The sequence below is a fragment of the Coprococcus ammoniilyticus genome (assembly GCF_025567345.1).
Taxonomy (GTDB): domain Bacteria; phylum Bacillota; class Clostridia; order Lachnospirales; family Lachnospiraceae; genus Coprococcus; species Coprococcus ammoniilyticus.
Window position 1 is genome coordinate 115,343 of the sequence record NZ_JAOQJS010000007.1, and the last position, 57,671, is coordinate 173,013.

General features: G+C 42.9%; 59 protein-coding genes (2 of these 59 running past the window's edge). 4 read left to right on the plus strand and 55 right to left on the minus strand.

The genetic code is table 11. From position 1 onward, the window contains the following. The 9 genes from OCV60_RS12105 to OCV60_RS12145 all read right to left on the minus strand — a co-directional run. Positions 1-987, minus strand: the 5' portion of a protein-coding gene (locus tag OCV60_RS12105; RefSeq protein WP_055146330.1) for a type IA DNA topoisomerase. 1,116 nt of this gene lie to the left of the window's left edge; 987 of the gene's 2,103 nt are visible here — the first part of the coding sequence; its start codon is at positions 985-987; the stop codon falls past the left edge of the window. Between the two features lie 68 nt (positions 988-1,055). Continuing rightward, positions 1,056-2,438, minus strand: a complete 1,383-nt coding sequence (locus OCV60_RS12110) for a CD1107 family mobile element protein (RefSeq protein ID WP_262530253.1) — start codon at positions 2,436-2,438, stop codon at positions 1,056-1,058. Between the two features lie 30 nt (positions 2,439-2,468). Then, complete coding sequence (locus OCV60_RS12115; RefSeq protein WP_055146325.1) at positions 2,469-2,768, minus strand: hypothetical protein; 300 nt, start codon at positions 2,766-2,768, stop codon at positions 2,469-2,471. A 13-nt stretch (positions 2,769-2,781) separates the two neighbouring features. Beyond that, positions 2,782-4,830: a CHAP domain-containing protein gene (locus OCV60_RS12120; RefSeq protein ID WP_055146322.1), complete on the minus strand. Its 2,049-nt coding sequence runs from the start codon at positions 4,828-4,830 to the stop codon at positions 2,782-2,784. A gap of 18 nt (positions 4,831-4,848) precedes the next feature. Further along, positions 4,849-7,326: a VirB4-like conjugal transfer ATPase, CD1110 family gene (locus tag OCV60_RS12125; RefSeq protein ID WP_262530254.1), complete on the minus strand. Its 2,478-nt coding sequence runs from the start codon at positions 7,324-7,326 to the stop codon at positions 4,849-4,851. Further along, positions 7,307-7,714 (minus strand): PrgI family protein, encoded by a 408-nt coding sequence (locus tag OCV60_RS12130; protein ID WP_055146316.1) that lies wholly within the window; start codon positions 7,712-7,714, stop codon positions 7,307-7,309. Before OCV60_RS12130 ends, OCV60_RS12125 begins: the two co-directional genes overlap by 20 nt. A gap of 50 nt (positions 7,715-7,764) precedes the next feature. Beyond that, a complete protein-coding gene (locus tag OCV60_RS12135) occupies positions 7,765-8,742 on the minus strand; it encodes a VirB6/TrbL-like conjugal transfer protein, CD1112 family (RefSeq protein WP_055146313.1) in 978 nt (325 codons plus the stop codon). A gap of 90 nt (positions 8,743-8,832) precedes the next feature. Then, positions 8,833-8,991 (minus strand): Maff2 family mobile element protein, encoded by a 159-nt coding sequence (locus OCV60_RS12140; protein ID WP_330375663.1) that lies wholly within the window; start codon positions 8,989-8,991, stop codon positions 8,833-8,835. Positions 8,992-9,026: 35 nt separating this feature from the next. Continuing rightward, on the minus strand, positions 9,027-10,640 hold the full coding sequence (locus OCV60_RS12145) for a recombinase family protein (RefSeq protein ID WP_055146307.1): 1,614 nt from the start codon (positions 10,638-10,640) through the stop codon (positions 9,027-9,029). A 218-nt stretch (positions 10,641-10,858) separates the two neighbouring features. On the opposite strand from OCV60_RS12145, the gene OCV60_RS12150 reads away from it, so the two are divergent. Next, a complete protein-coding gene (locus OCV60_RS12150) occupies positions 10,859-11,479 on the plus strand; it encodes a GNAT family N-acetyltransferase (protein ID WP_313719543.1) in 621 nt (206 codons plus the stop codon). 63 nt (positions 11,480-11,542) lie between these two features. On the opposite strand, the gene OCV60_RS12155 is transcribed toward OCV60_RS12150, so the two are convergent. The 6 genes from OCV60_RS12155 to OCV60_RS12180 form a co-directional block, all read right to left on the minus strand. Further along, positions 11,543-11,737 (minus strand): transposon-encoded TnpW family protein, encoded by a 195-nt coding sequence (locus OCV60_RS12155; protein ID WP_055146301.1) that lies wholly within the window; start codon positions 11,735-11,737, stop codon positions 11,543-11,545. A 12-nt stretch (positions 11,738-11,749) separates the two neighbouring features. After that, entirely contained in the window at positions 11,750-12,589 is an 840-nt protein-coding gene (locus tag OCV60_RS12160) for an ATP-binding protein (RefSeq protein ID WP_055146298.1), read from the minus strand. Continuing rightward, the gene (locus OCV60_RS12165) at positions 12,586-13,338 is read right to left on the minus strand and encodes a phage replisome organizer N-terminal domain-containing protein (RefSeq protein ID WP_055146296.1); all 753 of its coding nucleotides are present in this window, start codon (positions 13,336-13,338) and stop codon (positions 12,586-12,588) included. Before OCV60_RS12165 ends, OCV60_RS12160 begins: the two co-directional genes overlap by 4 nt. Further along, on the minus strand, positions 13,328-13,519 hold the full coding sequence (locus OCV60_RS12170; RefSeq protein WP_055079680.1) for a hypothetical protein: 192 nt from the start codon (positions 13,517-13,519) through the stop codon (positions 13,328-13,330). Before OCV60_RS12170 ends, OCV60_RS12165 begins: the two co-directional genes overlap by 11 nt. A 186-nt stretch (positions 13,520-13,705) precedes the next feature. After that, positions 13,706-15,328: a relaxase/mobilization nuclease domain-containing protein gene (locus OCV60_RS12175; RefSeq protein ID WP_055146293.1), complete on the minus strand. Its 1,623-nt coding sequence runs from the start codon at positions 15,326-15,328 to the stop codon at positions 13,706-13,708. Continuing rightward, positions 15,300-15,698, minus strand: a complete 399-nt coding sequence (locus OCV60_RS12180; RefSeq protein ID WP_330375665.1) for a plasmid mobilization protein — start codon at positions 15,696-15,698, stop codon at positions 15,300-15,302. The genes OCV60_RS12175 and OCV60_RS12180 overlap by 29 nt, the downstream gene beginning before the upstream one ends. Positions 15,699-16,033: 335 nt before the next feature. Here OCV60_RS12180 and OCV60_RS12185 point away from each other — a divergent pair, with 335 nt between their 5' ends. Beyond that, positions 16,034-16,366, plus strand: a complete 333-nt coding sequence (locus OCV60_RS12185) for a hypothetical protein (RefSeq protein WP_147324207.1) — start codon at positions 16,034-16,036, stop codon at positions 16,364-16,366. Positions 16,367-16,402: 36 nt separating this feature from the next. Here the strand turns inward: OCV60_RS12185 and OCV60_RS12190 are convergent, their stop codons facing one another. From OCV60_RS12190 to eno, 23 genes are all read right to left on the minus strand, one after another. Next, positions 16,403-16,666, minus strand: a complete 264-nt coding sequence (locus tag OCV60_RS12190; protein ID WP_005937459.1) for a cysteine-rich KTR domain-containing protein — start codon at positions 16,664-16,666, stop codon at positions 16,403-16,405. Between the two features lie 11 nt (positions 16,667-16,677). Further along, positions 16,678-17,115, minus strand: a complete 438-nt coding sequence (locus OCV60_RS12195; RefSeq protein ID WP_005937456.1) for a DUF6591 domain-containing protein — start codon at positions 17,113-17,115, stop codon at positions 16,678-16,680. 2 nt (positions 17,116-17,117) lie between these two features. Then, positions 17,118-17,576, minus strand: a complete 459-nt coding sequence (locus tag OCV60_RS12200) for a DUF1700 domain-containing protein (RefSeq protein ID WP_005937453.1) — start codon at positions 17,574-17,576, stop codon at positions 17,118-17,120. After that, the gene (locus OCV60_RS12205; protein WP_005937450.1) at positions 17,573-17,932 is read right to left on the minus strand and encodes a PadR family transcriptional regulator; all 360 of its coding nucleotides are present in this window, start codon (positions 17,930-17,932) and stop codon (positions 17,573-17,575) included. Before OCV60_RS12205 ends, OCV60_RS12200 begins: the two co-directional genes overlap by 4 nt. Positions 17,933-18,125: 193 nt before the next feature. Continuing rightward, on the minus strand, positions 18,126-18,383 hold the full coding sequence (locus OCV60_RS13125) for a Maff2 family mobile element protein (RefSeq protein WP_055146290.1): 258 nt from the start codon (positions 18,381-18,383) through the stop codon (positions 18,126-18,128). A gap of 31 nt (positions 18,384-18,414) precedes the next feature. Further along, positions 18,415-20,370 (minus strand): VirD4-like conjugal transfer protein, CD1115 family, encoded by a 1,956-nt coding sequence (locus tag OCV60_RS12215; RefSeq protein ID WP_055146406.1) that lies wholly within the window; start codon positions 20,368-20,370, stop codon positions 18,415-18,417. 86 nt (positions 20,371-20,456) lie between these two features. Continuing rightward, positions 20,457-21,236, minus strand: a complete 780-nt coding sequence (locus OCV60_RS12220) for a hypothetical protein (protein WP_055146287.1) — start codon at positions 21,234-21,236, stop codon at positions 20,457-20,459. A gap of 221 nt (positions 21,237-21,457) precedes the next feature. Then, a complete protein-coding gene (locus OCV60_RS12225; protein WP_055146284.1) occupies positions 21,458-21,727 on the minus strand; it encodes a hypothetical protein in 270 nt (89 codons plus the stop codon). Continuing rightward, positions 21,728-21,937 (minus strand): hypothetical protein, encoded by a 210-nt coding sequence (locus OCV60_RS12230; RefSeq protein WP_055146282.1) that lies wholly within the window; start codon positions 21,935-21,937, stop codon positions 21,728-21,730. It lies immediately after the preceding gene. Between the two features lie 11 nt (positions 21,938-21,948). Continuing rightward, on the minus strand, positions 21,949-22,977 hold the full coding sequence (locus OCV60_RS12235) for a DUF6017 domain-containing protein (RefSeq protein WP_055146279.1): 1,029 nt from the start codon (positions 22,975-22,977) through the stop codon (positions 21,949-21,951). Positions 22,978-22,981: 4 nt separating this feature from the next. After that, on the minus strand, positions 22,982-23,872 hold the full coding sequence (locus OCV60_RS12240) for a ParB/RepB/Spo0J family partition protein (protein ID WP_055146276.1): 891 nt from the start codon (positions 23,870-23,872) through the stop codon (positions 22,982-22,984). Further along, on the minus strand, positions 23,865-24,647 hold the full coding sequence (locus tag OCV60_RS12245; protein ID WP_055146274.1) for a ParA family protein: 783 nt from the start codon (positions 24,645-24,647) through the stop codon (positions 23,865-23,867). The genes OCV60_RS12240 and OCV60_RS12245 overlap by 8 nt, the downstream gene beginning before the upstream one ends. A 22-nt stretch (positions 24,648-24,669) precedes the next feature. Next, positions 24,670-25,032 (minus strand): hypothetical protein, encoded by a 363-nt coding sequence (locus OCV60_RS12250; protein WP_156333001.1) that lies wholly within the window; start codon positions 25,030-25,032, stop codon positions 24,670-24,672. A 73-nt stretch (positions 25,033-25,105) separates the two neighbouring features. After that, positions 25,106-25,273, minus strand: a complete 168-nt coding sequence (locus tag OCV60_RS12255; protein ID WP_172676644.1) for a hypothetical protein — start codon at positions 25,271-25,273, stop codon at positions 25,106-25,108. A gap of 237 nt (positions 25,274-25,510) precedes the next feature. Next, positions 25,511-26,890: a 23S rRNA (uracil(1939)-C(5))-methyltransferase RlmD gene (gene rlmD, locus OCV60_RS12260; protein WP_262530256.1), complete on the minus strand. Its 1,380-nt coding sequence runs from the start codon at positions 26,888-26,890 to the stop codon at positions 25,511-25,513. A gap of 30 nt (positions 26,891-26,920) precedes the next feature. Then, entirely contained in the window at positions 26,921-27,454 is a 534-nt protein-coding gene (locus OCV60_RS12265; RefSeq protein ID WP_262530257.1) for a metallophosphoesterase family protein, read from the minus strand. Further along, entirely contained in the window at positions 27,435-28,034 is a 600-nt protein-coding gene (locus OCV60_RS12270) for an XTP/dITP diphosphatase (protein ID WP_262530258.1), read from the minus strand. The genes OCV60_RS12265 and OCV60_RS12270 overlap by 20 nt, the downstream gene beginning before the upstream one ends. 20 nt (positions 28,035-28,054) lie before the next feature. Next, a complete protein-coding gene (locus OCV60_RS12275; RefSeq protein WP_262530259.1) occupies positions 28,055-29,755 on the minus strand; it encodes a lectin like domain-containing protein in 1,701 nt (566 codons plus the stop codon). A gap of 7 nt (positions 29,756-29,762) precedes the next feature. After that, positions 29,763-30,908, minus strand: coding sequence for a THUMP domain-containing class I SAM-dependent RNA methyltransferase (locus OCV60_RS12280; RefSeq protein ID WP_118615342.1), 1,146 nt, complete (start codon positions 30,906-30,908; stop codon positions 29,763-29,765). An 86-nt stretch (positions 30,909-30,994) separates the two neighbouring features. Beyond that, positions 30,995-32,593: a hypothetical protein gene (locus tag OCV60_RS12285; protein WP_173784068.1), complete on the minus strand. Its 1,599-nt coding sequence runs from the start codon at positions 32,591-32,593 to the stop codon at positions 30,995-30,997. 240 nt (positions 32,594-32,833) lie between these two features. Further along, positions 32,834-33,142, minus strand: coding sequence for a rhodanese-like domain-containing protein (locus tag OCV60_RS12290; RefSeq protein WP_021943660.1), 309 nt, complete (start codon positions 33,140-33,142; stop codon positions 32,834-32,836). Positions 33,143-33,252: 110 nt separating this feature from the next. Then, complete coding sequence (locus OCV60_RS12295; protein ID WP_262530260.1) at positions 33,253-34,431, minus strand: PrsW family glutamic-type intramembrane protease; 1,179 nt, start codon at positions 34,429-34,431, stop codon at positions 33,253-33,255. A gap of 205 nt (positions 34,432-34,636) precedes the next feature. Then, positions 34,637-35,932 (minus strand): phosphopyruvate hydratase, encoded by a 1,296-nt coding sequence (eno, locus tag OCV60_RS12300; protein ID WP_262530261.1) that lies wholly within the window; start codon positions 35,930-35,932, stop codon positions 34,637-34,639. Between the two features lie 263 nt (positions 35,933-36,195). On the opposite strand from eno, the gene OCV60_RS12305 reads away from it, so the two are divergent. Continuing rightward, positions 36,196-36,747, plus strand: a complete 552-nt coding sequence (locus OCV60_RS12305; RefSeq protein WP_117822269.1) for a DUF3793 family protein — start codon at positions 36,196-36,198, stop codon at positions 36,745-36,747. 148 nt (positions 36,748-36,895) lie between these two features. Next, positions 36,896-37,318, plus strand: coding sequence for a flavodoxin (locus OCV60_RS12310; RefSeq protein ID WP_262530262.1), 423 nt, complete (start codon positions 36,896-36,898; stop codon positions 37,316-37,318). 159 nt (positions 37,319-37,477) lie between these two features. On the opposite strand, the gene OCV60_RS12315 is transcribed toward OCV60_RS12310, so the two are convergent. The 17 genes from OCV60_RS12315 to rpoB all read right to left on the minus strand — a co-directional run. Further along, the gene (locus tag OCV60_RS12315) at positions 37,478-38,437 is read right to left on the minus strand and encodes a DUF5050 domain-containing protein (protein ID WP_021943656.1); all 960 of its coding nucleotides are present in this window, start codon (positions 38,435-38,437) and stop codon (positions 37,478-37,480) included. A gap of 247 nt (positions 38,438-38,684) precedes the next feature. After that, positions 38,685-40,460: an oleate hydratase gene (locus tag OCV60_RS12320; RefSeq protein ID WP_117822271.1), complete on the minus strand. Its 1,776-nt coding sequence runs from the start codon at positions 40,458-40,460 to the stop codon at positions 38,685-38,687. 222 nt (positions 40,461-40,682) lie between these two features. Next, positions 40,683-41,264, minus strand: coding sequence for a TetR-like C-terminal domain-containing protein (locus OCV60_RS12325; RefSeq protein ID WP_161117189.1), 582 nt, complete (start codon positions 41,262-41,264; stop codon positions 40,683-40,685). Positions 41,265-41,516: 252 nt separating this feature from the next. After that, positions 41,517-42,017: a DNA-deoxyinosine glycosylase gene (locus tag OCV60_RS12330; RefSeq protein WP_021943653.1), complete on the minus strand. Its 501-nt coding sequence runs from the start codon at positions 42,015-42,017 to the stop codon at positions 41,517-41,519. A gap of 315 nt (positions 42,018-42,332) precedes the next feature. Then, positions 42,333-42,977 carry a methylated-DNA--[protein]-cysteine S-methyltransferase gene (locus OCV60_RS12335; protein WP_262530263.1) on the minus strand — a complete coding sequence of 215 codons (645 nt, stop codon included), beginning with the start codon at positions 42,975-42,977 and terminating at the stop codon, positions 42,333-42,335. Then, complete coding sequence (locus OCV60_RS12340) at positions 42,978-43,550, minus strand: cytidylate kinase-like family protein (protein ID WP_117785731.1); 573 nt, start codon at positions 43,548-43,550, stop codon at positions 42,978-42,980. It abuts the gene before it with no gap. A 38-nt stretch (positions 43,551-43,588) separates the two neighbouring features. Beyond that, positions 43,589-44,272: a FadR/GntR family transcriptional regulator gene (locus OCV60_RS12345; RefSeq protein WP_021943649.1), complete on the minus strand. Its 684-nt coding sequence runs from the start codon at positions 44,270-44,272 to the stop codon at positions 43,589-43,591. 103 nt (positions 44,273-44,375) lie between these two features. After that, entirely contained in the window at positions 44,376-45,068 is a 693-nt protein-coding gene (locus OCV60_RS12350; protein WP_262530264.1) for an LrgB family protein, read from the minus strand. After that, positions 45,061-45,432 (minus strand): CidA/LrgA family protein, encoded by a 372-nt coding sequence (locus OCV60_RS12355; RefSeq protein WP_008402058.1) that lies wholly within the window; start codon positions 45,430-45,432, stop codon positions 45,061-45,063. The genes OCV60_RS12350 and OCV60_RS12355 overlap by 8 nt, the downstream gene beginning before the upstream one ends. 300 nt (positions 45,433-45,732) lie before the next feature. Continuing rightward, positions 45,733-46,563: a TrmH family RNA methyltransferase gene (locus OCV60_RS12360; protein WP_262530265.1), complete on the minus strand. Its 831-nt coding sequence runs from the start codon at positions 46,561-46,563 to the stop codon at positions 45,733-45,735. A gap of 52 nt (positions 46,564-46,615) precedes the next feature. Continuing rightward, a complete protein-coding gene (locus tag OCV60_RS12365; protein ID WP_262530266.1) occupies positions 46,616-47,518 on the minus strand; it encodes an NAD-dependent epimerase/dehydratase family protein in 903 nt (300 codons plus the stop codon). Between the two features lie 190 nt (positions 47,519-47,708). Further along, positions 47,709-48,896 carry an elongation factor Tu gene (gene tuf, locus OCV60_RS12370; protein WP_008402040.1) on the minus strand — a complete coding sequence of 396 codons (1,188 nt, stop codon included), beginning with the start codon at positions 48,894-48,896 and terminating at the stop codon, positions 47,709-47,711. Between the two features lie 209 nt (positions 48,897-49,105). After that, positions 49,106-51,223 carry an elongation factor G gene (gene fusA, locus OCV60_RS12375; RefSeq protein ID WP_084770701.1) on the minus strand — a complete coding sequence of 706 codons (2,118 nt, stop codon included), beginning with the start codon at positions 51,221-51,223 and terminating at the stop codon, positions 49,106-49,108. 39 nt (positions 51,224-51,262) lie between these two features. Next, positions 51,263-51,733, minus strand: a complete 471-nt coding sequence (gene rpsG, locus OCV60_RS12380; protein WP_044945754.1) for a 30S ribosomal protein S7 — start codon at positions 51,731-51,733, stop codon at positions 51,263-51,265. Between the two features lie 188 nt (positions 51,734-51,921). After that, positions 51,922-52,344, minus strand: a complete 423-nt coding sequence (gene rpsL / locus OCV60_RS12385) for a 30S ribosomal protein S12 (protein WP_044945751.1) — start codon at positions 52,342-52,344, stop codon at positions 51,922-51,924. 111 nt (positions 52,345-52,455) lie between these two features. Continuing rightward, positions 52,456-56,214 carry a DNA-directed RNA polymerase subunit beta' gene (gene rpoC, locus OCV60_RS12390; RefSeq protein WP_117785715.1) on the minus strand — a complete coding sequence of 1,253 codons (3,759 nt, stop codon included), beginning with the start codon at positions 56,212-56,214 and terminating at the stop codon, positions 52,456-52,458. Between the two features lie 17 nt (positions 56,215-56,231). After that, positions 56,232-57,671, minus strand: partial view of a DNA-directed RNA polymerase subunit beta gene (gene rpoB / locus OCV60_RS12395; RefSeq protein ID WP_118483189.1) — the end only. It continues 2,400 nt past the right edge of the window; 1,440 of the gene's 3,840 nt are visible here — the last part of the coding sequence; its start codon lies off the right edge, out of view — the gene reads right to left on this strand; the stop codon is at positions 56,232-56,234.

A 57,671-nucleotide genomic window follows, 5' to 3' on the forward strand; every position in this document is an offset into this window, starting at 1 on the left:
TAGTGTCGAATTGAAAATAGCCTCTATTACATTCTTTGCAGTCTCCTCCATATCATCCGAAAGATATTGGCTATCCGTTCTCGGATATGTAACCAACTTTCTCTCATACAGATTCTGAGTATATTCAAGAGTCTGCTTAGCAGTAAATCCAAACAATCTATTCGCATCTCTCTGCAGCGTAGTAAGATCATATAGTCTCGGTGGAGATATCTTTTTCTCTTCCTTTACCACACTTGTAACAGTTGCCTGTTCATTTTTACATTCTTTCGCAACACTATCCGCCTGGCTTTTATCACCAATATGTTCAGATACCGCATCTATCCCATTTCCAAGAATATGTGCTATATAATAAGTCTCTTTCTTGAAATCATTAATCTTCATTTCTCGATCCACCAACATAGCAAGTGTAGGTGTCTGAACCCTTCCAACCTTCAAGAGCTTATTGTACAGTACGGTGAAAAGTCTTGTACCATTAATACCTACGAGCCAGTCTGCCTTCTGTCTTGCGAGAGCTGATTCATATAAGTGATCAAATTCTCTTCCTGGCTTAAGATTATTAAACCCGTCTCTAATTGAAGACTCTTCCATCGAAGAAATCCATAAACGTTCAAAAGGTTTCTGACAACCAACCTTGTTATAAACTAACCTAAAAATAAGCTCTCCTTCTCGCCCCGCATCCGTTGCACAAACCAAAGATTCAACATCGTCTCTCATCATCAGCTCACTTAACACCTTATACTGTTTTATTGTGTCGTTTTTCACTTCATACGAAAATGAATCTGGAATAATTGGCAACGAATCATATGTCCATTTTTCATACTGTTCACCATAACTAGCGGGTTCCGACAACTCAATCAAATGTCCAACACACCAAGAAACTATATAGCCATTTCCACTTCTATAACCATCGCCTGTCGTATCATTAGCGCCAATCACTTCAGCTATACTATTTGCAACACTTGGTTTCTCTGCTATTACCAATTTCATAGTTTTACCTCCTAAAAAAGTGGCAGTCTATCAACTGCCACCTATTGTATCTTATTGCATATTATTTATTACTCGTCCTGATCCGGATCATCATCTGTTTCCTCTAAGTCATCTTCATCGCTAAGCCCATACATCTCGTCGTCATTTGCTTCTGGCTTTCCCTTTTTCCCAGACAGCGCCTTATATCCGACAATCACTATAGCCATTACTCCAAATATAATCACATACAACCAAATGCCCAAACCTTTGCTTTCTTTCTTTTTGTCTGCATCAGCATTAGCATCCTCAGTACTCTCTTCGGTTGTCGATTCATCCATATCTGGTGTTACTGTATCTTTATCTATATTATTTCCCTGGGCTACAGAATTCTGTGGCAATGTCTGCTCACCACTATTAACAAAATTCAGCAGGTTATCATTAGATACCGAAGTAAGGAAATAAACTGTACCATTTCCGTGAGTAACATCTACACCATCATCGTCTGTATACGAAGCTGACATATCAATTACCAGAAAATACTGCTGTCCATCCCTTGTTACTATTGTATAAAACTGCTTTTTATTAACAGTCTTAGATATATCTTTTCCAGCTTCATCTGTTACTGATGTAACTGCTCCTGTTGATGGATTTGTAACAGTTGCACTACCATTATCCGGCAGGGAATCTGCAGGATCCTCCGTGTTTTCCTCACTGCTTCCTTCTTCCGTGGTTTTATCCTTATAGTAGGGATTATTTACTGTATATACCGTGCTTGAATTTCCGGCATTATCAATAGCATAAATATAAAAGTATTGATATGTAGAATCAAATTTCTGCAGTCTGACGGACACAACACCATTTTCATCTGGATCAAAACTATATTCATTGATATATATTTTTTTTACTCCACTTTCTGTATCGTATGTGAGAACTGTCAACAGACCCTCACTCACTGCTGCATTTAATGTTGGTGGCACTGTATCAAAGCATTTAATAAATCGATTCTTCTCGTATTCTTGCCCATTCATATCAGTCACTTTAACATATACTGTACAGTTCTCCGTAATCTCTATGGCTTTATCATCGGTAATATCTACCCAGCTACCTGTTGATCCAATCTTTGCCTCAATAGTATTAATTTTGAACTTACTATCTCCATAGATTTTTTCAACCTTAACATTAACCATTGCTGAATCGTTATACCAACCAGCCTTTGCAAGAGCAATTGATATTTTAACCTTATACTTGTTATCATTTGATACCACCACTTCAGATGTAGTCTCTGAAGAGTTTGGATCCTTTGTAGATGGAGTTGTCTGTGTAGACTCAGTTGTTGCTCCTGTAGTCGCTTCTGTCGTCGTCTCTGTTGTAACTTCGGATCCAGAATCATCCTGTGCATAAACGGTGTAACCTTTAAAACCTCCTAAAAGTATTCCCACCAATGCGAAAGAAAAAATTAATTTTTTTAACATCTCATTCATCCTCTTATTCATCTCCTGTTTCTAAAAAGTTGTAGCAGGAGAATTATCATCCCCTGCTACTTCAACATGCTGCGCATAGACAGTTATAAGAGTGTCTATAGCACTCTCTGGATTTCCCTCTAATCCTACCTCCTTGAGTTTTGTTTTAAAAAGGAAATATTCCGTTCTATCTATCTTATCATTTAATTCCTGCAGCTTTGCATTCTCCTTGTTAAGCCTACTTCGTACCTTTTCATATTCAACAGTAAGCTTATTCACCTTATCCTGTTGTCTATCTCTTTCTATCTTCTGCTTTGCAATTTTATCTTCGTATCTTTCCACGTTCTTGCTCCTTTTACTTATACTTAGGTCTGATAAACGATGTGATTGGGAATCCACCTGTTGTATATCTAGTCTTTAACGCTACACATCCACCATTACTTTGTGATCCACTCACGCCGTCACTTGAAGTATTACCTCCAATAGTTGTAAATGTGCCATCTCCATTATTAGACACAACAACCTCTATATGTTCATTGTTTCCAAATAGAACAATATCTCCATACTTAGCCTCAGTGCTTGTAATGAATAAACCATTATTCTGTGCCCATGTATAAACTGCTCCACATCCAGCTACTTTGCCCCCATCGTAAAAAGCATCTCCATTGCCACTCTTATTAAAGCACCACCAGACAAACACGCAACACCATGGATAAGAGTCTCCACTTACTTCCTGTCCATAATAGTCTGTGTTATAAATAACGTTATTAGATCCTATTGGATTTTCTGTAATACCTATCTGATTTTGCGCTGTCTGCATAACTCCTGCAGCTCCATTTGCGACAACTATTGCTCCTCCTCCAACTGATGAACCACTTTTATACTTTTCAAGCCATTCTTCACCATATTCTTTATGACCATAGCTTGTCCAACCACTTTTCTTTGCCTGTTCATTTGAATACTCAGTTGAAAGTTCCAGTGTCCATTTTGTGGCATTTTTGCCCTTCATAAATCCAAGCCAGCCACCACCATAATTGTATGCCTGGGCAACAATTTGTAGATTATCATAATCATCAGCTCCATCCACACCCCATGTTTTCATATGGGAATAAAACACACGTATACCAATGTCTATTGATTTTTGCTCAGTTGTCCAGTCAGATGGCATGGTACTGTCATCCCACAATCCACTTTCCTTACATTGCATGAGATCTCCACCACAACTTGATGAAATACCTCCTGATTCCTGTTGAATAGTCGCAAGAATAGCATTTACATAATCATTAAGATCTATATTGCTTGATGCATCGTTATTAGCTTTACATCGTTCTGTAACCCATTCTTTCCAATCCATAACCGCACTCGGAAAACCTGTGCCTATTATAGGTTGTGATGCAGAGTTATTTGAATCGCCACCAAATGACATAAGCAATATCGGACCAGCAGCTCCAATCAGTGATATAACCAATGCGACTGCAGCAGTTGATACAATTGCTATCCTACCTAGAGGTGATGAAGCAAGCGCCTTAACAGACTCCCACAAGAATCCTGCCCCTTGCTTAATTTTGTCATACACATTTAAGCCTGTCGTATATGTAACAGTTGCCGTGCTTTTTGCTTTTTTTGCATTTTGATACTCTTTAATGGCATTTTTCATATACTTCTTTTTGACAGCTTTTTTCTGCAGATAACGATCATACATATTGCTATTTTTCCAAAGATCACTTTCTTTTGCCCTGTCAAGAGCAGTTTGGTAATTTATCTTTATAGCATTTTTGGCAATCTTATCTTCCTGTTTTATAAGCCTGGTTATATCTTTTTCCCGTCTTTGCTGACGCCAATACTTTGCCGTACTTGATACCGAATAGACTGTTGATGCCGCATCCGAAACCTTATTTGCTGCATCTGTCCAGGCATTTTGAATTCCCAGACCTTTTTCATCATTTGCCATATCATCTGTCATATGAAGTGTTCTTTTACCAAATGATGCTGCTTGTGAAATAGCTGAATATTTTGCTCCTTCATGCAGTTTACTCTCAGTACCCACTTCCACTCTAAGATCAGTCTTTAAACCTCCCTTTACAGAAGTTTTGATATTGTACTGTTGCCGGAGTTTTTTTTGTAACTTCTTTCTATGATCATGCAACTTTGTATCAGAAACACCCTCACTATGAAGTAATATTCTATTTGCTGCATCTTGATTAGTTTCTGGGACTTTTCTTCTCCTGTTTACCAGTTTATCTCTGACTTCCCTACTCGCTTCAAGCGTTGTGTGCGTGGTTTTATTTGAAAGTTTCTGTGCACTCTCCGTATTTTCACTAGATAGTTTATTACCACCATCTTCTACGTTTTTCAGAGTGTCACCTGCCATATCTGCCATCTTGCCCTTCAGATCATATCCCATCCGGCGACCTCCTTAATTCTAACCTGCCTGCTCTGAAGCAGCTTCTGTCTCTGTCTTAGTCTCTGCCGGCTTTGTCGTAAGAAGTGTATACATAAGAGTGTCCTTAGGGAACCTATCAACAAAAGGCTGAACAATATCTCCAAAAAAAATGAGTCCTTCCCCTTGTCCAACATTCATCACGTATTTGATCTGATGCTGTGATATGTCAAGCTTCTGTGCAAGAATATCTCTATCGTCTGCACCCTGGTTGAGCATATACACAAAATCCGAGTTATCAAATATATTTTCGATTTCCTTTGAAGCAAGGAAATCCTTGACATTCTGTGTAATTCCTGTCGGTATTCCTCCCCACTTTCTAAATCGCTTCCAGATCTCCATCGAATAAGCTGCTGTCAGCTCATCCTTTAAAAGCAGATGAAACTCATCTATATAGAACCTTGTGAACTTATGCATTTCTCTGTTTACAGTTACTCTATTCCAAACTGCATCCTGAACTACAAGCATTCCAAGTTTTTTCAGTGTTTTTCCAAGTGATTTAATATCAAAGCAGATAATACGATTATCCAAATCAACATTTGTGTGATGATTGAACAAATTGTTACTTCCTTCCACATAAAGATACATACACTGTGCTATATGCTGCGAAACCAGATCCTCTTTGTGTGATAAAAGCTCATTGTAAAGATCCTGAAGTATAGGCATATTTTCCGGCACTGGATTTTCAAAATATTTTGTATAAATCCTCGACACCGCAAAGTCAATTGCCGATTTTTCCTCAGGCTTCAATCCAGTCTTACCACCCACTACCAGCTCCATAAATGACAATATAAAATCCGCTTTGAGGGATACTGGATCATCATCATCTGAATAATTAAGGTTAATATCCAGAGGATTAATATAATGCTTTGATGACTGTCCAATTTTTATAACCTGTCCTCCCAGATAATTCACAAGTGGATAATACTCAGCCTCTGGGTCACAGATTAAAATATCATCCGTGGTCACAAGAAACGTGTTAAGTATTTCTCGCTTTGTTGCAAATGATTTACCCGATCCTGGTGTACCAAGTATCAATCCATTCGGATTTTTAAGCAGCTTTCTATCAGCCATGATCATCCCATTGGACAGGGAATTAAGTCCCATATAAAGGCTCTCTTTGGAATCCATAAAAAACTCCTGTGTTGTAAATGGAACAAACACAGCGGTTGAAGATGTAGTTAAATACCTCTTTTGCTTTATAAAATTCTTACCAAGGGGGAGTGATGATATAAGTCCCTGTTCCTGCTGGTGGTCCAGCTTACGCAGGGCGCAATTTGCTGACTGAATGTTATTTGAAAGTGTAAATCTGAAGTCTTTCATCTTCTGAAGATTTTCATTAAATGAGGTGATGAGGAAAGTCACCTTAAAAAGTCTCTCATTTCTCGACTGCATTTCTTTAAGCAGTCCATGAGCCTCCTCTGAATACGTTTCTATATCTGGCGGAATGATGTCCATGTCATATCCGCTTCGTATAGCTTTCTTCTGTTCCTCAATCTTCATCTTATTGATATCGGACAGCTTACCTTTAATATATTTCATAGCTTCTGTCTGATTAAGTGTATCAATATGCATTGTGACGCTTAATGCATCTTCCATATTAAGAATGTCTGCAAGCATTTCATCGGAAATCTCTGGTGCAGATATTACAAGAAAATTTGTCGTTGCAAACATATCTCCGATTTTATAGTAATCCTTCGCTCTAAAGTCAAACGATGTTGGTGTAATAAAATTCTTTGGTGTAAGTCCACTTTCAACCACATCCTTAAACGACTTCATCGCAAATTTTTCCAAAGAATCCTGATTAAGGTAGTCATGCATGATACGAAGTCTCTCCAAACCATTCACTGGCACACACTTACATCCAAGCAGCTTAAACTTATTGATTACATCCGATTCGATCTTTGCCAATCTTGATACCGCCTGTTTCCTGTCACGAGCTTCAATACCGAAAACCAAGTATTTTGATTTCACAATTCCATTATTTCCTTTTTCAAGCTGATTCCTTAGATATGTCGCATATTCACGTCTTACTACATTGAATTCATCGTCCTGATCTGGAATAGATATAACTTTCTTATACTCCTCCATGTCCACTCTCTGATTAATAAAACAAAATTGAAAGTGTATTGTCTCATCAAAGTAATTCAAAAACTGGCAATACTCAGCAAATATATGTTGCTTTTCATCATTCTGTGCAAGCTGATAATTTATGTCATAAAACTGCACCATCTTAGAATAAAAATTATCACCTATACGGCACAATCCATCTGGATATATCTGATCAAATGGTATCGTATCAATCGTATTTTCCGGCACACGACGCTTATCAAATTTCTCGACAATAATACGTGCAAGATTCGTAAGAGGATCCTTTTTCTTTGCGCCATGATACGCCGTCTGATATGTAGGAATTCTTCCATTTTCCCTTCTAGGCTCGTTACTTTTTTTGTCTGCCATGTGGACTTTTCACCCCTTTCCTTTTTGCACGTTTTTGTGCCATCATTTTTATTTCCTTTTTTCGCCGTTCATCGTAATACTCATAAATATTTTCAGCCTCTTCCACTCTTATCTGGGGATAAGCAAAGGTATGTCTGATAAAGTTAAGCATATAGACTTCAAGTGGCAATCCATCTTTTTCTACAATTCCAAACAAAAAGAATGGCGCCATAATTGCTATAAGAACATAGAAAGCTGCCGTCGTCCCTATAGCGGCCCTAGCTATAAAATATCCAGGGAATCCTACAACAATGCCAAGTCCGAAACATATGCACTGTCTTTTTGTAAAATGACCAATAAATTTGGTCTTGATATTTGTAAGATCCTTGGGAACATCTACGTAAGCCATGTTTTTCCTCCTTTATTTTTCCTTCTGGACATTATGTCCAAAAGTTTCTACTACGAAATAGCAAATATCTGCTTTGTTATTCCCTCACATTTAAACATTGTATATACAAGCAATATTGAAATTCCAACTGTACTCCAACAAGCTTTCGTCAATAGTTTGATAGCTGTAATCCCATTCTCAGGATCAAGCGTAATCGTATTTGGATCAAAAACATTTGCAACAAGAACTCCATAAATAGCAACACATATCATCATCAGCACCGCCTGCATTGCAAGAGCAAATACATTTTTCATATATCCGATACCAATATTAGACATATGGTGATTAGTGACTGTTGCCATGGGCAAAGGTGCCACAGCACAGTGCAGATATATTGAAATCATCCTGGAATATAAGATTATTGTGATAAGGATTCCCATAAATTTAATGATGACATCAATAAACCATGTAGATACCGTTAGACTAATAAGACCGGAAACATCTCCACTCTCCGCATCCTCGTCCTGATCTCCATAGTTATCTGATAAATATTTAAGCAGCACTGATCCTTGGGTATTATCTGTTACTTGCTGATTTAGCACCGTCGTAGTTTTACTAACCATTGATGCACCAATACCAAAAAAGCAATTACATATAGTTAAGGCGTTACTGATAAACCAAGCAGCAACTATTGTCTTTATCAACCACTTCATCAGCACCGATACAAAATCTATATCAGCAAGATTATTAGGCTGTACTAGCATAGATATAAGCTCCCATAACACGACAAAAGTGAAAACCGTTCCTGCTACAGGAAGCGCTACCTGTTCTGCAATCTTTACAATAAGTTCCCATATCGTACCTCCCTGCCAAGCATCTGGTGCGGTAGAAAGTTCAGTAGATATAGTTGCAACTTTTTCATTTAAATCAGACAACATATTACTAAGATTTGAATATGCGAGTTCATAAAAAATGTCTCTAAATCCATTCATAAGTTTCTGAACCGTACTGTCAAATAGTCCAAGAAACACCGGTAATAATTGAAACATTTTTATCTCCTTTAAATATCACAGCCACCTACTTTCGCAGATGGCTGTTTTTTTATTCGTGATGTATTTTGTAAATAGAGGTGCTTATACTTAGCTAAGTGATGATGGAATCAGATCCTTGAGCTTTGGTACAAGTAATGCACCAACAAGGATAACTCCAGCTCCTGCCATGAACTGTTTCATTCCCTGTGACTTTGATTGTGTGAGATAAAGAAGCAATAGAAGTGTAAAATTTTTTGCCGTTCCCATCCAGCACTTTCGCATTGTGCCGGACAGGTCGGGCATTATTCGGGCAAGTCCACCTTGCCGACAAAAGAGTAGTAGATTTCAATTTCCTGCCTGCGGTTTTTGTTCTCGTCATAGCTGCACTCATGCACTATGATTTTCTCGATAAACTCCCGAAGCAGGGTAGGGGTAAGTTCCTCGAAGCTGGTGTACTTGCGGACAATGTTCATAAACTTCTCGGCGTTTACCGTGGCTTCCTGCGCCTTTGCAAGTTCCCCTTGCAGTTCGGCGGCTCTCTCTTTAAGCTGCCGCTGCTCGGCTTCATAGTCTGCCGACAACTCCGCAAACCGTTCATCAGAAATGCGCCCGGTCACGCTGTCCTCATAAAGCCGCTTGAAGATAGCGGACAACTCGGCTATGCGCTTCTCGGCTGCGTCAAGTTCCTTGCGCTTGGCTGCGTTCCGGCGTTTGCCGCCGTCCTCGTTCTGTTCGATCAGCAGCTTCATAAACTGCTTTTCGTGCCTTGCCGCATAGTCGGTCACTTTCCGCAGGTTGGCGGTCACTCCCGCTGTCAAAAGGTCGGTGCGGATAAAGTGCGCCGTACAGTCCTTGACACGCTTCTTGTAGCTGCCGCAGATGTAGCAATCCTGCCGCCTTGTCTTGTTCTCATACCTCTGCTGGTAGAGGACGCTGCCGCAGTCGGCGCAGAACAGCAAGCCGGAGAACAAGCCCACTTCATCATAGCGGTTGGGGCGTTTGCGCTGCTTGCGTAACTCCTGCACACGCTCCCATGTGGCAAGGTCGATAATCGGCTCATGGGTATTCTTAAATACCGCTTGCTTTTCCTCCGGGTTTTCTACGCTGGACTTCACCTTGTAGGAGATTTTCTCGGTCTTGAAGTTCACCGTATGCCCCAGATACTCCTTGCGTTCAAGGATATGGACAACGGTATTTGTCGCCCATCTGTACGGGTAATCGGGGTAGTAGCGGCGGGTGCTGCCCGTCCTGCGGTATTCCAGCGTCCCCGGCGTGGGGATTTCCTGCTCGGTGAGCATACGGGCGATTTTGGTCGGGCCATTCCCGGCAAGGCACAAGCTGAAAATCTGCTTGACTACCGGGGCGGCTTCCTCGTCAATGATAAAGCGTCCGTCCTCGCCTTTGAGGTAGCCATAGACGGGCTGGCTGGTAATGGGCTTGCCGCTTAATCCCTTGCTTCTGAAAACTGCCTTGATTTTCCTGCTCGTATCTCTCACCATCCATTCGTTAAAAAGATTTTTCAGCGGCGTTAGGTCGTTGTCGCCCTGTGCGCTGTCCACTCCGTCATTGATGGCGATAAAGCGGACGCCTTTCTTGGGGAAAGTGATCTCCGTAAACATTCCGACTTGCAGATAGTTCCTGCCCATTCTGGACAGGTCTTTGGTAATGACGCATTTTACCTCGCCATTCTCCACGCAATCCATCATTTCCATAAAGCCCGGTCTTTGGAAATTCGCCCCACTCCATCCGTCGTCAACGAAAAAACGGTAGTTCAAAAATCCATTGTCACGGGCATAGGTTTCCAAAATGCGCTTTTGGTTGGATATGGAATTGCTCTCGCCCTGCAATTCATCATCTTTACTCAATCTTGCGTAAAGGGCGGTAACGGGTGCTAATTGGGTGGTCTGTCTAATCATGGTTTCCTCCATTTCCGACAGCCGCCCCGCTATTCCGTAAGAAGATTATACCATACGGGGCGGCTGTCTGTATAGTGGTTTCTGCTTCTTTATCGCCCATCAAAGTGACGATTTTTGAAAAAAGGCTTGTCATGTCACACAAGCGGTAGAAAAGTTCATAGTTCTGTGCTATACTCTTATCCAGCGGCAAACGGAAAGAATAAGTATAAAATCCATAGGTGATAACATTGAAAATCGAAATAAAAAACATACATAAGAGTGATTATAGAGCAGCAGTTCAATTTGCCATAAAAGGTATGCACTTTGATTGGTATTTGAACAACAAATTTCTACTTGAAGCATACGGCAGATATTTTTGGTATCTGGAAATGAACAGGGCTACACAAATATTGGCTGCCTATGTGGACAATGTTTTTGTCGGTGTCCTGCTTGCTGAAATATACGGTGAGGAAAAGGCACACTGCGTATGGACAGAACGGCTATATGTGAAATTTGTGGACATCATTCAAAAGGCATTTTTTAAGGGTGGGGCTGGATTGTATGAGGACACTGTAAAAGCCCAGTTAGGTCATTATTTGCAGCACAACAAACCGGATGGGGAAATTATTTTTTTAGCTGCTGACCCGGACATACAAATAAAAGGGGTCGGCTCTGCCTTGCTCCATGCGCTGGAAGAAAAAATACCCGGTAAAACAATTTATCTGCATACAGATGATGCCTGCACATATCAGTTCTACGAACACAGAGGATTTCAGCGTATCGAAGAACAGGACATTGTTCTGGAAATGCCAAAAGGAAAAGTCCCCTTAAAATGTTTCATTTATAGCAAACAGATATAAACCGGCTGTATTGCTATCCAGCGGTCATGCTCCCCGGCATGACCGCTTTCTTCATGCCCCGGCTCATGCGGTGTAGGGCGGCTTTGGTGCTGCTGCGGTTTCCGCTTCCAGCACTTTCATCATCTTGTCGGCTGCGGTGGCGGTGGTGTCTTTCTTGAAAAAGCCGGACACAATGAGGACGGAGTTCCCCATGCGGGTTTCCGTCACGCAATCCGGGCGGCGGTCTGTGGTGGGGCTGGTCTGTTTCTTATCGGGCATAGGCAACTCCTTTCACTTCAATAATTCTTTCAGTCGTTCCAGCTTGGCTTGCGCGGTTTCCCTGCGGAAGTTCTTGCTTGTGAAGCAGATAGGGGAACACATTTCTATCAGTCGGTCATAGATACGGGCGTGGGCGGTGTCCTGCGGGTTTTCCAGCATATCCGGCGTGTGGTTGGTGGTGACGATCAGCGGCTTGCCGCTGCGGTATCTGCTGTCAATCACATTGTAGACTTGCTCTAATCCGTACTCCGTCCCCCGTTCCATTCCAAAATCGTCAATGATAAGCAGGGGGTAGCGGCAAAGGCGGTCAATGTACTCGTTACGCCCCTCGAAGCTGGCGGCAAGGTCATTGAGGATAAGGGCAAAGTTTGTCATGCGGACGGGGATTTCCTGCTCCATAAGGGCGTTGGCGATACACCCGGCAAAATAGCTTTTCCCTGTGCCTACCTTGCCCCACAAGAGCAGACCATAATTCCCGGCTTTCATCTGCTCCCAACGCTCCACATAGTTCCGCGCCTTGTCCATCTGCGGGCATTTGCCGTTGTCATTGGCAAAAGTCCATTCCCTCATTTTTGGGTCGGTAAAGCCCCGGCGTTTCAAGTCCTCTACGGTGTCAAGGTGTTTCCTGCGCTGCTCGGCGGCTTCACGCTCCATGCGCCGCGCCCGCTGGCAGTCACATTCTGCCGGGTGGCGGTCGCGCCCGAACAGGGCGGCTTTATCTGCCGGGAAAAACGCTTCTTTCGGTGTCCGGCACTTGCCGCAGTATAAAAGCCCGTCCTCCCCGGCATAGTCCTCCGGCTCGGTAGCTGCTGCGGTCATGGTATCTAAAACCTTTGCAAAATCGTCTGTCATAAACTCTGTCCCTCCTTGTAGGTGTAATCGGGTATGCCCTGCTTCGGGGCTGCCTTTGCGGTATCGTCTGCCGCCCATCTGCGGATAGTGGCGGCGTGGTTGCGGTATTTCTTCCCGGTAGACGCGATATAGCCGGAAAGACGGTCAATATAAAACTCCCATTTGCCGGGCAGTTCCTCTTGCAGTTCGGATAATTCCGTATCTGACAGAAACACATTGTTGTATCTGCCGTAAGCGGCGGGGGCGGGGTGTCCCGTATCTCCCTCTCTCTCTTTCTCTAACTCTATATCTATCTCTTTCTCTATCTCTATCTCTGGTGGACAAATGTCCGCTTGATATGGTGGACATTTGTCCGCACCATGCTTTGGCAGGGCTTTTTGCAGTTCCAGACGCGCCCTGCGCTTGCGCTCCCCCTCGGTTGAGGACTGCCCGATCAGCAGTTCAATGTTGCTCATGTAGAGTGCGCCGTTTTGCAGCGGCTCGACAAGCCCCAACTTTAGGAAAATCTGTAAAGCCCGTTCTACTGTGCCGACTTGCTGCCGGGTGATGGTGGCAATCATCTGCGCCGTATAGGGGATATTCTCGTCAAGCTGCAACTTCCCGCCGTTCTTCAGCGATTTTAAGTACAGCTTCAAGAGGATATTGGAGTACAAGATACCGTCCTGCATACTTTCCAGCAGCACGATAGCGTCCTCGTCAAAATAGTTCTCTTTCAGCTTGAGGTAGTAATATTTGCGGTTATCTGCCATTGGCGGTGTCCTCCTTTTTCCAGCGTTTGGAGTAATACCGGGGGCAGAGTACCACGATAGCCCGGAAACTCTGCTTGCAGTCGTGGGTACAGCCCCGGCATAGGTCGTTGTAGGTGATACGGTTGCGGTGGTTGAGGAAGAAAGACCATTCAAGCCGCCGCTTCTTGCTCATTCGTGGCATGGGTGACGCTCCTTTCTGCCGTTTCGCCGGGTGTGGCGGTATCGGCGGTAAATCTGTATCTTCTCGGTGTCATTTTCGGGGATTTTCTGCCCTGTAAGCCTCGTTTCAAAGTCGGGTGGTATTGCGGATAGGGTGCAGGGCATACCCTTGTTTCTGTATGGTTTCGGTATCATTTCGGGGCGGTGTTTAACGGTCATGTTCGTGCCTTTTCTGCTGGCTCGGTGCGCCCCGTAGTATCTGGTCGATATTGCCCTTGACCGTCTGCAACTCCCGCACACGCTCCTTTTTCTCCCGGTAATCGTTGTACCGGGCGTTCTTCTGGGCGGTAAGCTGCTCAATCTCGGCTTGCAGGGCTTTGTAGGTTGGCAGCTTCTTTATGCCATGCTCCCGGAAATACCGGGCGGCTGCGTCCGCTATGATAAAGTCGCTTTCGTGCTTCTGGCGGTAGGCGGCTTTTGCTTTGTCCGATTTCTGCGCTTTCAGTCCGTCCCGCACATCTTTGGTCTTGGCGAATTGCAGCACATAGCCCTGCAATTCCTTTTTGCCCTGCAACGCCGCTTCAACAGTTTTCAGTCCGGCGGTGCTGTCCTGGAGATCCGCATAGGCGGCGGTAATGGCTGCGTCAAGCTGCTCCGGGGAAGTAAAGCCGTACTGCTCATAGGCGGCAACGGTAGCCGCCATCTGTTTGAGGTTGTGGACTGCCGCCCAGCGGTCATAGCCCACGCCTTTCCCCTCGGCTCGCTTGGCTTCCCGGTCAACCATGCGCTGTATGCCGTCCTGTTTCGGGGCGGTTTTCGCTGTTTTTCCCTGCTGTAATCGCTCCCGGATAGTGCGTGGGTATTCGGGTATGGCTGCGGCTTTTTCGGCGGCTCTGTGAGCATTCTGCTCCAAAAGGGCAAGGACAGCGGCGCGGTCAAAATCGTCCCCCAGCTTCCGGGCGGTGATGGGCTTGGTGCGTTCCGGCGCAAGGTAGGACAATCGCCCCCGGCTCTCCTTGACGGTCACGCCTTGCCGCAGAAGCAAAGCGGAAAACTCGTCATAGCTGGTGGCAGAGGACAGGGCGGCTCGGATAGTCTGCCGCAACTTTTCCTTGTCCGTTTCAAACTTGGTGGGCTTGGGCGGCTGCTCCCCGGCTGGCAGGGCTGCGGCCTGCTTGTCCAGCTTGGCTTGCCCTTTCCGCTGCGCCCAGTATTCACGCTCCGTCACTCTGTTTTTGCTGCCATTGAGTAGGTCAATCTGATAGAGGTTTTCCCGGTGGCAAATCTCCATGACTTCCGCTTTCAGATATTCCATAGCTGCGTCTGTGCAGCGGTGTTTACACCCGGCGCGGGTGTCCGCTGGTCTGTCCATGTAGGGCAACAGCGGCACTTCCTCAATCCGCAGACTGTTAATGACGATATGCACATGGATATTTCCGCTGTGGTTGTGTCCGTCCGGATGGGTGCAGACTATGGCTTGGTGTCCGGGGAAGTGTGTTTTACAAAATCCCTCGCCCAACTGCTGCGCCCGGTCAACGGTCAAGCCGTTGTCCGTCCCGTCCCTTGGGTCAAAGCTGATAATGTAGTGGTGGCTTTTCACATCCTCCCGCTTTTGGTTTTTGCCATAGCGGAGATTGGAGCGCATACAGGCAACGGCAAAATCTTCCCCGCCGCAGTTCAGCGTTGCTATGCGGTAATCATCCCTCGGTATCAATCGCCCATCAGCGTCAAGAGTGGGGCGCATGGTAAACTCGTCATGCTCAAAGGTCAAATACTGTTCGGCTGCGCCGTAGTCGGCATTTTTAGAGCTGATATGTTTGAATGTCGCCAACGGCTTCACCTACCTTTCGCAAGACTTCAAACTTCAAGGCGGCAAGGTCGGCTATGGCTGCCCGTACCTCGCCGGATAGTGTGTTGTAGGGTGCGCCGTACTCATTGAGAGCGCGGGCGATCTGGTTGAGGTTGCCGCCGATTTTCCCGTATTCGGCGGTCAACTTCCCAACAGCGGCAAGCAGTTCATCATTGACCGGGGAAACGGTGACAATGGGGCGAATGGTCGCCCGTGTAATGGCTTGCCGGATAAACTCGGCTTGGCTGATGTCGTAATGCTCCAGCCGCCCGGTGAAGTCGGCGTATTCTTCCTCGGTCATGCGGGTCTTGACTACATGGCTGCGGTGGGGCGTGTTGTATCTCTTGGCTATGGGTATCACTCCTTTCACTTACCATCTTTTTGAGGGCTTTTTTGCAAGGTTGTTTTCGGTAGGATTTTGAAAAATCCGAAAAATATTTTGAGGGTTTTTCAAGCGGCACAAGCCGCATAGCAGGGTTTGGGGAAGGCACTCCCCAACAAGATTTACCGCAGGGGTAAAACCGCAGATATGCGGATTTTGGCACCGTGGTAGAATCTTGCTCTGAAAAACTGCCGCTTTCCTCTGTGAGGCTGCTCTTAATACCTACAAAACCGCAGCGGGGCAAATAGGCGGAAAATCCAACGGATTTTTTCTATGCCCTTACTGCAATTCGCAAGGGGGACGGTATGGCTGGTTTCATCAATATAGCGATAGTGGCGGCGTGTTCTGCCCGCTGTTTGTCCCCCTCCACGAAAGAAACCGAAAAATGCCAAACGCTTCTTTTGATTTTTTTCATCACTACTACGGTAGCCCCATACCTTTCTTCCAAATGGCTGCGGTATTCTTTTCATCACTACTACGGTACGCAAGACCGTTTTGGGCAAATTTCCCCGTCACTTTCTACAACAACAGGAATGTGCGGTCTGCCAAAAATGGGCGCAAAAAAAACGCCACGGACTTTCAAAAAATCTGTGGCGTTGCAGCTTGGTCGATATTCAATTTTCATTTCCATAATGTGAGGGGAGCGACAGCACTTTAGTCTGTCGCTCCCTTGATTACCCATCAGCGGAAACAGGCAGGGCTGTCAACGGCGGCGCATTTATGCGCCGTTCATCTTGACCGTTGACTGCTCCGGCTGATTCCGCTATTTGTTGTGGGATTACAGCTACATTCAAATCTTTTGCGCTGATTAGTGTTTCTTGTTTGCATTTCGGACAGAACAGAGGGAAATTTTCAAGTATTGTATCGGGGCGTATCTTTGTTCGTGTTTTATTTCCACAAATAGGGCAAAGCACCCACCTATCAGGCGATTTAATCATTTTAATTTTCATTATTTAAGGAAAGAAATGTAAATTGTGAAGTTATCGGGAATGTAGCTGATACTCAATCCCTTTTCGCCATTTGACAAAAGCGTACCGATAGAAACATAGTCCTGTCCCTCAATTTCTTCCGACACTTCCTCTATTATAGAAAACCCCTCTTGCTTCAAAAGCTCTAAATAGTCGTTATAGTCGGTTTCGCTTATATCCACAATACTGATACTGCAATTCTCATGTTCCGTATCAAGCATAGCCCAACCGACCGTACCGGACGGGACGGGAAGCCCCTCGGTGTATTCATTCACAGGCCATACACCCGCGTCAAGCATGGTATTGCTTTCTGTTTGTGTATTGCTTGGATTATCCGCAGCGGACGGCGTATCTTGATTGGAACAGGCAGCCAAAGAAAGCATAAGTAAAATAGCGATTATTGAAACAAATTTTTTCATAGCTACCTCCTGTTTTTGCGGACGGTTCGGATAATCTGAATGATTGCGATTGTAACCGCGATTACACCGACTGCCAAAATGATTTGTGAAGCGTCAAATCCAAAAGCTCCCTCAACTTGAATGTTTGTCATTGCGTCTGCTTGTCCGATTGCCCCGTCCGGCACTTTCCCGGATTGGGTAGTGGCGTAAATCACAAACGCTGCAACGGCAACGACAAGGGCTGCAACGCTCGAAATAATCCCTTTCCGTTTCTGCGGTGCTGCGCTGTCAATGCCTAACTGCTCGGCGGTATTCTCTGCAAACTCTTTGGGAGTGCCTAACCGTTCGATTACCTGTTGTTCCGTTTCGCCATGCTCCAACGCAGAAGCAAAGACTTCATTCAGATCACGCACGACCTCTTTTTTTGCTTTGCGTGTTAAACTCAATTCCTTTTCCACTTGCTTAATGTATTGCTCTTTCATTCTGATACCTCCGCTGTTTGATAGGTGGCAATAAAGCCATTTACACAACTTTCATAGCTCGCCCAAAATAAAATCAGCTCGTCTAATACCTCTCTGCCCTTATGGGTAAGGGAGTAGTATTTTTTTGATCCGCCATTTGCCGCTGCCGGGGCTAATCGGCATTGGATTAACTCGGCTTCCTGCAAACGATACAGAATAGGGTAAATCGTTCCCTCTTTTGCATAGCCCAAAACGGACGCGCTGTTATTTAGCTCTGTAATGATTTCATAGCCGTAGGTTTCTTTGCGTCCGATCAAGCACAAAAGTATCATTTCAAGAGAGCCTTTTTTGAATTGCTGCACATACCTGTTATCCATACTCTCTACCTCACTTTAGTTTTGCTATTTAGCGTTCCTAAATAGCAAAACATATTATAACTCCCGGAGGTGTTCAAGTCAATAGAGTTTATAGAAATGTTACAAATGCTTTTTAGACTTTACCCTATAATTTGCCTTGCTCGGAATAGCGGCGGGGCTGACTGTCCTTGTCCTGTTTTGTTGTGCTTCTTTATTAACCATGAGCATTAGCTCCTGGGTTATCATTGCCATACCCCTCAAGCAGATTAACAATTCCAAGAACCGCAAGACCACCACCTACAGCTATTACAACTACCTTAAGAGCTGAAACCCCGCTGTTAAGGAATGATGTATAGTCAAGCATTATAAGTAAGTTAGCAAGGAACTTGTGTGATGCGAAAAAAGATGCAACATTTGAAAGTAACTTTGATCCTGACATTGCTGCCACAATATAACTTGTTAATAAATCCATGATATAAAATCTCCTTTTAATATAAAAATTTTTAATTAGCTCCGACCATCAATCCGGCTTCTTCTATTGCAAAGCTTACCAAGTCATCAGGAAATTCTACTCCTGTAAGATCAAGATCGATAAACTTGTCTTTCTTTGAAAACTTTGGTCTGCCATATCCCGCTACATACTTTGCAATATCAAACTGGTTCTTTTTATCATAATCGGAAAGTTCACTGTACATTTCGTGCGCTGTAATATCGACCTTATCAGAAAAGAACGGACGAACGCCTCGAACCTGTAAAATACACTTACCGCCATCCATAAGAGCCAGGCGGTCTTGACTCATAAGTTCTCGTCCTAACTTTTGATAGTTCATACCGTAGGACATGGTTGTACCTCTAGTGTCAGAGGTGTTGTATGTGTCTATAGTTTCCTTGCCTAGTACATCAGCCAAATCTTTTAGTGTCGATTTCTCTTTGCCACCAAGAAACAGAAATGTATCGCAGTTACCCTCTATCGTCTCTGCGTTATCCTTGTAAATTGACTTTAACTGAGCTTTAGACTGTAGGATAATTGATGCCGATATTTCTCTGCTTCGTATGGTTGCTATCAGTTTCTCGAACTTCGGAATCTGCCCAATATTTGCGAACTCATCCAGGATACATCTCACATGTACCGGTAGCTTTCCATGATACTCATCATCTGCAATCGTACAAAGCAAATTGAAAAGCTGTGTGTACATGATAGAAACCAAAAAATTAAGGGAGTCATCAGTATCTGAAATAATGACGAAAAGTGCCGTCTTTCTTCTACCGATGTCTCCCAGTTCGAGTTCATCATATGCTGTTATCTCTCTGACTTCCTTTATATCGAATGGTGCAAGTCTCGCACCACAGGAAACCAAAATACTCTTTGCTGTCTTACCCGCTGCAAGTTTATATTTATGATACTGTCTTACTGCAAAAGAATCTGGATCAGCTTCTATGCCCTCCTCTTCATTACCAAATTCTATGTCTTTAAACATAAGGTCAATGGCATTTTCAAAATCTTCGTCCTCTTCTCTTGTTTCAGACGCATCTATCATTGCAAGCAGTGATACAAAATTTCTTTCACTTTTCTTACAATACTTCACGATATATGCCACATATGCCGTAAATAAAAGCCTCTCCGCTTTAACCCAGAAATCCTCTCCGCTCTGTGCTCCTTCACCCTTTGTATTAGCAATAAGCGTATTTACAAACTTAAGCACATCCTGCTCAGTATGAATATATGCAAAAGGATTATAATGCAAGGATTTGGCAAAATTGATTGTATTAAACACCTTAATCTTATATGGTGTCCGCTTGTAGACTATCTTACCGGCTTTGTTCTTTACAACCTTTCCATCCTTACCCACCTTCGGTACTTTATTGCCTTTGTCGTCAAGATCCCATGCACCTTTTGCAAGCATAGTGCCAACTTCTTCAAGCACTGTTCCCTTTGGATCTGTCACAACATAAGAGCATTGCATCTGCATAAGCGATGGTTTTACAAATCCTCTCGTTTTTCCCGCTCCAGAACCTCCAACAATCAAGATATTTTTATTTCTATCATACTTGGGATGCTCTGGTCTTGTCATTCTGAGCCATTCTGTTGCCGTAAGCGGAATATTATTCCACTTAACAGGATCCGTATATGGTTCAAAGTCTTTTTCGGTTCCCCATTTAGCAGAACCATACTCCTCCCCATGTCTGAATTGTTTTGCGTTCTTCTTTCTTGCGTCCATAATTATCTTAAATATTACTCCTGCTCCAATTCCAAAGAAAAAGGGCACAGGTTTAAAAGAGGGCATAAAATAAGGGGGAATCTGAAAAATTAACGAAAAAGCATTAACACATTTATCAAGCACATCGGCCCCATTTGCATAAGATACAGCTTGAACATACTTATTCACCATATAAAAAATCACAATAAACGGAATTCCATCAATAGCAATCTTGTTGAAATTAGGCTTTCCATTTTTCATATACGGCTTAAAGATTTTTTTCGGAAGATTTTTCAAATCATCAAATATCGCCTGGGCAATATTTTTATTTCCCATAACCATACCTCCTACAAACTTGTATCTCGATTCTTTTTCTTTGACTTTTCCCTCTGCCTATTTTTATCCTGCTGTTTCTGCTGAGACTTGTCCTTTTTATCCTTGATTTTATCGGATAATGACTTGTCTTTCTTAGGGTTTTGCTTTTTAGCAGCATCCTTGAGCTGAGCCTTTGCATCCGTAGATATATCAGATTTGTCAAGCACTTCATTTCTGTTGTTCTTGATTTCATATCTTACAGCCTGATCTGCAACCTGATCGACCCCATCAAAATCTATGTCATCAGATTTAACAAAATCCACGGACATCATCTCTTTATCGTGCTCATCATAAAGAACCATTGTCTTTGTCATCTCTTTCTGTTCCTCCAGAACCTGTTCAGAAGCCATTTTCAAGAGTGATGCAACCTGATCAATGCTTTTGACTTCACAAAAAGCAGTATAAGTTGTAGATCCATCTGCTCGTGTCACCTCATGCATATCTATTGGTATATGGCTTTTCTTACAGGCTTTCTTCAAAATCTCTGCTGTACGCTCATCATTCACATCCATATGAGTAACTTCTTTTCCCTCCCGGTTAAAGCTCTTCAATGACCCATGTGTCTCCTTGTAGTTTGATGTCACCTTATCGACCACCTTCGTGAGCAATGTATCTTTCTGTTCAGCGTTAAGTCCTGGATTCATCTCTTCTGAGCGCTTGCAAGCCTCTGCTATAGCAGTTATCAAATCAACACTAACCGTAACAACAGCTTTACCTGTTTGAAACGATTCCTGTGTCAAATCATCTACCATAATATAATCCTCCTATTATTAGTGATTGTTATTTTTTTACTACGGTGAGCGTATTTTGATTGATGCTTTTTTCATAATAAACCTCCTCTTTTGTTTTCTATATGAACATTTGGACATAATGTCCAAAAGTCATTGACTTATATTTGTGCAATAAAAAAGGAGTATCTATGTTTCTTCATAAATACTCCTAACGTTGTTAGATAATTTTCCCTTCACTTACATCATATGTTAATATCCTGTTTTCTAGCTAATTCAAACATCATATGCCTTTCGTCAAGCAACATAATCTGCAAAATCACTACGGGTATCTTATCACCATTAGTATCTGTATAAATAGAATTATCACCCATTAAAAGATTATATTCTTCCCCAAATCTATTGAAACTAACGAAAAAGCTCTTTCCATTCGTCCTTGCCATAATCACAGGAAATGAAATTCTACTAAAAGTATGTGTATCAAACATTGAACATTCACCTCTTTCCACAACCATTCAGAACCTGCTATCAGGAATATATCCATATCTTCGGAATTTTCCTTCACCATCATAATAACCATCACCATTCTGAACTTCTACTGCATATTTGTCCGTATCTGCATCGGTCAATCCATATTCTTCACACACAACCAGCTCTCCTTTTTCGTTAAAATAGCCTCCTATATGCTGATCTTGATACCATTCGCCTGCTTTTCCATTTACCATAATATCCTCCTTCAGCTTTTACCATAAAGATCATGATTAACCTCTGTCACATAATAGTTATTACAAGTAGTTGGGGCATTGAATAATACAGTCAACAGATAATTTTTTATATTTCTCACCTTTGTTGTATTATTGCCGACACTTTCTAATACATACTCGATAATAACACTATCAAGTTTCTCAAACCTGCTTTTCACCACTTCATATGGCATATCAAGTCCTTTTATCCTAATGGTTTCAGTTTTCATTGCTATGGTTTCAACTACCAGCTCAACGATTTCATCTATACTGGCTTTACTTGTCCTGTGTCTTTCAACAAGTTCGTCATAATCAATATTTGATTTTATATATACTCTGATGTTCTCCATCTCATCCATCACATCAGCTTTACAGCTCAAAGCTCTATTTGAATCATCAGAAGGATTGATAAGATTAGTATAGTTCTCATAAGTATTACTCTTATAAGTATAATTAGAGTCCCATAACGAAACTTCTTGAGGTGTCATATTAGAACTTCTTGAAGTCTTATCCTGGGACTTCTTGAAATCCTTTTCTGGAACTTCCTGAAGTTCGATTTTGGAACTTCTGCAAATTTGATTCTGAGACTTCTTGAAGTTCGATTTTGGAACTTCTGCAAATTCGTCAGCTGTCTCCCTTGTCTGTTCTGCTACAACACCAACAAAATTCTTCACATATATGATATCAGGTTTTCCTAAACCTCTTCTAATTTTTTCTATTAAGCCAATCCCAGATGTGCTATCTAATTCTGCCATTACCCTTATAGCTTTTCCCCTGCCACAGTTTAAATCTGCAGCAGCTTCATCAATAGTGTATATAATATACGTCCTATTATCATCATCATGCCAACCATTACGCTGAGAAAGTGCCATTCTATCAAGCATTAATCCATACAAAAGTTTAGCTTCACAGGAAAGGTGTGAAAAATTAGGATCTTTAATCAGCATTCTTGGAATTCGGTAGAACGAGAACATTTCTGATTCTTTTCCAAAAAAATAATCGAATACTAATTTGTTACCCATTCTATTACCCCCGTTTCTTCCACTCGTTAAGAAGATCGACAATAATATCTGTTATCATCTCTTCTGTGTATTTCTCATCAAAATATTCGTCTAACTTATCGGCTTTGAAAGTAACCTTTCTTGATTTATTCGCTACAAGATCTGGCATTAAAATATCTCTCACTCCATTTTGATCAAGAGTGTTTTCTCGACTAAAAGCCTTCAACCTTGCCGACTGCTGTGTGTTGGGAAATATATTCATATCAAACATTGCATCAAGAACCCACTGTTGTTCCTGCTCATTCAGGAAAGAAATATCAACCCCTTGTACCAACCCCAATTTATTTGCATCCAGCAAATCAAGTAAGCCATCGTTTAATCTTGCCAGGCGGATATATCGCTGAATCTTCTTCTGATTTTCTCCAGTTTCCTCACTCATTAGCTCTAGGCTACTTCCATTTCCTTTTATACCCTGATGTTTCATTGCATAATATCTCATACTATATGCCCTGGCTCTTTCACTAGGAAGAATATCCTCCCTCTGAATATTACTATCGACCATGACAATAGTTGCTTCATCATCATTCAAGTTACGGATAAACATTGGCATTGTATCTAATCCTGCAAGCTCACAAGCTGCTTTCCGGGTATGTCCTGCAATTATTTCATATCCCCCCTGTGGACGCATTCTTGCAATTCCAGGCACTAAGACACCATGCTGTTTAACACTTTCAACCAACTCATCCAACTTTTCTTCACGCACTTTAAAAGGATGGTTCCTAAAAGTATGTAAGCTATTCAATGGAATATCCCTGATCTCTCCGCTAATGTTTTTTGCACCAACTACTTCATTTGTACCAAACAAATCTTCAAATGATTTCATCTTTATCTTTGATGCACTACTTGTCTTACTCATAATTCAGCACCTCCTTCACAAGATTCTTGTACGCCGTAGCAACCTTTCCCTTCGGATCATGCTTAAATATACTCACTCCCTCGGCAGAAGTTTCAGAAGCTCGAACGGAGAACGGAATTACCGAATCAAACACTCTGACATTTTTTCCATACGAGTTTTCAACAAGTTGTTTTATTTCCCTCGCATAATTGGTTCTACTATCTATCATCGTAAAAAGAATTCCCTCTATCCCCAAATCAGGATTGAGGTATTTCTTCGTCTTACTGATAGTTGTTATAAGCTGCTGCAACCCCTTAACAGATAAATAAGCTGCCTGAATTGGGATAATAATAGAATCCGCAGTTGTTAGTGCATTCATAGTCATCATTCCCAAGCTTGAGTTACAGTCAATTAAGATAAAATCATATAAGTCCCTAACTTTCTCAACATATTCACTCAATATAAATTCTCTACGCATCATGCTTACCATTGACACTTCAAGTCCAGACAATTCTATATTGCAAGGTAAGAAAGAGATACCTTCTTCATGCTTTAAAACTCCCAAGGTGTTATCAAACTCTTCGTCATTCATTATCTTTGACATTATCGTAGGTAATGTAACATCAAGCTCATCTGGCTCTGCTACACCCAAACAAGACGAAAGCGATCCCTGACTGTCAGAATCAATTAACAATACCCTTTTTCCTTCATTCACTAAACCTATACCTAAGTTCACAGTTGTTGTGGTTTTTGCCACACCACCTTTTTGATTTACAATTGCTATTACCTTACACATACCGTTGTTCCTTTCTAAAAAATCATATGTCATTTTCATACGAGCTTGGAGAACAGTATTCTATGAGAATTCCCAAAAAAATGTTCTTAAGCTCCGGATCTTCTTCTTTTTTGTATGCAGTCAACATTGCCATTTCTTCAGCAGGGCGCATGGGACACTTCCTGTTTCTCCAAGATTGTGCTACCCTCACATATCCCCCAACGCCTGGTTTACGTTCCAATGTAATTCCTTCCACATCTTCTATGTACTCCAGATCACCAACAATTACTTTATCGCATACATCGAATTTTTCTTTAAGTTCCCTATAAGAAGTCGAGTTTACCCAAATCAAGTGCTTTTTCAGCTCATATCTTCGCATTTCTCTCTTTTTTGAATTTGCACCCAATCCGAAAACTCACCCCCCATCTTCTTATCCAAACTTTCGTACCTACCTTTCTGGTGAGTCTCCCTTTGACACTTTATTTTGTTTTTCTGTGAATTTCTGCATACACTCTCTTGTATTTGTCCGTCCCTACATTATCGAAAAATGTAGAAACATTCTGCACTTCAAATCGTTTATCTCTCTGAAACAAACGTACAAGCCAGCGTATATCATTTTTTGTCCCCTGAAGCCTTATCTTTAACATATTGACACCTCCTTGAATAGAAAAATAAAAGGCAGGGATATTCAATATTTGTAATTAAATATCCCTGCCAAATTGGCTATTTTATTCACTTTTATTCATCAAAGAATATTGTGTCCCTCGTGTCGACTCTATAGCCGACAACGACATGAATTCTGTCCACTATCTGCTTTTTATTCCTTTTCACATCGGTTCTGCCGAAATTGAAAAAGCTGCAAAAGTGCGTAAATTCAAGGATTTTCACGAATCTGTACGACGTAGCCCTATTATAGTCTCCACATGCCCCGTATTCACAAACTGATCCACCGCACATGCCTTTTTCACATAATATCCATGCTCCTGCAAGGTCACAAGATCTCTTGTGAGGGAGGTTGGTTTGCAGCTGATATAGACAATCTCATCTACACCATAGTTGATGATCTTAAGGAGCGCCTTTGGATTGATACCATCCCTCGGCGGATCGAGGATGATGAGATCCGGTTTTTCCTCGATGGTGTCGATGACCTTTAGAACATCGCCTGCGATGAATTCGCAGTTATCAAGTCCGTTACTCTTTGCATTTTCTCTTGCAGCTTCGACTGCTTCTTCTACGATCTCTACGCCGATAACCTTGGAGGCAACCGGTGATAACATCTGGGCGATCGTTCCGGTTCCGCTGTATAAGTCGAAGATCAGCTTGTCCTTGGTATCTCCGGCATATTCACGGGCTTTGCTGTACAGTCGTTCCGCGCTTTTTGTATTTGTCTGGAAAAATGAGAATGGCGAGATCTGGAAATGCAGTCCCAGCACCTCTTCCTCGATATAATCTCTTCCGTATAACAGCGTTACCTTCTCCGGCACAACAGCATCCGCCAGAGAATCATTTGCCGTATGGAGAATACCAACGATCGTTCCGTCAAGCGGAAGTGCCAGAAGCCCTTCCACATATGCATGCAGATCCAGATTCTCCAATCCGTCCGTGCTGGTTACAAGATTTACCAGAAGTCCGCCATTTGTCTTGGACTGGCGAAGCACCAGATGACGAAGCAGTCCTACATGCTGCATTTTCTTATGGTAGGATAGTCCATGCTTCCTTGCAAATTCCATCGTATAGGAAACGATCCTGTTATAATCCTCGCTTACGATCACGCAGTTGCAGACAGGAACGATATCGTACATGCTGTTCTTCTTATGAAGTCCTAGTACCAGCGGACCATCCTTATATTCGTCGCCAAATGAATACTCCATCTTATTCCGGTATGCAGTTGTAACTGGCGAGCCGATGATGCCCTCCCAATCATATGGATGTGCCTCTGAATCGATCACACCGTCTAACAGCTTCTTCACCTGTCCTGCCTTTAATTCCAACTGATGCTCATAGCTCATGGTCTGGTATGCACAGCCGCCGCAAATGCCAAACTGTGGACATGGTGGTACTGCATCTTCGATCTCGGAGCGTTCCATCACATCCAACAGACGTGCTTCTGCCTTATCCTTCCGTACCTTGGATACCATGCAGGACACCTTTTGTCCGGGCAGTGCTCCCTTCACGATCACCTTTTTGCCATCCAGTTCAAAGCTTCCCTTATTTGGGAAATCATAGTCTTTTATAACACCTTCTATAATCTCTCGTTTCTTCACAGCCGACCTCTTTCTTGTATCTAATAATCTCTACTCTTCCCGGTCGCCCCACATATCTTCAAATATGCTGCGAGTCCGGCGTTTCGGTTTCAGTTCATTTTCCGCAAAAAATGGTGTTCCATGCTGGTCAAATTCCAGCAGCATGTATTTGCCATTCATGCCATCACGCGGATATGCCAGACTGCCCGGATTTACGATATAAGCACCGCCATATCGTTCCAGATTCTGGACATGCGTGTGTCCATACATCACAATATCGTAACCATCATATTTGATCAACTCCTGTAAGCGGTCCGTTCCATAATGGACGCTGTACCGGTGTCCGTGCGTGATAAATACCTTATACCGGCCGATCATGAATTCTTCCTGCATCGGAAGATCGGAATCCCAGTCGTTATTCCCGGCAACCATGTGTATCGGGCAGGTTACGTTATCATAAATATATTCTTCATCTCCGCAGACATCCCCCAGATGGATAAACATATCGATGTCACCCACCGTATCTAAGACATCCCGGATCGTATTGGTTCTTCCATGTGTATCACTAATTATCAGTATTCTCATTTATAACTTCCTTTATCAAACGAAGTGCGTTTCCTCTGTGGCTGATCGTATTCTTTTCTTCCAGTGACAACTCTGCTGTGGACTTACCATACTCCGGCAGGAAGAAAATAGGATCATATCCAAATCCATTCTCGCCGCGTTCTTCATATCCAATGATTCCTTCGATCGTGCCACGTCTGGTAATGGTCTTTCCATCCGGAAATGCAGCCGCGATCGCACATACGAATCTTGCTGTACGCTTCTCATCCGGAACACCGGCAAGCTTGTCAATGATCGCCTTATTCTTGATCCGGTATGAGGTGTCTTCCCCCATAAATCTTGCAGAGTAGATTCCCGGTGCTTTATCGAGATAGTCTACCTCCAGACCGGAATCATCTGCCAGCACCAGACAGTTTGTCATCTTACGGATTGCCTCTGCCTTGATGATGGCATTTTCTTCAAATGTTTTTCCATCTTCTACGATGTCAGCCTGAATTCCAGCTTCCTTCATCGACAGGATCTCATATCCACAATCCGCAAGGATCATACGGATTTCTTTCATCTTATTCTCATTACCCGTAGCAAAAATCAATTTCTTCATCTTGTCTTCTCCTTTTCTATTCAATCCCCCACATCCGTGAAGGCTTTCAAACAGACATTACAGTCATTCTCCTGCTCCGCACTCGACCACTTCGTGCCATACAGGCTGATATAGCCCTCGCCATCCGTGATATCGAAGTTCGCCGTTTTCTCATCATTATTATATTCGATTGCGATCGGCATCGTGGAATCCTGTGTGTTCACATGCACAACCACCGCAAATTTCCGGTCATCCGGAAGCGGTACTGCCTCATTTAGATTGATCGTATAATAACCCTCGTACTGCATTTCACCGGATGCCACCTTTGTCCGCTGCTGCAAGTCGGATACATCGGTAAAATCCGTCACAACATACACATCATATGTCATTTTCGGGCCTGTCGCATAGAAAGAAACTGCCTTTAATGTCTCGTTCTTTCCAGCCGTATAGACATTTGCAAAATAGGCCTCCGGCCTGTCGTCAAATCCCATCGTTCCGACCTCGCCCATCAGATCTGACTGATAGATCTTGTCGTAGTTGTCACTATTTCCAAGCTTCGTATATACTACGCTGTTCATACCGATATTGGTATCATAATAAGAGATATAAAAGAATCCCTCGTCACCAAAATCCTGCCCCCAGCTATTCTTGCAGATAAATGCGCCGTCTCCCGCCGGTTCTGTATTAAAATATTCCTTCGGATAGTTGTCATCCCAGCCAACGATCACCACGTCATGATTCGGCGTCTGATCTCCATCATAATAATAGGAACTGCGGTTTCTGTTATAGTAATAAGAACTACTCGTTGCATTCTTCATATCACAGTAAATAACCGTTTCCACACCGCCATATTTGTATACGGATGATTTGATTGCCTCGTAATTCTTGTCCTTCAGGATAATGGCTTCTTCCAGATGCTTTACCGCCGACAATCCATTTACCGTCTGGTTATCACCATACGGATCATCTTCCTCAAGCACCGGTCCCTGCCATGCCGCAAGATAGGCTATACTCATATAATATTCGCCACCGTCAAATGGGCTGACATTAAAGCTGTTATTCATTGCCATATGATCAACAGAAAATACCAGATTTTCAGCCGGACGGATCGTACTTTCCAGTGCCGCAAGTGATGCAAATGCCCAGCAGGTTCCATAGATACCCTGATCTCTTACAAGAGATACACGATCATGTTCTCTCATGTCATATGCAGCCGGAAGCTTTTCTTCCTCGGCAATCTTTTTTAACACCGCAGCATTTGTCTCCAGATTGATATTACAGCTGTAGTTTAATGCCTCGCAGATCTCATTCACCGGCACATAGATGATATCATCCTTTTTCTCCGGCTTGTCGATTGCCTGTATTGCATTTCCATTGATATTTACCACATCCGAATCACCATAAACTTTAACAAGGCTGTCACCTTTTGCCAGTGTGATCGTTCCGTTTTCATATACATTTACCAGACAATCCAGTTTATCGGTAAATGCTGCGATTGGGATCATCAACTGTAACCGATCACTGAAATATGCCTGATATTCCGCCTCTGTGATCTTATTGTCATTGATATATAACGTAACACCCTTTTCATTTGCACTTGTTACGATCTCTTTCATCATTGCCTCGGCCGCAGCCTCCGAACCGTCGGTCTTTTCCACGCTCACATCCGGATGCCGGAAGAAGCCCAGATAGAGCAATACACTCAAGATTGCAACTGCTACCGCTATCAAAAACTTTTTCAATTTGGTCTCACTTTCTCTTTGGCGGCTTCGGTCCCATGAACTGATAGAAATAGGACTTGATCATACCATTGTAGATCTTACGGTTCTTATCCGCCTTTCTTCCTATATATTTCTCCGCCTCACTGTATGACGTGATCAGGAACATCGACCAGTCATCCAGCCGTCTGAAACTTTCCCCGATCGTCTTATATAATTCCGGAAGGTCCTCCCGATCCTCGAGACGTTCACCATATGGCGGATTCGTGATGATAAAGCCATATTTTTTCGGATGCCTGAGATCCTTTACATCTCTCTGTTGGAAATGGATATGTTCATCCACTCCCGCTGCTCTGGCATTCTCCATCGCACACTTCACCATTTCATTATCCAGATCGTAGCCCTGAATATTCATCTTCACATCATGGTCGATCATGTCATTTGCTTCATCGATCGCATTGTACCACATCTTCTTATCTCCGACCTTCGCCCACTCGGAAGCCAGGAAATCCCTGTCGATGCCCGGTGCGATCCTTGCTCCGATCATAGCAGCCTCGATTGGAAATGTTCCGCTTCCACAGAATGGGTCGACCAGTACACGATCCTTGTTCCACGGTGTCAGCATGATCAGTGCCGATGCCAGGGTTTCTGATATCGGGGCCTTACCAACCAGCTTTCTGTAGCCACGTTTATGAAGAGATACTCCTGATGTATCTAACCCTATTGTAACAATATCCTTAAATATAAATACACGAACCGGATATTCTGCTCCATCTTCCGTGAACCATGATACATGGTAGGTCTGTTTCAAACGTTCTACCATAGCTTTCTTCACGATGGACTGGATATCAGATGGGCTGAACAGTGCGCTCTTATTTGATGTAGCCTTGGATACCCAGAATTTTGCATCACGGGTCAGATACCGCTCCCATGGAATACTCTTGGTTCCTTCAAATAATTCATCAAATGTTACAGCCTTAAAGCTTCCGCACTTGATCATGATACGTTCAGCTGTACGAATAAACATATTTGCTCTTGCAACCGCATCCTCTTCTCCTGCAAATGTAATTCTTCCGTCTTCTACCTGAACGATCTCATATCCAAGATCCAGGATTTCTTTTTTCAATACTGACTCCAATCCAAAATGACATGGAGCGATCAATTCGATTCTGCTCATATACTTCCTTTCAATCACAAGTGCCAGATTCAGACATTTCTGTCCAAATCCAGCACTCCTTTTCTCTTATATCTTTGTTTCTGATTTTATTTTCTGCGTTTATTTATAACAACGATTCCGGCAAGCCCCAGTGAAATGATCATACCTGCAACTGCTGTCTTCATAGCAAAATCATCTCCTGTCTTTACTCCGGTGTTCTTCTGGTCATCCGGCTTATCGGCATCTGTTTTCTCTGTTGTTTGGTCCTCCGTTGATACAACTTCTTCGGATTCTGTTGTCACATCTTCCGTTTCATCCTGAGTATCATCCGTTGACTCTGTCGTTACATCTTCCGTTGTATCATCGGTACGATCTTCTGTCGTAGTTGTAGCTTCCGTTGTATCCTCTGTCGTTGCATCTGTAGAAGCTTCCGTTGTCACGTCTTCTGTTGTTCCACCATCCGGAACAGACATTTTAACCGTTACTTTTGTTGCTCCCGATGCATAATAATTTGCTGTTTCCTTATATCTGACGTAATAATCACCGGCAGAAATGCCTGTGATCGTATTTGCTGTGATCGGCTTCCATACATTCTGGTCAACGGAATATTCCATGGATACATCAACATTTTTAATGGAACCGTCCTTTTTCCCTTTTGCACTTTCATTTTCTGTCGTAAGACCGGTTGGTGCTGTCTGTGGTGCTTTATCGATCGTATAATTCTTTACGGTTTCTCCGTGATAAGTCTTACCCTTTGCTGTTATTTTTACGCTTGCTGTTCCTGCATTGATATTATCTGTAAATGTACAGGTATAATCCGTTCCTTCTGTCAGATCTCTTCCATCGTATGTGACAGTCACTGTTGGCTCTTTTGCTTTTCCATCATATACATAAGAAGTCGGGGCAATGGATACAGAAACTGTCGCATCTGTCAGCCGGCGGTAACGAAGCTCTACGCTTCTCGCCTTTGTGCCTGTTTCATCTAATATCGTATTATAGGAATTCGGCTGTCCATCCAATGTGTATCCGGCCGGAAGAAATTCCTCAATACCGCCCACAGCTTCATCTAATGAAAGCAACCCATAATTGCTTAGTCCGCTTGGCGAATTTGTAATCTTATAAACAGATGTCTGATCCATCTGCAGCTTTTCAAGCCACCATTCTGTAAATGCTGCACCATCATGTTGCTGTTCTATATTGCTGTTTACCAGTTTAATGCCACCCTTTGCATACCATCCAAGCTGCGTAAGATCTGCTCTCACATTTTCAAATGTTAATGTATGTTCATTCCCTGTCGCTGCATTCCTGATATAGCCACTATATTCTCCATTTTCTATCACAAGCGAGCCCATGATATCGAAATGAACAGCCTTTAACTCCTTCTTATTCAGATCAATCGTAAGATTCTTATTCCCCGCATCAATATATGTTGATGTACTCTCACAATTATATAGAAGCTTCAGTATATCACCGTTTCCGGCAGCCGCCGCTGCATCTTCCAGTTTAGAATAAGTGCCCTTTGCTGTTCCACTTGCATCCTCTACCTCGATGCATTCTACCGGATCATTACAATCCACACAGGCTCCATCCTTCACCTGTGAATGTTCACATGCCGCCTGTGTCTCTGCCAGTCCATTTGCCCCTGCAAATGCTGCTACTGCAAAAAAACCTGCCGCAATGATCGTTCCTAAAATTCTTTTTCTCATTTACCCTATATCCTTTCTTTTCTAAAAAAATAAGTACCTCCGGAATATCCTGTGATACCCGCCAATTACCCTGTCCATATTATACATACTTCCCCCTGCCACCACAAGTAAATTAAACAAAAAAATCCCGGTCATGCACTTCCTTAACAGGTTCTGTCATGTCCGGGATCGATCTATTCTGTTATTCTCATTTTCAAACCACATTTTCTTCTCTTTCATAATGGCTAGTTACACCCTCTGTCAGCGGTTTTTCGTCAATGCTCCTTTATACTGTACGATTCCCCCAACGGTATTGATCACCTTATATCCTGCCTGCGATAGCAGTCTCGCTGCCAATGCACTGCCGCCTCCATACTGACAATATGTGAGCAGCACTTTATTTTTAGGAAGATTATAATTACCATACTGGATATCCGACAATGGTACATTGACTGCCATCGGTATGTGTCCTCTCAGGAATTCTTCTTCGGTACGAACGTCCACGATCACCCCGCCATAGCGGACTGCTTCCTGCATGATATCGCGAACCGGTATGTTGTGAAATCTCATCATTTCACCCCCTGGCAAATGTTCCTGCTATATGGATTCCTATATATTCATCATATGTATCTTCCATCAAAACGTGCGGCATATTCAGCGTTTCTGCCACAATTCCCGTCTTATTTCTGCCCTTGTCCGTTGTACCCTGTCATGCCATAATCCGTACCAGTGCCATTCGACGTATAACTCTGAGAATAATTCTGTGATCCGGGATTCTCCTGCTGCCGATATGGATTCACTCCAGTTTGCGGATATTGATTCATCCCCTGCGCATAGCCATTACCCGGATACTGATTCATCCCCTGCGCATAGCCATTACCCGGATACTGGTTCATCCCCTGCACATAGCCATTACCCGGATACTGGTTCATCCCCTGCACATAGCCATTACCCGGATACTGATTCATCCCCTGTGTATAACCACCATTGTATGGGGTGTAATTTGTATTCTGCATATATCCTCCGGCCTGACCATATGTATCACCACCCGGATAGCCCGGATAACCCGCCCGGTAATCCGGTTGATCTGGATAATAATATCTTCTGCCCGGTCTACGAAAATCCATCCGGTACATCCCATAATCTGCAGTCTCCGGTCTGCCGTCAATTCTGCGGTCATGCGCTGAACAGTAAAAGATCAGAAAAATTGAAAGTACATACATCACTCCAAGGATCAGGAATACCCATGCCTCCGAAATATATCCATACGATGCCGCCATCACAAGATAGTCATATAAGCCATGAATAAATACCGGCACGATATATGCCCATGCCATAAATCCGATCATACCCGCACGGTCACCTGCATATGCCGCTTCTCTGCCCTTCGCATAAAGTGCACCCATGATAACACCTACCGTACAATGAAGTGGAATAGCGGTAAATGCCCGGAGGATGCCCGTTCCGATTCCGCCTGAAGCAACATATAAGATATTTTCCAATATAGCAAAGCCAAGCGATGCACAGACCATATAAATAACTCCATCATAGCTGTGCTGAAATTCTCTGCTTTTCCATGTAGTGCAGACCGTTACCAGATATTTTCCAAGCTCCTCCACAATTCCGATCACCAGAAAGCAGAGCACCAGCAGCATCGTCTGATGATCCGTATCTGTCTGTGCAACGATTAACTGCCCGATAAATTCTGCAATCGCTGCCGGAATGATCGTACCTGCACCAAGTGCCAGAAGCAATACCATTAATTTGACCGGCGGCTTCTCTTTCCGGTCTCTCATATATATAAAACCCAGCAGGATCAATGCCGGTAAGACTGCTATTATGATCAGTATTCGACTCATATGCCCTCCCATTATCCTGATCCGATGTCTGTAATCACAACCATCGAATCTTTTCAACATAATATGACTTGTTTAAAATTATACCACCTGGCAGTGAAAAACTCTACTTACAGGTCTTATTTTACATATAAAATATGGGAGACGCAAAGCTTACGTCTCCCATACCATTTATTCATATTTTTTTGAGGAAAATATATGACAATAATTATTTTACATTGAAGGCTTTCATACCCGGATATACGGCTGAAGCACCAAGCTCTTCTTCAATTCTTAAGAGCTGGTTGTACTTAGCTACACGCTCGGATCTGGATGGTGCGCCGGTCTTGATCTGGCAGGTATTTAAAGCAACTGCAAGATCTGCGATTGTTGTATCTGCCGTCTCACCGGATCTGTGCGATGAGATAGCTGTGTATCCGGCCTTGTGAGCCATCTTGATTGCTTCCAATGTCTCTGATACAGAACCGATCTGGTTTAACTTGATCAGGATACTGTTACCACAGCCAAGCTCGATACCCTTTGCAAGTCTCTCTGTATTTGTAACGAAAAGGTCATCACCAACTAACTGTACCTTGTCGCCAAGCTCTGCTGTAAGCTTCTTCCAGCCTTCCCAGTCTTCTTCGTCCAGACCATCTTCGATGGAGATGATCGGGTACTTCTCAACCAGTCTCTTCCAGTGAGCGATCAGTTCCTCTGATGTATATACTGTACCAGCCTTTGGCAGCTTGTACTCGCCAACCGTGCCTGTCTTCCACTCGGATGAAGCTGCATCCATAGCGATCTTGAAGTCCTTACCCGGTTCATATCCGGCTTTCTTAACTGCTTCGAGAATTGTCTCGATTGCTTCTTCATCAGATGCAAGTGCAGGTGCAAATCCACCCTCATCACCAACTGATGTAGCAAGTCCTCTTTCCTTTAAGATTGCCTGAAGTGCATGGAATACTTCTGCACACCATCTGAGACACTCTTTGAATGAAGGAGCGCCAACCGGCATGATCATGAACTCCTGAACATCCAGACCGGATGATAATGCATGACATCCACCATTGATAATGTTCATCATAGGAACCGGAAGTCTGTTACCGCTTACACCGCCTAAGAAACGATATAAAGGTACATCCAGTGAAATAGCTGCTGCTCTTGCTGCTGCGATTGATACAGCAAGGATTGCATTTGCACCCAGATTTGACTTGTCCTTTGTTCCGTCTGCCTTGATCATTGCCTGATCTATAGCATATGTATCAGATGCATCCATTCCAACTAATACGTCATTAATTTTTGTGTTGATATTTTCAACAGCTTTCTGAACGCCCTTACCGCCAAAACGATCCTTATCGCCATCACGAAGCTCTAATGCTTCAAACTCACCTGTTGATGCACCACTTGGAGCAGCTCCACGTCCGACAGTACCATCTGCAAGAATAACTTCTGCTTCTACTGTAGGATTTCCTCTTGAGTCAATAATCTCTCGTCCAATTACTTTTTCGATTTCTAAATAATTCATCATTATCCAATTCCTCTATTCACAAGATTTTAGTTAGTTTTTTCTAACCAACTAAAAAATATCACGTTATAGCCACTGTCGTCAACAAAAATACGTCGAATTAATTGAGAATTTCTATCACGTATTTCGCTTGATTTTTACAAGAACACACCGTATAATGCAGCCATGAGTTAGGTGCGGCTAACCGTTGTATGAACGGCTCTGAAACGACACATACTAACACTGTCGCATTTGATGATTTAATGTTACAGGAGTTTCAGATTATGTTTGAAGAATATTTGATCACACATTGTTCGCCTACATTGGCGTCCTTAAAACCTGCCAGCCTGTTTCTTTATCGTTTTTCTTCCGGAGAAGAATTATACGAAAGTGTGGCTGTCTGGGATGCACAATTTCAGAAAAAAGGGATCCGGATCACGATCCTCCGGGAAAATGCTGAAACTGCCCTGATCTATGTCTACAGACCGGATGCTATGGGCCGCGAATTATCAAGACCGGAGATCCTCTCTTTTCTTGTAAGCACAGGATATCAGGCAGGAACAATCGACCAAATGCTTGAACAGCTTCGTACACGTCTTCATGGTTCGGAAGAATTTCCGCATGAGATCGGTGTCTTCCTTGGCTACCCGTTAAATGATGTTCTCGGATTTATCAAATACCACGGAAGCAACTGCAAGGGCATGGGCGACTGGAAGGTATACGGAGATCTGGGTGAGGCCCAGAAAACATTTGCCAAATTTAAAAAATGCCGTGAGATCTATGCAAATCTCTGGCATCAGGGACGAACCATCTGGCAGTTGACGGTTGCTGCATAAATATTTATGAAAACAGCATCAGCATAACGAAATAAGTATTTATGCACATGGCGTCCACATAACAAAATGAATATAGGGGATTCCCGTAAGCATTTTCGTGCGGAGATCTCTAAATATAAAATACATGAATTATAAGGAGGAACCTACTATGAGTAAGGTTGCAGTTGTATATTGGAGTGGCACAGGTAATACAGCATTAATGGCACAGGCTGTTGCAGAAGGTGCAAAAGCAAAAGGTGCAGAATGTGATCTTTTAACATCCGCAGAATTTACTGCAGATATGGTAGATAACTATGATGCGATCGCATTTGGCTGCCCTGCTATGGGTGCTGAAGTCTTAGAAGAAAGCGAGTTTGAGCCAATGTTCGCTGAATGTGAACCGGCATTAAACGGTAAGAAGATCGCCATCTTCGGTTCATATGGCTGGGGAAGCGGCGAATGGATGGATACATGGGAAGCTCAGTGCCAGGCTGATGGCGTTGTATTCGCAGCAGCTCCACTGATCTGCCATGAAACACCGGATGAAGCAGGTCTTGCTGATTGTACTGCACTTGGCGAAGCACTTGTTTAATAAATAATAATACACATCTCTAAACACAACCAAAACACAGGAATCTGCCATGTGGCAGTCCTTCCGCTTGTACATTATCGTACAATCCAAAAAATGCTCTGGCAAACCACACCTCTGCCAGAGCATTTGTTTTTTTATAGTTTCTGTTTTATATATGTTCTATTTCTGACTCTTCTTTAATGTTGCGACAACCTTACCTTTTACATTGATGATCTTTACAGTTCCATCTTCATAGCTTGCTTTTTGATTGCTTTCCGCAAACATGATATATCCCGGACATGCTGCCAGAACGTATACCTTCTTCTTGGATGACTGGTAGATCTTTTTCTTGGAAGTTCTGCCCGTACTCTTTCCATAATAAGAATCTCCAAATTTATAAATGGAATTTGAGCTTTTTCCGTTTTTGATCAAAGTACCATACTGATATCCCCTGACGGTCAGGCTCTCATTAAACTGCATATCATCAAAAGCTCTGACAAATGCATTGCAAACCGTTTGATTTCCTGCCGGGTATTTCTTTTTATGCTTATATTTTGTGTCAACGGAATAGGATTCTGTCATATACGGAAATACACTGTAGAAATATTTGCCCTTATAATAGAATACCTTTCCATTTGCATCATCTTTTACCCTCATGTGACGCTTCTTATCAGTTCCGTCCAGTTTCATAGAACATAAACCGGAATGACCATAATAAAGTCGGTTGTTTTTCATAAAACCAAGTCTTCCATTTTTACAGATCTGTTTTGGCTTTGAACTTCCATCAGCCTTGATCTTATAGATACTCATCTGGCTGTCCTGATAAAGGTTGTAATACAGATATCCTTTGTGTACCAAAACTCCACTGACACCATCACTCTCTACAACATACTTTGCAGTCTGTTTTTTCATATTATACGCAAGTACACCCTTTGAGGTTTCTATGTAGAGATAGTCACCTGCATGATACAGTTTTCTCGCTGATACATGCTTTACGGTTGATGCTGCTTCCAGTTCCGCCGTCTGCTCCGTCTCAACGTCTGTTGCTGCCAGACTTACATTGGAACCTGTCACATTCATTACTCCACACAGTACAAATGCGATCATTGCCAATACTACTTTTTTTAAATGTCTTTTCATTCATTTTCCTCCTGATTTTTTATTCCTTCCTTCTGCAGATTTTGCAGATACCTGTATTATATCACTGCATATAAAAAATAAATATATAAATTTGTCATGCATGACAGTTTATCCGTCATGGTCTGCATTGTCCATATAAAAAACATCTGCTGATCCATAAACTATATAAAGTCCATACATCAGCAGATGCTTTGTTTTCTTTCACTATATTATATCGTGAGACTTTCTTTATATACAGATCTTGTATTTATATCGCTCCATGCTCCCGGAGAAGTTTCTCGACATCGGTTCCTTCTACCGCCTTTAAAAGCTCCTTCATTGCGATCTTCTCTTTCAGTCCAAGCTTCATATCCGTGATCTTTCTGCCATCACGGATCGCTACGGTCGCATTTAACAGATCCCGTACATCATAGACACTGCCCCAGACCTCAGGCACACCACGATCGATATTCAACAGAGTATATACTGCCTCCATACCGGTACGGATCGAATACTCGGTCGTAAATATCGTATCTCTTGCTGTCTCTGCAAACTGTCCAAGAAATGCAAAGTTTACCGCGCCCTCCGGTACAACATCCGGGCGGTCACCTTTCTCACGCGGCATGAAAAATGCTGTAATATACGGCATCATAACCGGCACTGTGTTTGCGCTGTGCTCAGCAAGCTCCGGTATTTTCTCCTCCGGTACTCCGATATGGTAGAGCCATTCTTCGCAGATCTCCTTACCGGTACATTCCCGCATGGTCTTCTTTACATAATCACCCGGTTTATTCGAGAATAAGCCATATACCCATACAAGCACCTGACCCTTTGGCTGATTACGAAACTGTGGCTGGCGATTGATCGTCCAGGAAAGCAGCCATTCGGAATCTCTTGCAGTCACGATACCACCTGTAACTACCTTGCCGGAAAGTGGATCCCTCTTGCATATATTCTTAATATACGGAAGGATCTTTTCATCCAAAGTCGTTACCGTTGCACTCATCCAGTTTGACTGCTCCGGATCGTAACAGAATTTGTCCGGATGTCCGAAGGATGGATCCTGTGCAGCGATCTTCCGCCACATATCCCATCCGCCGCCTTCGCGGATCTCGGTCTTGAACTCAGCCGGTTTGTTCTGGCTTCCGTATGAAGAATTCTCCACGCAGCCACCATTTGTGATAAATACCAGATCATTCTCGGTCAGGTCGATCGCATCTGCTTCACCGTCACGGATAATATCAATCTTCTTTGCCAGCTTTCTTCCTGCTTCGATCTCGAATTCCACATTTATAACCTTGGTATTATAATGGAACACCACACCGAATGATTCCAGATATTTTACCATCGGAAGAATCATGGACTCATACTGGTTATATTTGGTAAAACGAAGTGCCGTGAAATCCGGCAGTCCTCCGACATGATGGATAAAACGCTTAATATAGAGCTTCATCTCAAGTGCAGAATGCCAGTTCTCAAATGCAAACATCGTCCGCCAGTACATCCAGAAGTTAGAGTTGAGCACTTCTTCATCAAAATACTCATCGATCCGTTTATTATATAATTCTTCATCCGGGGTAAAGAACAGCTTCATGATTTCCATTGCACCCTTATCGGATAATCCGAATTTTTTATCGGTATGTGCATCCTGTCCCTGATTCTCAGTTGCCCGACACAAAGAATAGTTCGGATCTGCTTTATTCAGCCAGTAATACTCATCCAGTACACTGATACCCTCTGTCTCAATGGACGGAATCGAACGGAACAGATCCCACATACACTCAAAATGGTTATCCATCTCACGTCCGCCACGCATAACATAGCCAATATCGCTGTACTGATAACCATCACATGCACCGCCCGGAATCGGGTCTTTCTCCAGAATGTGTACATGTGAGCCTTTCATCTGTCCATCTCTTACCAGAAAACAGGCTGCCGCCAATGCACCAAGTCCCGAACCTATAATATATGCCGATTTCTGATCCACACCCGCCGGCTTCTTTGGTCTGGCAAATGCTTCATAATTTCCACTTGCGTAATACATACGAATTACCTCCAATCTATACAGCCTGCCTGCAAACAGACCGGTTATCTCAAAAACTGTCTTTATTATAAGATGCCCCGTTTTTGCCCTCAATAAACAAAAAAAGTACCGTGATAAAAATATATTCACGGTACTTGTTCTGTCTAAAATTTTATCATTTCCCCTGTTTTGATGGGATAACCGGTCTGAAAAATAAGACACATTGTTTTTTCAATGTATCTGTCAGCTCTCTGTTTTTTTGTGAAAGGCATCCGTCCGAAACGCTTCCAGTGCTCTGGTAATATTATCATGCATCACCAGTCCCATCTTATCCACGATCACATGCGGATCCCGCTTCATGCCATTCTCAATCCATTCAAGCAACACACCGACAAAGGAGCATTTGTAAAAATCAGCAATGAACTTCTTATCTTCATCCCGCACCTGCATATTCTTCGCCTTATCTTCGATGACCTTGATCATCAGATCATACGTCAGACTGTACAGATATTTTTCTACCTGATCTCTGCTGATCGAATGATATGCATTCATCATAAATGTCTTATTCTCGCTCACCGCTTCAAAGATACGAAGGAAGCCTTCCTGCCAGGTATCATAGGTTTTATTCTCACCCAGTATCCTCGTTGCATCCTCCACACACACCCACTCTACCAGATCATAGATATCTTTAAAATGATAGTAAAATGTCATTCGGTTGATGCCGCAGTCTTCCGTGATATCCGTTATCGTTATCTTATCAAGCGGCTTCTTTGTAAGAAGCTTCTTCAGTGATGCTTCCAACGCACGTTTCGTTATCTGAGACATTTTCTTGTAACCTCCACGTCTATTGTTCATCAGAAAAAAAGTTATCCTTACTATACCACACCCACCAGAATTTTGTAAAATTAAAAATAAACTAATGGCATGAGAAAATTCTGGTCTGGATGCAGTATATCATACAAAAAAACGCCCGCTATCATACACAGGTAAAACCATCTGATGAATCTGTAAAGTTGTGTATAATTAATGTAAAATATTGTTCTTTTTATATGTCAGCGTCACTATTGTAAAATACTTTTACAAATATTTACCAATCTCCGATTTCCATATTTCTTCCAGTTGTTCCAACGAGAACGCTGCATTTGCCGGACTTGTCGATGGCAGCTCGATCATCGGAAGAACGATATGTTCCGCCTGATATTTTTTGTATAATCTGCCGGCAGTCTTACCATTTGTAAAAACTGCCCGGATTGGAGTATGTGCTACAATGCTTTTAATATCTGCAGGAAGCACATTTCGAATACTGCTGTCACTGGAACCGATGATCTCACAAGCCCGGATCACATCATAGACCGCCACATGACCGGCAAGCAGCATCCGTTTTTTCTCTTCTATCGTCAAGGGTTCCGGTACACCAAGTACAGCTGCCACAACCTTCCAAAAACGGTTTCTCGGATGTCCGTAGTAGAAGCCCTGCTCTCTGGATTTCACCGATGGCAGACTGCCAAGAACCAGCACCTGTGATTCTTCATTATATACCGGAGCAAATTCATGCTCTACATACTGATATTCTGACATTTTTATTTCCTTTCAAATAAAGAATTGCCTGCAAATCTTACACATTCAAACGGAATTACAAAATAATTAACTTCCACTCCGTAAAATATGCATTCCAAACAAAAAAACCAGAGACTATCGCCCCCGACAAGTCTCTGGTTATATATGTATCCCAAACCTCATTTAAATCCCCATGTTGGAATTACGGATATATTATATACTGCCTCCCCCTGCCTGTACAGTAGTCTTGCAAAAATGACTTGTTTTCTGTTTCAAATAACCTTTGTATTTGAACGGTCATTTCCTGCATATAAATCATTTTTCACTTATATATTTTTATATGATTTCTCCATCTAAGATCTTTATTCCAAATCTCTCCATATCCACCCGTCCATCGACAACTGTAACTCCATCTGCCGTCAATCGATCTGCCTGTACATTCTTTCCGCCAAATGCAAATGCTCCGGATAATTCACCCTTTGCATTTACCACACGAAAGCAGGGAATGTGCTCCGGATCCGGATTCTTATGAAGCGCGTTTCCCACTGCACGCGCCATCTTCTTATCCCCGGCAAGCTCCGCGATCTGACCATAGGTTGCAACCTTTCCGGCTGGAATCTTTTTCACAGCCTCATAGATTCTCTTTGATGGACTGGTTGTCACCAGATCATAACTCTCTGCGATCATCCGTTTCACATCCTGATCCGGAATACTTCCATCCAGAATGATCGTATTCCAATGCTCCTTATTCTGATGCCAGCCCGGTATCACCGCGTCAAATGCGCTCCGCCAGAAATCACGCCATTCCGGATCGACCTTTACATTCAGATTAATATATCCGTCTCTCTCATATGTCCACAGGAATGCCTTCTTGCTTCCTTTCACACGCACCAGTTGCCAGTTCGGATCATGAAATGGCGCCTGCTGATATGTATCAGGAAAAGACAGTCCATATGCCAGCGCTTCTTCTCTCGTTGTCATTTATCTCCCTCCGACATGCTTTACATAGTCTGCGATCAATTCCGCCGTCTTATCAACACCCAGTCGTACCGCGTCTATACACAGATCATAATTCTCTGCATAGCCCCATTCTTCTCCGGTATAATATCTGTGATAACCACGCCGTTTCTCATCTGTCTTTTCAACAAGCGCTATAGCCTTTCGCTCCGAGATCTTATGCTTTCCTGCGATATGATGCGCCCGCTGCTTCTTATCTCCGCACAGAAACACCCGGACAGCATCCTTATCATCCCGGTAGGCATAATTCGAAGCACGTCCTATAATAATAAAACTCTGTCCGCCAAACATTGCTGACAATGCCCGTTTCGGTGTATCATACTGATTCTTCGGACAGAAATCATCCGCAACCGAACTGATCATCGCATTTACCGGCTGCTCACCAAAATACATTGGATACTTTTCATAAATTTTCTTTTCTTTTGCAAGTGCGATCAGTTCTGGCTTCGTATAAAAGGGAATCCCTAACAGCTCCGATAATTTTTTTCCAACTTCATCTCCGGCACATCCACATTGTCTTCCAAGTGTTACGATCATACTCTCTTACCTCCTCCTTATATATTACCTCTACTCACCTACAATGCAAGCATCTGGCTGATCAGATGATAATGCCCGTCTACCGCCGCTTTCATGGCTGCTTCATCACGTTCCAATACACTATTATAGATCTGCTTGTGATAATTAAGCAAGTTTGCCTTTTCTTTTGTATTCACACGGCGCAGCACCAGATCGATCCATTCCCGATAAACGATCATAACCGCCTCCATGATCATCGAAAATAGTTCATTCTCTGTTGCCCGGATCAGCAATTCATGAAATTCCTTATCCACGCTAACCAGTTCGGAACCATCCACCTGCTCCATCCTTGCCAGATTATCCTCCAGAAGCACCTGACACTCAAATGGTATTCCTTTCTCGATCAGCATACTGCATACAGACTTTTCCATTGTACAACGGAACTCACAGACCTCGGATTTCGTGATACTGCCAAGTGCCAGCATCATCATAAGCATCTGACGGATCGACTCTCCGGCATTTTTTGATATATAATTTCCCGATCCCTGTACGCGTTCGATCATTCCCATGCCATGCAGGATACTGAGTGCCTCCCTGGTCGAATTTCTTCCGATTCCTAACGTCTCCGCTATCGTACGTTCGGTTGGAAGCTTGCTTCCGTTCTGCAAGGTTCCGTCCTGCATCAGGCTGTAAATATATTGAATTGCTTTTTCATATTCTGATGTAACATGTTGTTTTTCCATACTCGTCTCCTTGACTATCAATAAATTTCGTTATTTCTATATTTTGATATCTGATCTGTAAATTTGAAATAAACCCCTGCATTTTATAATGCGGCGTATATAACTACATAAAATGCGCAAATAACGACGAAAGCACAACCGTAAGAATACCGGAAACCGCAATCGCCAGACTGCTCATTGCCCCCTCCACTTCACCGATCTCGATCGCCTTTGCCGTTCCGATCGCATGAGATGCAGAACCAAATGCCAGACCCTTTGATATCGGTTCGGTGATTCGAAAAATCTTGCACACTAATTCACCAAATATATTTCCAAGAACACCCGTTACGATAATAACCGCAACCGTAATCGTTACATATCCACCCAGTTCTTCTGAAACACCCATACCGATCGCAGTCGTGATAGACTTCGGAAGCATCGTTACATACTCCTCATGTGTAAGTCCCATGATCTTTGACAATACAAACACCGTACAAAGACTTGTCACCACACCGGCAACAAGACCTACCATAACCGCCTTACAGTTATGCTTCAGCAGTTCCCACTGTTCATAGAGTGGGATCGCCAGGCATACAGTTGCAGGGGTCAACAGCCAGCTTAAATATTTGGCGCCTTCATTATAAGTATCATAATCCACCTTGCTCACAACCAGTACCAGAATAGTAACCACAACCGAGATCAGCAACGGATTAAATACTCCCAGTTTGAATTTCTTCTTTAATATTGACCCGATCAAATATGAGATCAGGCTAAGTGTAACTCCCGCAAACAGGGAGTTTTCAAAAAAATCATGCATCCTCTTGTTCCTCTTTCTTCCTATCCTTTCTGATGATCCACTGTGACAGTCTGCCTGTCATCGCCATAACCGTAATGATCGTAACGACCGTGATCACACATACCGGAATCAGCACCGGCTTCAGCGTTCCCCAGCTAACCATCAGACCAACACCGGCAGGAATGAACATCAATGGCATGATCTCAATTAAAAATTTCCCTGTCTCTTTCACTGCCTCTAACTTGATCCATCCAGTCATCAGGCATACAAATAAAATCGCCATTCCATAAATACTGGCAGGAATCGGCAAAGGTAATACATATTTGAGCAGTTCCCCGATAAATGAAATTGCAAGAATGATTAAAAACTGTCTAATATACTTCATTCAAATATCCTCTCTACATTTTTTATCCTTTTTCGTTTGAACTATACTTTTTCATATAAAAGAAATTGGTAGCACCAATTCAGTGCTACCAATCATTATACTGCCATCTTATTATTTGTCAATTTATTATTTTACCAAATCGGCATCAATATATTCCCAGCATGTTTTCTTGCGGCTGCTACTTTCTGCGACTGATGCTATAACTTTCCAGATGAATACTATTTATTCCTGTCAGCGGTATCTCACCTGCCAGAAGACCACCCTTTCCTGTCGTCGACGCACAATCTTTACAAACGGATACTACTCCTGCCGCTGATGTCCCAGCTGCCAGAAAGCTACCGCTCCTGCCGCCGCTACGTTAAGTGAATCCACACCATGTGCCATCGGAATCATAACCGTATAATCGCAGTCAGCTATCGTATCTCCGGTCAGCCCATCGCCCTCTGTACCGAGCACAATTGCCAGCTTTTCCTCACTATTTAACTGCGGATCATCAATTCCTACACTATCTTCCCGGAGTGCCATTGCCGCCGTCTTAAAGCCCATTTCTTTCAATGTCTTCATTGCCTGCTCCGGCCAGACACCATCCTTCTTTGACAACATGGTCCACGGAATCTGGAATACTGTTCCCATACTCACACGACTTGCACGTCTGTAAAGAGGATCACTGCAGCCACCGGTCAATATCACTGCATCCATACCAAGTGCTGCGGCACAGCGGAACAATGCTCCCACATTTGTCGGATTGACCACTTCTTCCAAAATAGCGATCCGCTTCGCTCCCTGACATACCTCCTCTATCGTTGGCAATGTCCTGCGGCGCATCGCGCACCAGAGCCCCCTTGTCAGATGATAACCGGTAAGCTTCGTCAATATCTCATCCGGTGCAACATAGATTGGGACATCCTCCATCCGATCCAGAATCTCCTCAGCCTCTGCAAGCTGTCCCTTTTCTGCCAGAAAAGACACCGGTTCATATCCACCATCTAACGCCCGCCCGATCACCTTCGGACTCTCAGTAATAAACAATCCTTCCTTCGGTTCATAGATTGTTGCAAGCTGCCGTTCCGAAAGCTCCGCATAAACCGCCAGTTCCGGACGGTTCAGATCCATTACTTCTATTATTTTCATCGTAATTCCCTTCCTGATACACACGCTTGTCATCTTATTATGTCAATTACCTTTATACCAAATTGGTATCAATATACTCCCAATATGGCTTCTTGTTTACCTCACCTTCATGCTCTATATACCAATTTGCAGCCTCCTGTAACCCGGCATCCATTGACATCGTCTCCGGATATATCTTCTTCTGCCGGGTCACATCAAGACAGTATTCATAATTATAAAAGCTGAAATAATTTCTCTGCTCTACTGTTTCCGGTACCGATACGAATTCCGGTACTTTATCAAAGCAGGCATAACATTTGATAACCCAGTCTCTTATCGATATTGCATTTTCATTTCCGACATTTAAGATATGATCCGTTGGGCGCTTTGTAATTAATATTTCCATCAGCCTGCACAAATCTTCCACATGGAAAAACTGTAATTTCATCTCACCGTCTTCCGGCAAATAAAATTTTCTGTCTGCCATTGCACAGTCAAATACAAACGCCTCCCGATAGACGTTGTCCATAGAACCATATAAATATGGCGGTCTTAAAATATAACCATCCGGGACTCTCTCCAACAGTGCATTTTCTGCTTCGATCTTATCTGTTCCATATTTTCCCCAGAATTTATTTACTGCTCTTTCAGAATCCTCAGGAAATGGCTGTACACCATACTCCGGATATACCGCACTGGAACTAATCATTATATATTGATCAAAAGAGTCCAGCGAATTATGTAAATCAATTATGTCTTGTGCATCATAAGCGGTTATGTCGGCAACAACATCAAAATGCAGATTCTTCAGCTTATCCCCTAAATTATGCCTGTCGCTTTCAATCAGCGTCACGCCCTTAACCTGCGGTTTTGAATTACGGTTCACTACATAGACATCATATCCATGCTCTACAAAATACTTTGCTGCATACTTACTGACAAATGTGGTTCCACCGGTAATCAAGATTTTCTTCATTGATATCTCCTTTTCTGCTGCACAGGGCTTGCTTATAAGCCCACCCAATTGTTTGCATCTACAAAGTAACATACCGGTAATTTCATTGTCAATATTGCTGCTAATCGATAAACAAAAAAATACCCGGAAGAGTGTAAACACTCTCCGGATATTTTTTATTTATCTAATCTTCTCGTTACTTACGCGTAGATTACTCGATAATTGTAGCAACACGTCCTGAACCTACTGTACGTCCGCCTTCACGAATAGCGAAAGTAAGACCCTGGCTCATAGCGATTGGGTGAATCAGTTCGATTGTCATTTCTACGTTATCACCAGGCATGCACATCTCTGTACCTGCTGGAAGGTTACAAACACCTGTTACGTCAGTTGTTCTGAAGTAGAACTGTGGACGGTAGTTGTTGAAGAATGGTGTATGACGACCACCCTCGTCCTTAGTAAGAACGTAAACCTGAGCTGTGAACTTTGTATGACATGTGATTGAACCTGGCTTACAAAGAACCTGACCTCTTACGATATCTTCTCTCTTGATACCACGAAGAAGAGCACCGATGTTATCACCAGCCTGTCCTTCATCAAGGAGCTTTCTGAACATCTCGATACCTGTTACAGTTGTCTTCTGGATTTCTGGCTTAATACCAACGATTTCAACTTCATCATTTAAGTGGATAACACCAGCTTCTACTCTACCGGTAGCAACTGTACCACGACCTGTGATTGTGAATACATCCTCTACAGGCATGATGAATGGCTTATCTGTATCTCTCTGAGGATCTGGAATGTATGAATCTATTGTATCCATAAGTTCCATAATCTTATCTCCCCAAGGTCCCATTGGATCTTCAAGAGCCTTAAGAGCTGAACCCTTAACGATTGGACAATCATTGAATCCGTACTCTTCAAGCTGTTCTGTAACTTCCATCTCTACAAGTTCGATAAGCTCGTCATCATCAACCATATCGCACTTATTTAAGAATACAACGATGTAAGGTACACCAACCTGACGTGAAAGTAAGATGTGCTCCTTTGTCTGAGCCATAACACCATCAGTAGCAGCAACAACAAGGATAGCACCATCCATCTGAGCTGCACCAGTGATCATGTTCTTAACGTAGTCAGCATGTCCTGGACAGTCAACGTGAGCATAATGTCTCTTCTCTGTCTCGTACTCAACGTGAGCTGTAGAGATAGTGATACCTCTTTCTCTCTCTTCTGGAGCCTTATCAATGTTAGCGAAATCAACAGCTGCGTTACCAGCTACTCTCTCTGAAAGAACTTTTGTGATAGCTGCTGTTAATGTTGTTTTACCATGGTCAACGTGACCGATTGTACCAATGTTACAATGTGGCTTACTTCTATTAAACTTTTCCTTTGCCATTTTTTAATATCCTCCTTAAATTTCGTACCCCTAAGGGCTATGCTTGGCTAAAACTCATTATATAGAATATATAAAAGATTTTCAACCTTTTTTTATCTCTTTATACCAGCAGGCATAAGGATTTTCAACCTTTTTACCTGCTGATATGATTTATTTTACTCTTTTAAGTCGAAAGGCACGGCAAAATGCCTTTCTGAGTTGTCAAACTATTATTTTGACTTTTCAGCGATAACCTTCTCCTGAACGCTCTTTGGACACTGAGCGTATCTCTCAAAGAACATTGAGTAGTTACCACGTCCCTGTGTAGATGAACGAAGCTCTGTTGAGTAACCGAACATCTCTGCAAGTGGAACGAATGCTCTGACGATCTTACCACCGCCGATATCATCCATACCTTCGATCTGACCTCTCTTAGCATTTAAGCTTCCGATTACATCACCTAAGTATTCCTCAGGCATTGTAACTTCAACCTTCATGATAGGCTCCAGAAGAACTGGATTTGCCTTAGCCATAGCATCCTTGAAAGCCATAGAACCGGCGATATGGAATGCCATTTCTGATGAATCGACTTCATGGTATGAACCATCGTATACATTTGCATGAACACCAAGTACCGGGTATCCACCAAGAATACCGGCCTTAGCAGCTTCTTCGATACCTTCACCGACTGCTGGGATATATTCCTTAGGAATAGCACCACCAACAACTGTGGATTCGAACTTGAATGTCTCTTCGCCGTTTGGATCCATTGGCTCGAACTTAACTTTACAGTGACCATACTGACCACGACCACCTGACTGCTTAGCATATTTGCTATCAACGTCAACAGCCTTGGTAAATGTCTCTTTGTAAGCAACCTGAGGTGCACCTACGTTAGCCTCAACCTTGAACTCACGAAGCAGACGGTCAACAATAACCTCAAGGTGAAGCTCACCCATACCAGCGATGATTGTCTGTCCTGTTTCTTTATCTGTATGTGCTCTGAATGTAGGATCTTCTTCAGCAAGCTTTGCAAGAGCCTCGCCCATCTTACCCTGATCATTCTTTGTCTTAGGCTCGATAGCAAGCTCGATAACTGGCTCTGGGAATTCCATTGACTCAAGGATAACCGGATGCTGCTCATCACAGATTGTATCACCAGTTGTTGTTACTTTGAAACCAACAGCAGCTGCGATATCACCAGCGTAAACCTTATCAATTTCCTTACGAGCATTTGCATGCATCTGTACGATACGTCCTACACGCTCTTTCTTGTCTTTTGTTGCATTTAATACATATGAACCTGAGTTCAATGTACCTGAATATACTCTGAAGAATGCTAACTTACCAACGAATGGGTCTGTCATGATCTTGAATGCCAATGCAGCAAATGGTTCTTCATCTGATGAATGACGAACTACATCATTTCCCTCAGGATCTACACCTGTGATATCAGGGATATCTGTAGGAGCTGGCATATATTCAATAACACCATCAAGCATCTTCTGAACACCCTTATTCTTGTATGCGGAACCAAGGAATACCGGAACTGCTTCACAAGCAATAGTTGCTCTACGAAGAACTTTCTTCATTTCGTCGATTGAAGGCTCTTCACCCTCAAGGTACATCATCATTAAGTCATCATCTAACTCGCAGATCTTCTCTACAAGGTTCTCATGCCATTTGTCAGCAAGCTCTTTTAAGTCATCAGGGATCGTTGTGATCTCGATGTCTTCACCCTTATCATCTTTATAATAGTATGCATCCATCTCAAATAAGTCGATCAGACCGATGAAATCGGATTCTTTACCGATAGGAATCTGAACTGGAATTGCATTCTTGCCCAGACGATCAATAATTGTCTGAACTGAGTAGAAAAAGTCAGCACCCATTTTATCCATCTTATTGATGAATGCCATACGTGGAACGTTGTATGTGTCAGCCTGACGCCATACGTTTTCTGACTGAGGCTCTACACCAGCCTTTGCATCGAATACACCAACGGCGCCATCAAGTACACGAAGTGAACGCTCTACTTCTACAGTAAAGTCTACGTGACCTGGAGTATCAATGATGTTGATTCTGTGCTCTAAAGCACCAGCCTTTGGTTTGTGATGATCCTCTAATGTCCAGTGACAGGTTGTAGCAGCGGAAGTGATTGTAATACCTCTTTCCTGCTCCTGCTCCATCCAGTCCATAGTAGCTGTACCATCATGAGTATCACCGATTTTATAGTTAACACCGGTATAGTATAAGATTCTCTCTGTAAGAGTTGTCTTACCAGCATCGATATGAGCCATAATACCAATGTTTCTTGTTCTGTCCAATGGATATTCTCTTCCAGCCAACGGATTGTCCTCCTTTTATTATTCTGTAGACGGCACAGATTAGAATCTGTAGTGAGCAAACGCCTTGTTTGCTTCTGCCATCTTGTGCATATCTTCTTTTCTCTTTACAGATGCACCTGTGTTATTAGCTGCATCCATGATCTCTCTTGCAAGTCTTTCTTCCATGGTCTTTTCACTTCTAGCACGTGAAAATGTTGTTAACCAACGAAGTCCAAGAGCCTGTCTTCTATCTGGTCTTACATCGATAGGTACCTGATATGTTGCACCACCGATACGTCTTGCCTTAACCTCGAGTAATGGCATGATGTTGTTCATAGCCTCTTCAAATACCTCGATAGCGTCCTTACCAGTTTCAGTTGCGATACGGTCGAATGCACCGTAAACAATCTTCTGGGCAACACCCTTCTTACCATCTAACATTACGTTGTTGATAAGCTTGGTAACCACCTTGTTATTGTAAATTGGATCCGCTAATACGTCTCTCTTTGCGATATGTCCTTTACGTGGCACGGTTCTTCCCTCCTTAATATTTATTAATTCTTCGGTACTCACATTATAAAATGTGTTCGTGCTGTTATTTCCATCTCTTCTATCTATCTGATGTTTTCTGCATTTTATGCATCAACACCTTATCTCATAGCAAAAACATGGCCTAACCAGCACATTTTTTTGGAATGTTTCCAATAATACGGTTTTAATTACTTCTTAGCATCTTTTGGACGCTTAGCACCGTACTTAGAACGAGCCTGACGTCTCTTTGCAACACCTGCTGTATCAAGAGTACCTCTGATGATATGGTATCTTGTACCAGGTAAGTCCTTTACTCTACCACCACGGATAAGAACTACGCTATGCTCCTGAAGGTTGTGACCTTCACCTGGAATATAACTTGTAACTTCGATACCGTTTGATAAACGAACTCTGGCGATCTTTCTCAGAGCTGAGTTAGGCTTCTTAGGAGTAGCTGTCTTAACTGCTGTACAAACTCCTCTCTTCTGTGGAGAGCTTGTCTCAGTTGGCTTCTTCTTTAATGAGTTGAAACTTCTCTGAAGAGCTGGTGCAGTTGACTTCTTCTCTACTGTCTGTCTTCCCTTTCTAACTAACTGGTTAAATGTTGGCATGTTTTCACCTCCTACTTTCAAAATAAAAAATAATATAAGGCATACGTTCTCACGCATGCCTTACCATTATATATATTGAAATTATTCGTGTCAAGCACTTTTCAAATTTATTTATTCGTTATCAGATGTCTCTGCCTCTACAGATTCCAAGTCTGAAGCATTTTCTTCCGCCTCATCCTCTGCATCTGCATCGGTATCAACTGCATCTTCTAACTCTGTGCTTTCCAGATCATCTCCGAAGTCGATCTCTTCATCATCATCAAAGAAGTTGATCTCATCCATCTCTGTATCAAGCTTTACAGAACGATAACGCTTCATACCTGTACCTGCTGGGATCAGCTTACCGATAATAACGTTCTCTTTCAGACCATTAAGCGGATCTACCTTACTCTTAATAGCTGCATCTGTAAGAACCTTTGTTGTCTCCTGGAAGGACGCTGCTGACATGAAGGAATCTGTAGCAAGTGATGCCTTTGTAATACCAAGCATTACCTGTGAGCCTTCTGCCGGCTGTTTGCCTTCTGCGATGAGCTGCTCATTTGTATCTTCAAAATCAAGAACGTCAACCAGTGTTCCCGGAAGGTAGGATGAATCTCCGTTATCCTCGATCCTGATCTTCTTTAACATCTGACGAACAATGATCTCGATATGCTTATCATTGATATCAACACCCTGAAGTCTGTATACTCGCTGTACTTCACGAAGCATGTAATCCTGAACTGCACGGATACCTTTGATCTTTAAGATATCATGTGGATTAACAGAACCTTCTGTTAATTCATCACCGGCTTCCAGAACCTGATCGTCCAGAACCTTGATACGGGAACCATAAGGAATTAAGTATGCCTTTGATTCACCTGTCTCGTCATTTGTGATAACGACTTCTCTCTTCTTCTTATTATCACGAAGCTGAACCTTACCGCCAAACTCTGCGATGATCGCAAGTCCCTTTGGCTTTCTTGCTTCGAACAACTCTTCTACTCTAGGAAGACCCTGTGTAATATCATCACCGGCAACACCACCAGTATGGAATGTTCTCATGGTAAGCTGTGTACCAGGCTCACCGATTGACTGAGCTGCGATAATTCCGGCAGCTTCACCAACCTGTACCGGCTGTCCGGTTGCCATGTTGGCACCATAACATTTTGCACATACACCAAGGTGTGACTTACATGTCAGGATCGTTCTGATCTTAAGCTTTGCATCCTGTCTTGTAACACCTGTATCCGGATCAAGGAACGGAACACCGTTTGAATCTACACCCTGATTTACGATCAGAGCAGCTCTCTTTGGTGATACCATGTGGTTTGCCTTAACTAAAAGGTTACCATCTTTATCGTATACAGATTCTGCAAGGTAACGGCCTGTAATTCTCTCCTGGAAGGATTCGATTACTTCTTTTCCCTCCATGAAAGCTTCTACTTCCATACCAGGAATTGCTTTTCCTGCACAACAATCTGTCTCACGAATGATCAGATCCTGTGATACGTCAACCAAACGTCTGGTCAGGTATCCTGAATCGGCTGTACGAAGCGCTGTATCGGACAGACCCTTACGAGCACCATGTGCCGAAATGAAGTACTCCAGAACGTCAAGACCTTCACGGAAGTTCGACTTGATTGGAAGTTCAATCGTACGTCCGGTTGTATCTGCCATCAGACCACGCATACCAGCCAGCTGTTTGATCTGCTGGTTAGATCCACGGGCACCGGAATCTGCCATCATGAAGATGTTGTTATATTTATCAAGTCCGTCCAGAAGGGCTTTTGTCAGAACCTTATCGGCTTCTTCCCAAACCTTAACAACAGCGAGGTATCTCTCCTCCTCTGTCATAAGACCACGTCTGAACATCTTTGTGATCTTGTCAACCTGAGTCTGAGCATCTGCAAGGATCTGCTTCTTCTCGTCCGGCACCTTCATATCTGAAATAGATACTGAAATAGCACCTCTGGTTGAATACTTGTAACCGATTGCCTTTACGTCATCCAGAACCTCAGCAGTCTTGGTTGCGCCATGTGTATTGATACATTTGTCAAGGATCGGCTTTAACTGTTTCTTACCAACATGGAAATCAATCTCAAGTTTCAGGATATTATCAGGATTTGTTCTGTCAACATATCCAAGATCCTGAGGAATGATCTCGTTGAACAGCAAACGACCGAGTGTAGTATCGATGATACCTGTAACCTCTGTTCCGTCTTCTGTTGTAACAGTTCTTCTTACTTTTATCTTAGAATGGAGAGTGATCTCCTTATTCTCATATGCAAGCAGTGCTTCGTTCTTTGACTTAAAGAACTTGCCTTCTCCGATATCGCCATCCTTCTCCATTGTCAGATAGTAGATACCAAGGACCATATCCTGTGAAGGAACGGCAACCGGAGCACCATCTGAAGGCTTCAGAAGGTTATTCGGGGACAGGAGCAGGAATCTACATTCTGCCTGTGCCTCAACTGTAAGTGGAAGGTGAACAGCCATCTGGTCACCATCGAAATCGGCGTTGAACGCTGTACATACCAGTGGATGAAGCTTGATTGCCTTACCTTCTACAAGGATAGGCTCAAATGCCTGGATACCCAGTCTGTGAAGTGTAGGAGCACGGTTTAACATAACCGGATGCTCTTTGATTACATCCTCAAGTACATCCCAAACTTCCGGCTCAAGCTTTTCTACCATCTTCTTAGCAGCTTTAATGTTATTTGCTCTGCCGCTGGCTGTCAGTTCTTTCATAACAAATGGCTTGAATAATTCGATAGCCATTTCCTTTGGAAGACCACACTGATAAATCTTAAGTTCCGGTCCTACTACGATAACGGAACGTCCTGAATAGTCAACACGCTTACCAAGAAGGTTCTGACGGAAACGTCCCTGCTTACCCTTTAACATATCGGACAGAGACTTTAATGCTCTGTTACCCGGACCTGTTACAGGACGGCCTCTTCTACCATTATCAATTAACGCATCAACAGCTTCCTGAAGCATTCTCTTCTCGTTTCTGACAATGATGTCAGGAGCGTTCAGATCAAGAAGTCTTCTTAAGCGGTTATTTCTGTTGATAATTCTTCTATATAAGTCATTCAGGTCAGATGTAGCAAATCTGCCGCCATCCAACTGAACCATAGGTCTGATATCCGGTGGAATAACAGGAATAACATCCATGATCATCCACTCCGGCTTATTCTCAGAATTACGGAATGCTTCAACAACTTCCAGTCTCTTGATGATTCTGGCTCTCTTCTGTCCGCTTGAATTCTTAAGCTCAGCCTTTAATTCTTCGCTCTCTTTATCCAGATCGATTGCTCTTAAGAGCTCCTGAATGGACTCAGCACCCATTCCTGCACGGAAGGAGCCGTATCCGAAGTCCTCTTCAGCCTTTCTGTATTCCTGCTCTGTCAGAACCTGCTTATAAGTAAGCGGTGTGTCCTTTGGATCAAGAACAATATAAGATGCAAAGTATAATACCTTTTCAAGTACTCTTGGAGAAATATCAAGGATCAGTCCCATACGGCTAGGAATACCTTTGAAATACCAGATATGGGATACCGGTGCTGCAAGCTCGATATGACCCATACGCTCTCTACGAACGCTGGCCTTTGTAACCTCTACACCACATCGATCACAGATAATACCTTTATATCTGATCTTCTTGTATTTACCACAATGACATTCCCAGTCCTTGCTAGGTCCAAATATTCTCTCACAGAACAAACCGTCTTTTTCCGGTTTTAATGTTCTGTAGTTGATAGTCTCAGGTTTCTTAACCTCACCATGTGACCATTCTCTGATTTTTTCAGGAGATGCAAGTCCGATTCTAATTGCGTCAAAGCTTAAAGCCTGTTCCTGTTCTGGAGTTTCCATGTTAAATTCTGGCATCTTACAAAATCTCCTTTCTAAAATTCATCATCTGAGTTGTCATCATAATCATCGCTGTAATCATCCAGATATTCTCCGTCTGATAATGATGTCAGCTCATCATTTTCATCTGTTCCGCTGAAGCCCGCTTCTTCAAATTCACGTCCATCAGCTTCCCGTTTATCATCATCGATCATGCTCTTAACATTCTCGTCATACGCTTCGATCGTCTCACCGAGATCAACCTCTGTCATATCGTCTTTTACAACTCTGACATCGAGACCAAGTGACTGGAATTCCTTCAGCAGTACCTTGAATGACTCAGGGATACCAGGTGTAGGAATGTTCTCACCCTTAATGATCGCTTCATATGTCTTAACACGTCCGATTACATCATCCGACTTAACAGTCAGGATTTCCTGTAATGTATATGATGCACCGTATGCTTCCAGTGCCCAAACTTCCATCTCACCGAAACGCTGTCCACCGAACTGAGCTTTACCACCCAGAGGCTGCTGTGTAACTAATGAGTACGGACCGGTTGAACGTGCATGGATCTTATCATCAACCAGATGGTGGAGCTTAAGATAATGCATGTAACCGATTGTTACAGGGCTGTCAAATTCTTCACCGGTTCTACCATCACGAAGCTGTACCTTACCGGTTCTGTCGATCGGAACGCCCTTCCATTCTTCTCTGTGATCTCTGTTCTCATAGAGGTAATTCATTACTTCTTCTGAAACAGAATCTTTATATTTCTCGTAGAAGTTCTCCCACTCAGTATTTGCATAATCATTCGCCATCTCAAGAGTATCCATGATATCAAACTCGTCTGCACCATCAAACACAGGAGTTGAAACCTTGAATCCGAGAACCTGTGAAGCAAGACCAAGATGGATTTCAAGAACCTGTCCGATATTCATACGTGAAGGAACGCCCAGTGGGTTCAACACGATATCGAGCGGACGGCCATTTGGAAGGAATGGCATATCTTCTACCGGAAGTACACGGGAAATTACACCCTTGTTACCATGACGACCAGCCATCTTATCTCCTACCTGGATCTTTCTCTTCTGAGCAATGTATACTCTGACTGATTTATTAACACCCGGTGAAAGTTCATCACCATTTTCTCTTGTGAAGATCTTGGTATCCATGATGACACCAAATGCTCCATGAGGAACCTTCAGGGAAGTATCTCTTACTTCTCTTGCCTTCTCACCAAAGATGGCACGAAGGAGTCTTTCCTCTGCTGTCAGCTCTGTCTCTCCCTTAGGAGTAACCTTACCGACAAGGATATCTCCGGCACGAACCTCAGCACCGATACGGATAATACCATTCTCATCCAGATCCTTTAATGCATCATTGGACAGTCCAGCAAGATCTCTTGTGATCTCTTCCGGTCCGAGCTTGGTATCCCTCGCTTCGCATTCGTACTCCTCAATATGAATAGATGTATATACATCATCTTTTACAAG

Bases quoted from the DNA above. Each gene is read 5' to 3' on its own strand.
- OCV60_RS13125 (WP_055146290.1), bottom strand. From the start codon at position 18,383: ATGGATTTATTAACAAGTTATATTGTGGCAGCAATGTCAGGATCAAAG.
- OCV60_RS12190 (WP_005937459.1), bottom strand. From the start codon at position 16,666: ATGATTAAATCGCCTGATAGGTGGGTGCTTTGCCCTATTTGTGGAAAT.
- OCV60_RS12270 (WP_262530258.1), bottom strand. From the start codon at position 28,034: ATGAAGAAATTGATTTTTGCTACGGGTAATGAGAATAAGATGAAAGAA.
- OCV60_RS12355 (WP_008402058.1), bottom strand. From the start codon at position 45,432: ATGAAGTATATTAGACAGTTTTTAATCATTCTTGCAATTTCATTTATC.
- OCV60_RS12170 (WP_055079680.1), bottom strand. From the start codon at position 13,519: ATGCCACGAATGAGCAAGAAGCGGCGGCTTGAATGGTCTTTCTTCCTC.
- OCV60_RS12285 (WP_173784068.1), bottom strand. From the start codon at position 32,593: ATGAGAAAAAGAATTTTAGGAACGATCATTGCGGCAGGTTTTTTTGCA.
- OCV60_RS12360 (WP_262530265.1), bottom strand. From the start codon at position 46,563: ATGAAAATAATAGAAGTAATGGATCTGAACCGTCCGGAACTGGCGGTT.
- OCV60_RS12195 (WP_005937456.1), bottom strand. From the start codon at position 17,115: ATGAAAAAATTTGTTTCAATAATCGCTATTTTACTTATGCTTTCTTTG.
- OCV60_RS12235 (WP_055146279.1), bottom strand. From the start codon at position 22,977: ATGGGTAACAAATTAGTATTCGATTATTTTTTTGGAAAAGAATCAGAA.
- OCV60_RS12315 (WP_021943656.1), bottom strand. From the start codon at position 38,437: ATGAAAAGACATTTAAAAAAAGTAGTATTGGCAATGATCGCATTTGTA.
- tuf (WP_008402040.1), bottom strand. From the start codon at position 48,896: ATGGCAAAGGAAAAGTTTAATAGAAGTAAGCCACATTGTAACATTGGT.
- OCV60_RS12325 (WP_161117189.1), bottom strand. From the start codon at position 41,264: ATGTCTCAGATAACGAAACGTGCGTTGGAAGCATCACTGAAGAAGCTT.
- OCV60_RS12330 (WP_021943653.1), bottom strand. From the start codon at position 42,017: ATGTCAGAATATCAGTATGTAGAGCATGAATTTGCTCCGGTATATAAT.
- OCV60_RS12200 (WP_005937453.1), bottom strand. From the start codon at position 17,576: ATGAAAGAGCAATACATTAAGCAAGTGGAAAAGGAATTGAGTTTAACA.
- OCV60_RS12220 (WP_055146287.1), bottom strand. From the start codon at position 21,236: ATGGTAGATGATTTGACACAGGAATCGTTTCAAACAGGTAAAGCTGTT.
- OCV60_RS12165 (WP_055146296.1), bottom strand. From the start codon at position 13,338: ATGGCAGATAACCGCAAATATTACTACCTCAAGCTGAAAGAGAACTAT.
- OCV60_RS12255 (WP_172676644.1), bottom strand. From the start codon at position 25,273: ATGTTAAAGATAAGGCTTCAGGGGACAAAAAATGATATACGCTGGCTT.
- OCV60_RS12265 (WP_262530257.1), bottom strand. From the start codon at position 27,454: ATGAGAATACTGATAATTAGTGATACACATGGAAGAACCAATACGATC.
- OCV60_RS12295 (WP_262530260.1), bottom strand. From the start codon at position 34,431: ATGAGTCGAATACTGATCATAATAGCAGTCTTACCGGCATTGATCCTG.
- OCV60_RS12335 (WP_262530263.1), bottom strand. From the start codon at position 42,977: ATGACAACGAGAGAAGAAGCGCTGGCATATGGACTGTCTTTTCCTGAT.
- OCV60_RS12290 (WP_021943660.1), bottom strand. From the start codon at position 33,142: ATGAGATTTCACAACATACCGGTTCGCGATATCATGCAGGAAGCAGTC.
- rpsL (WP_044945751.1), bottom strand. From the start codon at position 52,344: ATGCCAACATTTAACCAGTTAGTTAGAAAGGGAAGACAGACAGTAGAG.
- OCV60_RS12245 (WP_055146274.1), bottom strand. From the start codon at position 24,647: ATGTGTAAGGTAATAGCAATTGTAAATCAAAAAGGTGGTGTGGCAAAA.
- OCV60_RS12320 (WP_117822271.1), bottom strand. From the start codon at position 40,460: ATGTATTACGCAAGTGGAAATTATGAAGCATTTGCCAGACCAAAGAAG.
- rpoC (WP_117785715.1), bottom strand. From the start codon at position 56,214: ATGCCAGAATTTAACATGGAAACTCCAGAACAGGAACAGGCTTTAAGC.
- OCV60_RS12155 (WP_055146301.1), bottom strand. From the start codon at position 11,737: ATGCCCGATAAGAAACAGACCAGCCCCACCACAGACCGCCGCCCGGAT.
- OCV60_RS12145 (WP_055146307.1), bottom strand. From the start codon at position 10,640: ATGATTAGACAGACCACCCAATTAGCACCCGTTACCGCCCTTTACGCA.
- OCV60_RS12120 (WP_055146322.1), bottom strand. From the start codon at position 4,830: ATGGGATATGATCTGAAGGGCAAGATGGCAGATATGGCAGGTGACACT.
- OCV60_RS12225 (WP_055146284.1), bottom strand. From the start codon at position 21,727: ATGGTTGTGGAAAGAGGTGAATGTTCAATGTTTGATACACATACTTTT.
- OCV60_RS12215 (WP_055146406.1), bottom strand. From the start codon at position 20,370: ATGAAAAATGGAAAGCCTAATTTCAACAAGATTGCTATTGATGGAATT.
- OCV60_RS12310 (WP_262530262.1), top strand. From the start codon at position 36,896: ATGAGTAAGGTTGCAGTTGTATATTGGAGTGGCACAGGTAATACAGCA.
- OCV60_RS12110 (WP_262530253.1), bottom strand. From the start codon at position 2,438: ATGTTAAAAAAATTAATTTTTTCTTTCGCATTGGTGGGAATACTTTTA.
- OCV60_RS12230 (WP_055146282.1), bottom strand. From the start codon at position 21,937: ATGGTAAATGGAAAAGCAGGCGAATGGTATCAAGATCAGCATATAGGA.
- OCV60_RS12340 (WP_117785731.1), bottom strand. From the start codon at position 43,550: ATGATCGTAACACTTGGAAGACAATGTGGATGTGCCGGAGATGAAGTT.
- eno (WP_262530261.1), bottom strand. From the start codon at position 35,932: ATGAATTATTTAGAAATCGAAAAAGTAATTGGACGAGAGATTATTGAC.
- OCV60_RS12240 (WP_055146276.1), bottom strand. From the start codon at position 23,872: ATGAGTAAGACAAGTAGTGCATCAAAGATAAAGATGAAATCATTTGAA.
- OCV60_RS12205 (WP_005937450.1), bottom strand. From the start codon at position 17,932: ATGGATAACAGGTATGTGCAGCAATTCAAAAAAGGCTCTCTTGAAATG.
- OCV60_RS12345 (WP_021943649.1), bottom strand. From the start codon at position 44,272: ATGGAAAAACAACATGTTACATCAGAATATGAAAAAGCAATTCAATAT.
- OCV60_RS12305 (WP_117822269.1), top strand. From the start codon at position 36,196: ATGTTTGAAGAATATTTGATCACACATTGTTCGCCTACATTGGCGTCC.
- OCV60_RS12365 (WP_262530266.1), bottom strand. From the start codon at position 47,518: ATGAAGAAAATCTTGATTACCGGTGGAACCACATTTGTCAGTAAGTAT.
- OCV60_RS12160 (WP_055146298.1), bottom strand. From the start codon at position 12,589: ATGACAGACGATTTTGCAAAGGTTTTAGATACCATGACCGCAGCAGCT.
- OCV60_RS12185 (WP_147324207.1), top strand. From the start codon at position 16,034: ATGGCTGGTTTCATCAATATAGCGATAGTGGCGGCGTGTTCTGCCCGC.
- OCV60_RS12135 (WP_055146313.1), bottom strand. From the start codon at position 8,742: ATGTTTCAATTATTACCGGTGTTTCTTGGACTATTTGACAGTACGGTT.
- OCV60_RS12280 (WP_118615342.1), bottom strand. From the start codon at position 30,908: ATGAGCAGAATCGAATTGATCGCTCCATGTCATTTTGGATTGGAGTCA.
- OCV60_RS12130 (WP_055146316.1), bottom strand. From the start codon at position 7,714: ATGGCTTACGTAGATGTTCCCAAGGATCTTACAAATATCAAGACCAAA.
- OCV60_RS12140 (WP_330375663.1), bottom strand. From the start codon at position 8,991: ATGGGAACGGCAAAAAATTTTACACTTCTATTGCTTCTTTATCTCACA.
- OCV60_RS12350 (WP_262530264.1), bottom strand. From the start codon at position 45,068: ATGCATGATTTTTTTGAAAACTCCCTGTTTGCGGGAGTTACACTTAGC.
- OCV60_RS12125 (WP_262530254.1), bottom strand. From the start codon at position 7,326: ATGGCAGACAAAAAAAGTAACGAGCCTAGAAGGGAAAATGGAAGAATT.